We start from the raw sequence: 41714 nt of genomic DNA on the forward strand, positions 1-41714 counted from the left end.
CCTTGCGCGTCTAACCCGGATAGCCCATCTTCAGTTCCTGGCCCTGATCGGCCAGCGCCTGTAAGGCGCGCTCGGACTTGGCCCGGGATGCTGCCTGGTAAGCCAGCAAATCCTCGAACAGGATGCGGCGGTGCCGTCCCACCTTGCGGCACTTGAGCTTGCCTGCCTCGATCTGCTTCACGACGAACGGACGCGAGACGTTGAGGAAGTTGGCAGCGTCCTGCGTCGACATTTCGAGCTTTTGCGGCAGAAGGACGATCGGCCGGCGCTGCCCCATCAAGCCCAGCAGCTCGGCGATGAAGCGCAGCGCCTTGGGCGGCAGCTCGATCGCGGGCGCCTCTTCGCCGTCGCCAACCAGCTTGATCCTGGGCGCACGCGAATGGTCCAGCGCCGCCATCAGACAGCGCTGCGCCGCCTGCGCCAGGGCGGCGTCGTGCTCGTCGAGCACGGTATCGATGGCATCGTGCGGATCGGCAGCCATGTCGGTACTCCTCTCCGATGACCCGGATACTCGGGACCGGGCAGATGTTCGTAATATACGCAATAAACGAAACGAACGAAACGGGGAGGCGGTTGACCGGCGGGTGCCGAGTCACTCGCCCGCTGCCTGCGGGGCACGACAGCGGCTCACGACCAGCCCAACCTCCACAGTGGAAGTTGGGCCAGGGGGGTGGACGACGAGCCTAGGCGGATGCGGATCCGACGACTTCGCGCATCGAGGGCGGCATGCGGATGTCGAGGTGGTCGACTTTGAGTTTGCCCGAGATGAGGCGAGGGAGAAGTCTGTCGCGCACGCCTTGTAACGCATCAACCGTCTCATACAGCAATCCCAGTTCCTCACCGATCGGCTTTGTGAGGCAATCGAATTTTTCGACCAACGCGTCGTCCGGCTTGATGATCGGAAATCGGGCAAGCTCATCCTTCCCGACGGAATTGAAGATCGACCCATTGCCGATCAAATCCTCAGTGGCGAAACATGTGTGCAATAGATAGAACAGATACGCGTTCGCTCCTTCCCGGTGCCGCATGGCCGCCAAACCGCGGCCGATGGTGAGGTCGCGATCGGCGATATTCATGCGCCCGACAGGCGCTCGCACGCTGAACAGGATATCGCCAGCCTTCGCGGACCGACCCGGTACCGAACAGTACACCACATGCCTCGGAAAGCGCGGGCCATACGTTCCTACCCCTTGGTGAAACGGCAATCCGTCACCTCGTTCGTTGTAAAACTCCGAACTCGGACTCTGGCCCATCGTGAAGTCAGCTATGTCTCCAAGTCGCCCTTCCTTCCAGGCTTTCGGGCGTCCCTTTGAGAACGTCGCATCCTCGTAACAAGGAAAACGCATGCGCACAAACCACTCGCGATAGATCTCCTCGGCCATGGATTCCAGCAGCGCGATGCGCCGCTGGTTGTTGGCGATCAGGTCGTCGTAGGCGGAGAGGATCGCAGCCACCTTTCGCTGTACGGCCACAGAATCGGGGAAGTGTATCTTTACGGCATACATTCGCTCGGGTGACGTATGGCGAACCTTTGCGCCGGACGAACTGTTGCGAATCTGCTGACGAACGTAATCGGAATTGAACAAGTAGTATAAGAAGCGCCGATCGGCGACTGCATTCTGCTCCCGCACAAGACCGAGACGCTGGTTATGCAAGTAGGTATCGTCGTCGGGAATAATTGCGGCACTGCCGAGCAATCCTTCTCCCTGCTCGGTCATCGCCACGATGATGTCGTCCTTTTTGAGGAGATACCGATCAGGAAATGGACCGGAATAGAAGCGGTCCTTTCCAGGTCGCGGGCGGAAGCCGCCTTGCTCATGGAAGTTGCCCGGCGTCAGCACGACGTACTTGCCACTATCGGCGAAATGCTCCCCCTTGAATGCGTACCCGTGTTCGATGCGCAGCACTTCGCCCAGAGATCTCGCTCGCCAAGTCATGCGCCCCCTGTAATCGCTTCAAGGTTGTGCGCGATTAGCCTGTCCAATTCGTAGGCTCGTTCGTTCAACGCAGATAGCTCCTCCTGCGCATCTATAAGATCAGACAGAAACTCCTCCGCCGTCTTCCCATCTTCCTCGATCACGACGCCGACGTAGCGGCCGGGATTCAGCGAGTAGTCCTGCTCCTTCACCTCATCCGGCGACGCGAGCTTGCAGAGTCCCGTCACGTCCTCGTACTTCGCCTCCGGGAAGCGATCCTGCAGCCACTGGATGTGCTGGAAGTAGCTCTCGGCGCTCTTCACCTCGTCGTGCAGCGACTGCAGCGCGTCCTTCAGCATCCTTGAAGACCTTGGTCCACATCGCGATCTCGTTCTTGATGAAGCTCGCGAACTCATCCGGCGTCGTGGTCGAAGGCTCCAGTCCTTGCCGCTTGAAGCGCTCGGAAAACGGAGCGTCACGGTACATCTCGACCACCGCCGTATTGAACTGCTTGATGATGGGCGCGGGCGTCTTCGCGGGCGCCAGGAGGCCAAACCACTGTACGACCTCGAAGGTGGGAAATCCTGATTCGGCCACCGTCGGCAGTTCGGGAACCGCGCTCGAGCGCTGCAGACCGGTGACCGCGATGCCGCGGATTCTTTCCTGCCCGCACGTGCGGGAGCGAAGTTGAGATCGCGCCGATCAGGAATTGCACATGACCGCCGACGACATCGGTAATCGCCGGCCCCGCGCCTTTGTAAGGCACATGGATCCAGGAAAAGCCGCCTCGGTGCCGCAGCAATTCTCCGGCGATGTGCGATGCCGTCGCGTTGCCGTTGGACGCATAGGACGCTTGCTGCGGCTTCGCCTTGGCATACTCGATCAGTTCCTTCACCGAGGTGACGGGCACGGATGCGTGCGCGACGATGATGTTCGGGATCAGCGTCGTCAGCGAGATGGGCGCGAAATCGCGCTGCGGATCGTAAGGCAGCTTGGGCTGGAGGACGGGCCCCGTGGCGAATGTGCTGGAGCTGCCGAACAAGACGGTATAGCCATCGGCCGGGGCGCGCGATGCAAGCTCGGTGCCGATGACGCCGCCGGCGCCGGAACGATTGTCCACGATCACCGATTGATGCCATCGGTCGCTAAAGCGCTGCGCCATGGCACGTGCGACCAGATCGGTGGCGCCGCCGGCGGGGAATGCGACGATGAGCCGAATTGGCTTGCTGGGAAACGATTGGGCGCCGGCGCAAAGCGGGGCTGCTGCAAGCGCCATTGCCGATAGGATGGTACGCATGATCATTCTTGCTTTCTCCGAATCCGAGGGGGGATGTCTGATTTACTGTCGAGCATTCACGAAATCGCTGATGCGCCCGACGTGGCTTTGCAGCGCACCGTTGTCGCTCGACGCTCAGCGTTTCACAGGACGCCGGCGCCGCCGCAGTTCCTTAATGACTGCCGAATTGTCCAGCTCGCCTTCGCCGTGCGTCATGCAGCTTCGTATCAACTCGGTGTATAGCGCGGCCAGCGGCAGCTCCTGTCCCACGCGCTCGGCGGCTGTCTTCATCAACTGGAAATCCTTCAGCGACTGCTTGAGCCACGCATGCGGCGTGAAGTCGCTCGTTACCATCTTGTGTCCGCGCGTGTCCATGGCGCGCGAGTAGGCCGCGGAAGCCTTGAGCACGTCCAGGAACGCCGCCAGATCGAGCCCCATCGATTCGGCGAAAGCGAGGCCCTCGGCCAGCACGGCGCGATTCAGGCCGCCGACCAGATTCACCGCGAGCTTCGCGCGGCCGCCCGATCCGACCGGTCCCAGGTAGAACTGTTGCTTGCTGATGGCGACAAGCACCGGTGCCGCCTCTTCCATCGCGTCGCGCTCGCCGCCGATCATCGCCACGCCATTACCGAGCGCAATCTGGTCGCTGTTGCCCGAAAGCGGCGCTTCGAGGAAACGCACCCCGCGCGCGTCGAGACGCTCGGCCAGCGCGGCAATCGCGTCCGGATCGCAGGTGCTGACGCAAATGATCAGCTGCCCGGGCTGGGGCTCGAGCCCGCTCTTGGCTTCCAGCACGCTTTCGACCTGCGGCGTATCGAATACCGCCAGCAATACCGTGCGGCAGGTACGGCCGACAGCGCGCGCACTCGCGACCGCGATCCCACCCAGCGCGGCCAGGTCGCCGCAACGCGCCGGCGCGACGTCGTAGCCGTACACCCGGAAGCCTTGGCCGAGCAGTCGCTTCGCGAGCGACGTACCGATCAGCCCGAGGCCGATCAGTCCGACCTCGCACGCATCATGCGCAATGACAGGACTTTGTCGCACTTTCAATTGAACAGCACTGTTCGTCGTTCCCCACGCCGGTGCGAAAACCGTACCGTTTGCATGCTGCCTGTGGTGCTGGCATTATGCCAGCATGACTATACGGATCACCATCCGGGATGTTCCCGAAAAGGTCCGCGACGAGCTCGCTGCCCGCGCGGCGCTGCATGGGAAGTCTATGCAAGAGTACCTGCGGACGGAACTCGAGCGCCTGGCCGCCCGCCCGTCGCTGGATGCCTGGTTGGAGCAGGTACGCAAGAGAAAGCGAGCATCGCAAACTCGCGTCTCCTCCGGGCGGATACTCAAAGCGCGAGACGCTGACCAACGGTGAGCGTCGTCGTAGACGCATCGGTGCTGGTTGCCGCGCTGGTCGATTCCGGCCCGCACGGACAATGGGCCGAAGGTGTGCTTGCGGCCGGCTCGCTGCATGCCCCGGAGCTGGCGCGCGTCGAAGCGACCAACATCCTGCGCAGACTGGAACGGGCCAAGGAGATCACGCCGCCCGACGCCAATGCGGCGTACGAGGATCTGATGCAGCTCGATATGGAGGTATTCTCCTTCGAACCGTTCGCGGATCGGGTCTGGGAGCTGCGCCAAAACGTCACGAGCTACGATGCATGGTATGTTGCCGTTGCCGAAGCGCTTGGATTGCCACTCGCAACCTTGGATCAACGGCTCTCCAGGGCTAACGGGCCTACCTGCAATTTCCTCATGCCGCGGGGTACCCTCAATCCACCTTGATGTTGGCCTGCTTCGCCACCTGGGTCCACTTGGCGATCTCCGTCTTCATGAATGCGGCATGCTCGTGGATCGAGCTGCCGACGGGTTCGGCCGCGCGTGCGATCAATTGCTTCCGGTTTTCAGGATCACGCACGGCTTGCGCCAAGGCGTTGTTGAGCTTTTCGGCCACGGGACGCGCAATGCCAGCCGGACCGATGAAGCTGAAGCCGCTGCTCACGACGAAGCCCGGCACGCCGGCCTCCTGCATGGTCGGCACATCGGGCAGCGACTCGAATCGTTTCGCGCCGCATTGCGCCAGAATGCGAAGCCGCCCGGTCTGGATATGGCCAACCACCAAAGGCAGGCTGACGAAGGTCGTCTGCACGTGGCCGCCGACGAGATCGATGACGCTCGGCCCGGCGCCCTTGTATGGCACATGGATCATCTTCACGCCGGCCGTCGAATTGAACAATTCGGCGGCCATATGCCCGATGGCGCCGGCGCCCGAGGTCGAGTACAGGATCTGACCGGGCCTGGCCTTGGCGAGCGCGATCATCTCCTTCACGCTCCTGACCGGCATCGACGGATGCACCATGAATCCGGCGGGCAGATCGACGATCAATCCGAGCGGCGTGAAATCCTTCGGCGTGTCGTACGGGAGTTTCGTCCGCACTGCCGGATTGATGAGGAAGCTGGCCGCGACCAGCGCGGTGGTGTAGCCGTCGGCCGGCGCCTTGGACGTAATCTCCACGCCGATGATGCCGCCTGCGCCGGGCCGGTAATCCATGACGAGGTTCTGGCCAAGAACCTCGCTCATCTTCGGCTGCAGCAGGCGAAACAGGATGTCGCTGTTGCCGCCGGGCGCCGCCGGATTGATGACGCGCACCACCTTGGTCGGCAGGTGAGCCGATTGTATAACGCGCCCCTTCCCGACTCTGTACAACGCGCCCTTCCCGACTCTCCAGTGCAGTCTGCGCACGTTGCAAGCAATGCTGCCCCTGCGTATATTGGACCTTGCGTCATCCCGGCCACCCCGCAATGACCGCTGCGATGCCCTAGCCCCGTCGAAAGGCCGAGAATCCCTATGTACGATTTGCACCTCAGCGCCGAGCAGCTGGAGATTCGCGACACCGTGCGCGAATTCGTCGCCAACGAAATCAAGCCGGTCGCCATCAAGCCTGCACGCATGGAGGCGCTGGACCGGCGTCCGCCGCAGGACATGCTGCAAAAGGCCGCGCAGATGGGCCTGCGAACGCTGGCCCTGTCCGAAGCACTCGGCGGCGCCGGGGCCGACGCGATCACCTCTTGCATCGTCGCGGAGGAGTTGGCTGCCGGCGATCCGGATGTCGCCGCGGTGCTGGTCGAAACCTCGATGCTGAGCCATCTGCTGTTCGACCGGCTGATGACCCCGGCGCAGCGCGAGCGTTTCCTGCCGCTGCTCGTTTCCGACGATTCCAGCCAGCTCGCGCTCGCGGCGCACGAGACCGACAGCGACACCGAGCTTGGCGTCAACTACCACCGCGCGGTCCCGGTCGCGCCGGCCGTGCATTGCACTGCCACGCGCACCCCGACCGGCGACTGGGTGATCAACGGCACGAAAGCGTTCGTACCGAATGGTTCGCTGGCGGGGCTGATCGCCGTGCAAGTGAAGACCGATCCGAAGGCGCCGGCCGGCCAGGGTGTGAGCACGCTACTGGTGCCGAAAGATGCGCCCGGCATGACAGTGCGCGAGCTGGATCAGAACGCCGGCTGGTATCACGGGCTGCTTGCCGACATCACATTCGAGGATTGCCGCGTGCCGGGCGATCACCTGCTCGGCGAGGAAGGCAGAAGTCCGCTCAGCGCCGGGCTCGAGAACGACGGTCGCGGCATACCGGTGGGCGCCGCGATGAACATCGGCCTCGGCCGCGCCGCCTACGAGGCCGCGGTCGATTACGCCGGCATACGCGTGCAGGGCGGCCGGCGGATCGTCGAGCATCAGGCAATCGGCACGCTGCTCGCCGACATGGCGATCCGCCTCGAGATGGCGCGCACGATGGTCTGGAAGGCCGCCTGGGTCGTGGATAACCCGTCCGCCGTGGCCGATCGCAGTATCGCCGACCTTCCGCTCACGACGCTCGCGCGCGTCTACACCGCCGAAGCCATTCACCGAGTGGCGCTGGAAGCGGCCGAAGTCTTCGGTGCGATGGGCGTCATGCGCGACATGCCGATGCACAAGTACGTTCAGGACGCCCTCATTTTTCTGCATTCGGGCATGAGCCCCGGCGACGGCAAGCTGCGGATCGCCGAAGCGCTGGCCGAGTTCCGGCGCGCCTAAAGAATGCTCCGAAAGGCGTCATTCCCGTGACAACGGGAATCCAGGAATCCAATTCACTGGACTCCCGCGTGCGCGGGAGTGACGTCACTACAGGTTCATCAGAGGTTCTCTGAGGAGAAACACATGGATTTTTCGCTGAACGACGAGCAGCGCGCGTGGCAAGCGAAAGCGCGCACGTTCGCCGATGAGGACATCCGGCCGGTCTCGCTCGCACGCGATCGCATCCTGGACCCGGCCCAGACCTGGGACTGGGATCTGTTCAAGAAGGGATCGAAGCTCGGCTTTCGCACCCTGGCCGTGCCGAAGGAATACGGCGGCCCGGGCGCCGATTTCGTCACCCAGACGCTTGTCATGGCCGAGCTCGCCCGCGGCGACAGCGGGATCGCGAAGGGCTTCAGCCAGAACTGGAAGTGGAGCCACCTGATCGCGAGCGTCTGTAGCCCCGAGCAGAAGGAACGCTTCCTCACGGCATTCATGGCCGACGACACCTTCGTCATGGGCAAGGGCATCACCGAGCCGAATGCCGGCTCGGACAATCGCCTGCCGCCCGAAGACGACGTGCGCGCGGGCCTCAAGCTCAAGGCCGAGCGCAAGGGCGACGAGTGGATCCTGAACGGCGAGAAGTGCTTCATCGCCAACGGCAACATCGGCAAGCTCTTCTTCGTCGATGCGCGCTCCGACCCGAACAGGAACGTGAAGGACGGCGTCACGATGTTCCTCGTGCCGCGCGACACGCCGGGCTTCCGCTCCGGCAAGGTGTTCAACAAGAGCGGCTGGCGTTTCTACCAGAACGCGGAGCTGATCTTCGACAACGCACGCGTGCCGCAGGCGAACGTGATCGGCCAGTCCGGGGGGCACGGGAATCTGGACAAGGGAGAGCGCACCGGCGGCGACCTGTTCGGCGATCTCGAGCTCGCGGCCAATGCCCTGGGCGTATGCATGTCGGCATGCGAATCGGCCATGACGCTGGCGAAATCACGCACGCAGGGCGGCAAGCCGCTCATCGAGCAGCAGACGGTGCAACTGAAGATCGGCCGCATGAACATGCTGACCGAGGCGCTGCGCTCGTTCGTGCTGCGCGTGGCATGGGAGCACGATCGGAAGCTCGCCTCCACCAACGGCGGGTTCGTCATGAATTTCTCCACCGACGTGATCCAGGAAGTCACGCAGCTCAACATGGATCTGCACGGCGCAGCCGGCTTCACAATGGACGCGCATGCCAACAAACTCGTGCGCGACGGCATTATCTGGACCCATCTGGCCGGCGATAACGTACAGCGGATGAAGGTCGTGCGCCGGCTCGCCAAGGCGACGAAGTAGAAGCCTGCGTTCGCGTCCACTTAGGAAGGGGCGTGGCGCGCGGGCGTAGAATGGCCTCGCTTCGAGTGCCGGCACCACTCCGCTTCGAGTGCCGGCACCACCCCGTCCGCGACCCAGTCGCGTCCCGCCCCTCCTTCGCAGGAGGGGAATAGATGGTTTTCCCCTCCTCTCACGAGGAGGGGTGGCGCGAAGCGCCGGGGTGGTGTGGTTCGCCGGGGTGGTGTGGTTCGCCGGGGTGGTGTGGTTCGCCGGGGTGGTGTGGTTCGCCGGGGTGGTGTGGTTCGCCAGGAAGGCGATTACTACGAAATCTCGATCGGCTTGCCCCTGGCCGACGATTTCTCGATCGACTCTAGAACGGCGATGCCGTTCACCATCGCCTCCGGCGGGACGAGGAAGCGACGGCCGGCCGCGATCGCATCGGCGAAGGCTTCCAGCTCGGCGCGTTCCTTGTCGATGGCCTCGAACGGGCTGCGCTGCGGCGCACCAGTCAATCCGCGGAAAACGAGCTCGGTGTCGCTGCGACTCTCCAGCCAGCCTTTGGTCCCCATGGCAGCGACCCGCCAGTAGTCCCCGGTGACGAACACGGCCGTAAGACAGCCGCTGGCCCCGCGCGCAAAGTCGAGCAGCAGCGCCGTGGTGTCGTCCATGTCGACCTCGGGCGCAAGCGCGCGCTTCTGCGAGCGCGCGTACACCCGCGTCACGGGGCCGGCGATCCGGATCATGCAGTCCAGCGCGTGGATGCCGCGCGCGGTCATGCCACCGCCAGGTGCTTCCTTGCGCGTGGCGCGCCAGTTTCCCGCCTTGAGGCTGTGACCGGTCGGTCCGGAATTCTGTCCTTCCACGTGCACCACCTCGCCGATCTCGCCGGCCTCGATACGCCGAACCATCTCGACGAATGCGGGCGAGAAGCGACGATTGAAGCCGAGCGCCAGCGTCACGTTTGCTTGCCGGCAGGCATCGATGGCGCGCTCGGCGGTCTTGCGCGTGAGCGTGAACGGTTTCTCCACGAACACGTGCTTGCCGGCCGCAGCCGCCTGCACCACCTGCGCGCAGTGCTGCGAGTGCGGCGTGGTGAGGACCACTGCGTCGATGTCCGGATTCTTCAGCACGCCGGCATAGGAGTTGACGATACGGATACCCGCGCGCTGCGCCAGCTCGGCATGGCGCGACGGATCGCGCGAGATGCCGGTGGTGATGCGGATCTTGTCGCTCTCGCGCACCGATTCGAGCAGGCGGTTGCCCCAGCGGCCCAGCCCGTAGATCGCAGCTCGTATCATTGCGTGGCTCCCTGTTGTATGAACTGGCGCAATCTACACCGTGACGCCGCTCGCACCAAGCCTGAATTACAGCGCGTGTCGCGCCGCGTGCGCGAACGGTACACTTGGTGCGACGCGCATCGGGTCCATGCGGATAAGCAACCACCCCGTCCGCGCATAGCGCGTCCAGCCCCTCCTCGGCGAGGAGGGGAAACTGCTCACGCCTACGATCCGCGGATTTTCCGGAGATGCCATGGCCGACACCACAAGCCGTTACCGTTTCCTCCTCATCCACGCCTTCAGCCTGCCGCCGACTTCGCCCTACCTGCATCGTCCCATCGAGGGCCCGAAGGAGCTGCGCCTGCCCAACTACGAGCTGGTGAAACCGGTTCTGGAGGGCATCGAATGGGATCTGCACCCGGGCCCGCAAGCGCCGTACGGCGACTGGGCGGTGGAGAATCGGGAAGAGTTCGCCCTGGTCGCCGCGGGACGGTTGCCGATCGTGAAGGAGGCCTGCGCGAGCGGCAAATACAACGGTATCGTTCTGCTCGGCGGCGGCGAGCCCGGGTTCATGGAATCGCGCGAGATCGCGCGCCCGTTCGGAATCCCGGTGACGTCCTGCGCTTTCTCGCAGATGCACATCGCGACCATGCTCGGCAACAAGTTCAGCGTGATCGACCTGGCCGAGTCGCACAACATGTACTACTACAACCTGGTCATCCAGCATCGCTTCGACCAGCGCTGCGCTTCGATCCGCAACGTGCACATCCCGTTCATGCGCCCAGGGCACGAGTCGGAGCTCACGCCACAGGGCGAGCGGCAGAAGGCACTGAAGGGCGAGCGCTCGGAGATGGTCGAGCGCGCGGTGCAGGAAGCGGTGTGCGCGATCGAGGAGGATGGCGCCGAGGTCATCACCTTCGGTTGCTCGGCGACATTCTGGCTCAAGCCGTTCGTCGCGAAGCGGCTGGCCGAGATCGGCTGGGAGATTCCCGTGCTCGAAGGTTATGCCAGTGCCATCGCGCTGGCGAAGACGATGGTGGATCTGGGCGTGAGCGCGAGCGGGCTCACCTTCCCGAGCGACCGGCCGAGAAAATGGCGGCGCAAGAAAACGTTCTGATAGAGCGAGTCATTCGTCGGGAAAACGCGCGCTGACGAATCTCGTCGCTCCCGCTATGGCGGAAGCGACCTCCCGCTATGGCGGAAGCGACCTCCCGCTATGGCGAAAGCGACCTCCCGTGAAAACGGGAGCCCAGGATCGGGTTTGTCCTGGATTCCCGCGTGCGCGGGAATGACGGACGTCCCGGGTTCCCGCCTGCGCGGGAATGACGCCTTACCTGAGCCCGGTGCACGCGACACCAAGGCGCGGTGAGGCTGCCCTGACCCGCAGAGCAATCAAACCGTGCTCGCGCCCCCGAACACCACCGTGCATTGGCTCGACAACACGCCGCCGTCGCCGTGCGCAAGCGCAACCTCGCAGTCGGCGATCTGGCGCTGCCCGCATTCGCCGCGCAGCTGGCGCACCGCCTCGATCATCACCAGCAAGCCGTACATGCCCGGATGACAATACGACAAGCCGCCGCCGCTGGTGTTGACGGCAAGCCGCCCGCCCGGCGCGATGGCGCCGTTGGCGACGAAGCGCCCGCCCTCGCCCTTGGGGCAGAAGCCGAGATCCTCGAGAAAGAGAATCGGCGTGAGCGTAAACGCGTCGTAGAGCGACAGCATGTCGATATCGGCATGCGTCACCCCCGCCATACCAAACGCGGCCGGGCCCGATTCGGTTGCCGCCGTGACGGTGAGATCCGCCATGTTGGCGATCGAGGCATGGCTCAGTGCCTCGCCGATCCCGAGCACGTACGCGGCCGGCTTTTTCAGCGCACGGGCCCGCTCGGCGGAAGTGACGATCATTGCACCGCCGCCGTCGGTGACGAGGCAGCAGTCGCGCACGGTGAAGGGATAACAGACCATGCGCGCATCCAGCACCTGCTGGCGTGTGAGCGGCTCTTTCTCCCACGCGTTCGGATTGAGTAGGGCCCATTGCCGGGCGGCAACGGCAACGTCGGCGAGCTGCTCGCGCGTGGTGCCGTATTGGTGCATGTGGCGCGACGCGGCCAGCGCATAGGCGCCAGGCTGGATGAATTGACGGTACGGCGCCTCGTACGGGTTGTATTCGCCGGGCGCAGCCGCGGCCCGCGTAACCGAGCGCTGCGTGCTGCCGTAGGCGATGAGCGCCACATCGCAAACACCCAGCTGGATCGCGGCCATCGCATGCGCGAGATGCGACATGAAGGATGCCCCGCCGATCATGGTGCCGTCGAAGTATCGCGGCTTGATGCGCAGATATTCGGCGAGCTGCATCGACGCCACGCGCGACTGGCTGTGCGCGCACAGCACGGCATCGATGTCGGCGAGCTTCAGGCCGCAGTCGTCCAGCGCGCGCACCGTGGCCTGCGCCATGAGATCGGTCGGCGTCATGTGTCGGGGCACGAGCCCCAAGTCGGATTCCGCAATGCCGACGACCGCCGCCGCCGCGCGCTTCAGGCCGTGCCGTTCACTCGTCATCGGCAGCGTGCATGCGCCCGCCATGGAACAGCAGCGGCGTGCATTCGCTGTAGCAGTAGCGCTCGATTCGACCGATCAGGATCAGGTGGTCGCCACTTTCGTAGCTGTGCTCGCGCCGGCATTCGAAACGCACGGCCGCGCCGTCGAACAGCGGCACGCCGCCCAGCCCTTCGTCGTATTGCAGGCCGGCAAATTTGTCCGCCGCCGGGCGGCTGAAGCGATCCGAAAGCGCACCTTGATCGGCGGCCAGAACATGAATGGCAAAGTGCGAGGCGGCGGAGAACACCGGCAAGCTCGGCGCGCGCTTGCCGAGGCACCACAGCACCAGCGGAGGATCGAGCGAGACCGAGCAGAACGAATTGACCGTGACGCCCGCCCTGCGACCGGCAGGCGCGCACGCGGTGACCACCGTGACGCCGGTGGCGAATCCGCCCATGGCGCGGCGCAGATCGCGTGCGTCGAAATTGCCGTGCATCGTGGCCGAGCGGCCGGCTCCACTCACCCGCAGCCTGGGAGGCCGACTTCCCGCATCGTCGCCGTGCGTGCGCGGCTTGCTGCGTAGCGCTGTGTCACCCATCGATCACCGGCCCCGTTGCCTCGAAATGCTGCGGCACGACTCGTCCGTTACGGAGCAGCGGGCCACTTGGCGAGTGTACTCAGCGCCCATTGGCGAGAAAACAGGCTGCTCAGTACAATCAGTTTTTACTTTTGGTTCAAGACATCCGGATGAACAAGCTGATGGCGATGCAGACTTTCGTCCGAGTGGCCGAGAGCGGCAGCTTCTCGTCGGCGGCAGCGCAGCTCGGCATCTCGGTTTCGGCCGTCGCCAAGATGATCGCCCGCCTGGAAGACGAGCTCGGAACCCGGCTGCTGGAGCGCTCGACCCGGCGGCTGGCGATGAACGACGATGGGCGCGAGTTTTATGCCCGCGCAGTCCAGATTCTGAACGATGTGGAAGACGCGGAGGCATCGTTGCGCCGCGGCGCGCGAATGCCGAAAGGCCGCATTCGTATCGCCTTGCCGGTCCTGTTCGCGCGCCTGACCTTCCTGCCTCGCCTGGCGGAGTTCGCAGCCCGCTACCCCGAGATCGTGCTGGAGCTGCGCTTCGACGACCGTCCCGGCGATCTGATCGAGCAGGGGTTGGACGTGGCCGTGGTGGTCGGCGATTTGAGCGATTCGCGCCATGTCGCGCGGGTGCTCAATCGCGGTCCGCGCATCACCGCCGCGTCGGCACGCTACCTCGATCGGCACGGCACGCCGCAAGCGCCGCTCGATCTGTTGCAGCACAATTGCATCACCAGCCTCACCAGCCCCGTATGGACCTTCAACGATGCCGGCCGGATCGTGGACGTAAGCGTAAGCGGCAACCTGGTGGTCACCGGTGGCGATGCCATGCGCGAATGCGCACTGCTGGGCCTCGGCGTCGTTCAATCCAACTGGTGGACGACGCACCACGATCTCGATTCCGGCGTGCTCGTGCCGCTGCTCGAATCCTACGCGGTCGAAGGCCGGCCGATCAGCGTCGTCTATCCGTCGGCGCGCCACGTCGCGAACAAGGTCCGCGTGCTGATCGACTTCCTGGTCGAGATCACGCGCTTGCCGGCTGAGTTGGAAGAGAGGCTGCATCGATCTGCGCAGCCCGCTCGTACGCTCTGAAGCGAGCGTGGCTGCGCGGATAAGATGGTGCGCGCAGCCGAACATCCGGCCACCGCGGTAACTCTTCCCGTCGTTCCCGTGCACACGGGAATCCAGAGAAGACCCGATCCTGGATCACCGCATCCTGGATTCCCGTTTTCACGGGAATGACGGTGTCGTTGCGGCTCACCCGGCAGGCGGTGCTCCACTGCCAAGCGTCTAGCCCCAGATCGCCTCCGGAATCGGCAGCCCGCCAAGCTCGGCAGCAGTCAGCGGCTTGTCCGGCTCGATCCCCAGTTGCTCCAGGCGCCAGGTCAACTGCCGGATGTGCTGCGCGCTATGCCATGTCTGGCGCTCGAGGAATTCGCGCAGGCTCTGCACGCCGCTATAAGTGCGCACCTCGCGCGCGCAGCTCCGATCGGTCTGCGCCTCCCACCACGCCTGCAGGCGCTCGATCACACCCTCGCCGTATGCCGCCACGTCGGCCCCGCTGGCAGCGGCGGGCGGCTTCTCCATGGAGATCGTGAGCCAGTCCTCCACCCCGTCTACCGCGGTGGCAAGGTAGGCATCGCCCAGCCGCAGGGCGTGATAGCCCATGTGCCGGATCGACTGATCGCGCGCCTCGTGCACGCGCTCGTCCAGGACGGCCTGCGGGAACTGGCGCATGATGCCCTGGCCGGTACGCAGGATAGAAACCCACTTGCGCACCAGCGTTTCGGGCGGAAGCGATTCGGCCCGGTAGTCGATGCCGACGAAGCGGGCGATGTCCTCGATGCGCTGGCCGAACGTATAGTCCTTGCCGCGGGCAAGAACCGGCAGCCCGCGCACGCCGAGCGCCCGCAGGCGCTCGCGCCCGGCCGGATCGTTCATGACGTCGACCACCTCGAACTGCACGTTCTGGCGCGAAAGAAACTCTTTCGCCCTGAGGCAACTCGTTCACCCCGGCTGGGTGAAGAGCACGTAGCCCAAGTCGGACATGGCGATCCTCCATGTGGTGGCGCCGGTGTTTCGGAACCGGACGCCTGCGGGCATTATAGGCGTCACGGCTGCCCGCACGGCAGCGCGATGCTATAGTCGTCGGCCTTACTTTCTCGGGCGGCGCGATGGCACGCACGCTTTTCGAAAAGATCTGGGACCGGCACGTGATCACGCACGGCAGCGGCGGCGATGCGCTGCTGTGGGTCGACCGGCACTATGTCCACGAAGGCTCCTTTCACGCCTTCAACGCGCTCGCGGCCGCGGGCCGCGACGTGCGCCGGCCGCAGAACGTGTTCGCCTTCGACGATCACTACGTACCGACGACCGGGCGCGAACAGGGCGTCGCGGGCGTGGCCGACGCCGAGGCGCGCGGCCTGATCGAAAATATCGCCCGCAACACCGCCCGCTCTGGTATCCGCCACTTCCATATCGATCACGCCCAGCAAGGCATCGTGCACGTCGCCGCGCCCGAGCTCGGCCTCACGCTGCCCGGGCTCGTCATCAACTGCGGCGACTCGCACACCTCCACGCATGGCGCAGTCGGCGCCTACGCGTTCGGCGTCGGCGCATCGCAAGTGAAGCAGGTGCTGGCCACACAGTGCCTGTGGCAGAAGAAACCGCAGACCCTGCGCATCACGATCGACGGGACGCTGCCCCCGAGCGTGGGCGCGAAGGACGTGATCCTCGCCATCATTGCCAGAATCGGCATCGGCGGCGCGCAGGGACACGTGATCGAGTACGCCGGCCCGGTCGTGCGCACGGCTGGCATGGAAGCCCGCATGACCATCTGCAACATGTCGATCGAAGCCGGCGCGCGCGCGGGGCTGATCGCGCCCGACGCTACCACCTATGACTGGCTCGCCGGGCGCCCTTATGCGCCCAAAGGCGAGAACTGGAACCGGGCCCTCGCGTACTGGAAGACCTTGCCGAGCGATGCCGAGGCGCAGTTCGATCGCGAAGTGCACATCGATGCGAGCACGCTGGAACCGATGGTCACGTGGGGTACCAATCCGGAGGAAGGTGCGCCGGTGAGCAGCTCGGTACCCGATCCCGACGACATCGCCGACCCGCTGCGCCGCGCGCGCATGGAAAGCTCGCTGCGCTACATGGATCTGGCGCCGGGAACGCCGCTCGCATCGGTGCGCATCGACCGCGTCTTCATCGGTTCGTGCACCAACGGCCGGCTCGATGATTTGCGCGCCGCCGCCGCGATCGTGAAGGGTCGCAAGGCCGTCGTGCCTGCGATCGTTTCGCCCGGGTCGCGCACGGTGAAGGCGGCCGCCGAAGCCGAAGGTCTCGACCGCGTATTCCTCGACGCCGGGTTCGAATGGCGCGATGCCGGCTGCTCGATGTGCGTGGGCATCAATGGCGATCAGGTGGGCCCTGGCGAGCGCAGCGCCTCGACCTCCAACCGCAACTTCGAGGGGCGACAGGGCAAGGGCGCACGCACGCATCTGATGGGGGCTGCGATGGCCGCGGCGGCCGCGATCACGGGGCGCATCACGGATGTACGCACGCTGTAGGGAGCTCCGGAATACCGTCACGAAGCGAGAATCCAGAATAGCATTGAATTCCTGGACTCCCGCTTTCGCGGCAGCGGCGAAGACAGGCATGACAGACCTACGCCAGGGAACCGACCATGGAACCGTTCACCACGCTTAGCGGCGTCGGCGCGCCGATCGACATCGTCAATTGCGATACCGATCGCATCATCCCGGCGCGCTTCCTGCGCAAGCAGCGCGTGCCGGGCTACGAGCGCTGGCTGTTCCACGACATGCGCTTCGACGCCGCCGGTAACGAGCGGCCCGAGTTCGTGCTCAACCAGGCGCCGTATCGCAACGCCCGCATCCTGGTGGCGGCCGCCAACTACGGCTGCGGCTCGTCGCGCGAGCAAGCGGTCTACGCGATGCACGAGTACGGCATCTTGAGCGTGATCGCGCCGTCTTTCGGCGACATCCACTACGGCAATGCGCTGCAGAACGGATTTCTGCCGATCGTGCTGGCGGAGACCGATTGCGCCCGGCTGCGCGGCCAGTTGCATGCCGGGCCCGGCGCGGCGCTCACGATCGATCTACCCGCGCAGACGGTCACCGGCCCCGACGGCGCGCTCTACCGATTCGACATCGATGCAGCGGCCAAGGAGCGGCTGGTCAAGGGACTGGACGACGTCGGCCTGGTGCTGCAGCACATCGAGCGCATCGAGGGTTTCGAGCAGCGCTATCTGCAGGAGCACCCTTGGGTATCGGTGTAGTCTTTCGAATCAATAACCTACTTTCGAATCAATAGCCTACGAGGCACGACCATGACGCAACAGATCCTGTTCGTGGGCGGCGGCAACATGGGCGCCGCGCTGATCGGCGGCCTGCTCGCCAACGGTGCGCCCGCCGCGTCGCTGTGCGCGGTCGAGATCGACGCCGCGCAACGCGAACGGCTCGCGCACACGTTCGGCATCAAGGTATGGCCCGAAATTGCCGATGTAGCGCAGGACGTGGCTACGCTCGTGCTGGCGGTGAAGCCACAGCACATGCGTGACGCCGCGGCGGCGCTGCGGCCGGTGTTGCGCGAGCAGCTGGTCTTGAGCATCGCGGCCGGGATACGGACCGAGGATCTGGCGCGCTGGCTCGGCGGCTATCGCCGGATCGTGCGGGTGATGCCGAATACGCCGGCGCTGGTGCGCGCGGGCGTGTCGGGGCTGTTCGCGCTGGACGAGGTGACGGCGGCGGAACGCAGCAGGGCCGAGGCGGTGCTGCGCGCAGTAGGCGAGACGCTTTGGGTCGCGCGTGAGGAACTGATCGACGCGGTGACGGCGGTCTCGGGCAGCGGGCCGGCGTACGTGTTCTATTTCATCGAGGCGCTGCGCCAGGGCGCGCTCGAGCTGGGGTTCGACCAGGCGCAGGCGCAGCAACTGGTGCTGGCTACTTTCGCCGGCGCGATACGCCTGGCGCAGACGAGCGACGAAGACGTGTCGACCTTGCGCGAGCGGGTCACTTCGAAAGGAGGCACCACGGAACGGGCGCTCGCGGCGATGAACGGCGAGCGCGTGGCGGAAGCGATCGGGGCCGCAGTGCATGCGGCCATGCGGCGCGCCGAGGAGCTCGCGCAGGAACTGGGAAAGGCGCACTAGAGTGCTGAATCAAGCGGCGATATTCCTGGTCGAGACGATCGTCGGTCTGTTCTCGCTTGCCCTGCTGTTGCGCTTCTACCTGCAGGTCCTGCGCGCGCCTTACCGCAACCCGATCTCGCAGTTCCTGTGCGCCCTGACCGACTTCGCCGTGCTACGGGCACGGCGTGTCGTGCCCGGCCTGTGGGGCATGGACCTGGCGAGCCTGGTGCTCGCCTGGTTGTGCGAGGTGCTGGTGCTGTTCGCGGTGCTCGCCTTGCGCGGAATGGACGCCGAGGCGGCTACCGGCGCCGTGCTGGTCGCGATCCTGGTGCTGGCGGCGGTGAAGATACTGAAGATGAGCATCTACATTCTGATGGTGGCGGTGATCGTGCACGCGATATTGTCGTGGGTGAATCCATACAGCCCGATCGGGCCGCTGCTCAACAGCCTCACCCAGCCTTTCCTGCGCCCGCTGCAGAAGCGCGTGCCCATGGTGGCCAACGTCGACCTGTCGCCGCTGGTGCTGATCGTCGTGCTGCAGCTGATCCTCATGCTGCCGGTGGCGTGGCTGGAAATGAACGTGACCCGGTTGTTCTGACCGCCATGACGCCTCGACACCGTAGCGCGCAACCGTTACCCGTCTGGGCCAAGGCGCGCCCGGACGGCGCCGGCCTCGTGCTCACGCTGCACGTGCAGCCCGGAGCGCGTGCGAGCGGCCCTGCCGGCCGTCATGGCGAAGCGTTGAAGCTCAGGATCGCCGCGCCGGCCACGGACAACAAGGCGAACGAGGCGCTTGGCGCGTTCCTGCAGCGCAGCCTGGGCGTCCCGCGCGCCAGCATACGAATCGCGCATGGCCGCAGCTCGCGGCACAAGGTGGTCGAGATCGCGGCCGAACCACAGTCGGTGGCGGCGCGGCTCAATGCCTGGGATCGGGGAGAGACGCCATGATGCGCGCATCACGTCTTGTATCCGAGGAGCCTGCCGTGGCGTCTCTTCCCTCCCTTGCAGGGCGCGCATCGGCATGCAGGCCGATGCCGTTCGGCCGGCGCGAACCATGGTTCGCGAAACCCCGACCGAACCCCCCAGCCCCTCTCCCAAAGGGAGAGGGGAGCTTCGTGTGCCCGCCGGGGCGGGCAGGTTTCTGAGGAGGAGCAATGAACACGCTGCTGGAAGCGCGCATCGCGAGCTTCGCCAAGTGGCGCTCGGAGATGGTTTCGGGCATCGAGTTCTACAAGTCGTGGCTCGACTTGAACGGCATCGCCGACATCCAGCAGTCGCTTCGTATCTACGACCTGGTCGAGAGCCTCAAGCACGACCGCATCACGCTCGCCTTCATCGCGGAATTCTCGCGCGGCAAGACCGAGCTCATCAACGCGATGCTGTTCGGGCAGTTCAAGCGCCGCATCCTGCCCTCCGACGTGGGCCGCACCACCATGTGCCCCACGGAGCTGATGCACGATCCGAACGACGAGCCCTACATCCGGCTGCTGCCGATCGAGACCCGCAGGCGCGCCGAAACGATCGCCTCGCTGAAGAGAAAGCCGGTCGAGTGGATCAAGATTCGCATCGATCCGACCTCGGAAACCGAGCTGGTCGAAGCGCTGAAAGCGCTGGTGCAGACCAAGACGGTCACGAAGAACGAGGCGCTGGCGCTCGGACTGTACGACCACGCAGCCGACGAAGCCACCACCGTATTGCTCGACGATCCCGACAGGATCGAGATCCCCGCCTGGCGGCACGCGCTCGTCAACTATCCCCATCCGCTGCTCGCGAACGGCCTGGTGGTGCTCGATACCCCGGGACTGAACGCGCTCGGCTCGGAGCCCGAGCTGACGATGAGCATGATTCCAGCCGCGCACGCGGTGCTTTTCCTGCTCGCGATGGACGCCGGCGTCACCCGCTCCGATCTGGACATCTGGCGCAAGCACGTGCAGCCGCGCGTGCCGCGAAGGCTCGCGGTGCTCAACAAGGCCGATCTGTTGTGGGACGACTTCAAGAGCGACGAAGAGATCGCGGAAAGCATGCGGGTGCAGGTGGAAACCACCGCGCGCGCCCTCGAGCTGCCGGCAAGCTCGGTGCTCGCCGTATCGGCCAAGAAGGCCCTGGTCGCGCGCATTCGTGGCGACGCGGCCTTGCTCGCACGCAGCGGCATAGAAGCCCTCGAAAGCATGCTCGCCGATGAAGTCGTGCCGGCGAAGCAGGAGATCATGCGCGCCGCGATCGAGCGCGAGATCGGCACGATGATCGAAACCTCGCGCCAGTCGATCGTCACCCAGTTCAACGCCCTGCGCGCCGAGCACAAGAGCCTGAAGGAGCTGGCGGGCAAGAACCACAACGTTGCTGCAGCGATGCTCGCGCGCCTGGAAGGCGATCGCGCGAATTATCTCGACTCGGTTGCCCGCTATCGTGCTGCGTTCGACGAGATCGACCAGCGTGGCCGCGCGCTGCTGGAGAGCCTTTCGGAGGACGCGCTCGAAACGCTCATGAACAAGGACCGCAAGTACATCGAGAATGCCTGGTCCACGGCCGGACTGATGAAGAACATGCAGGGGCTGTTTGCGCACTTCGCCGTGCAGTCGGACCGCATTTTGAAGTTTTCTCGGGAGATTCTCGGCCTGGTGCAGTTCGCCTACCTGGATTTCCAGGACACGGCAGGGTTCGAGGCGCTCACCCCGCCCCTGCTCAACCTGGAGAAGCATTCGCTCGCGATCCACCACCTGCGCCAGACCACCATCGAGTACTGCCACCACCCGAAGCAGATCCTCACCGAGAAGCATTTCCTGGTGCCGAATTTCTACGCGAGCCTGGTGGCCGAGGCGCGACAGGTCTTCCAGACGACGCGCACCGACACCGAGAGCTGGCTGCGCGCGGCGCTCAATCCGCTCGAAGCCGCGATCAAAGCGCACGAGGTCCAGCTCGACAAGCGGGTGGAAAACCTGCGCAAGCTGCAGGAGAACCTGCACTCGGTGGGCAGCCGCAGCAAGCAGCTCGAACGCGAGCTGCTGGCGCTGAAGGGCCAGCACGACGTGCTCGTCTCGATTCGAAAGAACATCAGCGCCGTAGCACCGGCCGCCGAAGCGCCGGCGAGCCAGGCCGTCTCGCCGGCGAACGAAGCGCGGATGAGCGATACGGCGCGGGCCGCCTAGTGTCCTGAGTCAGAAGTTCGTCACCCCCGCGAACGCGGGGGTCCAGGCGGAGTCTCGTTCTGGATTCCCGCTTGCGCGGGAATGACGAATTACGACGAATTTGCGATTCACCACACTAGAACACCCACGTACTGCTTCGCCCTGGTCGCTCAGGGCGCAAATCCTGGCGAACCGCCCGCAATGGCGGGGTGGGCCGCCTCCGGCCAATCCGTATCCCGACCTGCTGCATGTAGCCGCCCGCCTTGACCTGCGTAGAGCCTTGCTATAGCTTGGCCCGAGCGCAATGGAATATTCCGCCACAGTCGAGCGGACCAGCGCCCAGACGAATTCATTCGAGGAGGTTTCATGGAACGTCGCTGCGTGCAGTTTTCGTTCACGAAGGCGCTAGCGCTGGCTGCCGCGCTCGTTGCGTGCCTGGGGGTGGCAACCGGCACCTCCGCCCAGGACAAGCCGCAAAAAGTCGTGCTGCGCTTCGCGGCCGACTTCCCGCCCCCGCCGCACCCGGCGGGTCTTGCCATGAAGTACTTCGCCGATCGGCTGCCCGAGGTCATCCCGGGGAGCGAAGCGCGGCTCTACTTCGCCGGCGCGCTCTACACCATTCCGGAAGCATTCGAGGCGATGCGCTCGGGCAACCTGGAGATGACCTGGATGCAGATGGGCAAGGCGGCCCCGGTCGATCCGTGGATGATGACGGTCATCGGTCCGGGCATCCTGACCACGGTCGGCGCGGTCGACAACATAGAAAAGACCAAGACTTTTCAGATGCTCACCGAACGTCTGGCGAAGAACCAGCTCATCAAGGTGTTCGGCGCCGGCCACATGAGCTTCGGCATGGGCGTGGGCGGCAAGAAGCGCTATCTCAAGCCCGAGGATTTCACCGGCACCAAGGTGCGCAGCATGGGTCCGGCGGAAAACCCGGTGCTCGAGTCGTGGCAAGCCAATCCCGTCGTCATGGGCTTCGGCGAGGTCCCGAGCGCGCTCGAATCCGGCGTGATCGACGGGCTGATGACCAGCATCGGCGGCTGGCTGAGCGTGCGCCAGCAGGCGCCGTTCTACACCACCGGCGGCGCCGGCGTCTTTACCGGCGACTACTACATGATCAGCGCAAGCCGCAAGTGGTGGGACAAGCTCTCCCCGGCGACCAGAGGCGCGCTGGAGAAGCTGATCGCCGAGACCATCCAGGTGCAGAAGGAGCTCAACTGGTGCGTCGACAAGATGACGTACGAGAAGTACGGCACCAAGGATCCGTCCAAGCCCGGCGTGTACTGGATGACGCCGAAGGAAGTGACGGCGCTGACCAGCCAGCTTGGCGACGGGCCGATGAAGTGGGTGAAGAGCAAGACGCCGCAAGCGGCGAACCAATGGGTGGACACCTTCCGCAAGGAAGGCCGGGACCTCTCCAAGCAGAACCCGCCCGGCAGCTCCTGGATCGAGAAGGTGGACTGCGCCAAGCACGCCTCGAAGATCGTCATCAAGTAGGCGCGGGCCGGCGTGGAAAAGGCCTATGCGCTGTGGCGCGCGTTCCAGGATCGGATCCTGGCGCGCGCCGCGGCCGTGCTGCTGCTCGGGTGCACGCTGCTCGCGTTGCTGGAAGTCGTGCGCCGCTACATCTTCGGCCACTCCTTCGAGTGGCAGCAGGACGCGGTTACTTTCTTTACGCTGAGCGGCGTCTTTCTGTACTTCGCGATGTCCCAGCGCAAGGACGCGCATCTCAACGTCATGATCCTGCCGGAGCTGTTCGCCGCAGCCGGTCCGCGCGGGCGGCGCTTGGGCGAGATCGTGCGGCTGATCGCGCTGGTCTTTTCCTTCGTCTTCCTCTGCGCCGTGGTGTACTGGGGCATTCCGGAGGTCGAGGACGCCATCCATTACGAAAGCCGCACGGAAAGCCTCGCGTTTCCGATGTGGCCGTTCCTGCTGGCGCTGCTGGTCGGCTTTGCATTCATGGCGCTTACCATGCTGTTCCAGATCTACCGCGACGTGCAGAAGCTGCGCGGCGTGTCGGTGCTCGAAGAGCCTGTAGATGAAGACGAGATCGTGCACTGAGACGCAGCCAGGTTAGGGGAGGGAGAAATGCACGTCGTCTGGATCGTCGGCTCGGTACTGCTCGTATTGAGCGTACCGATCGGCATTGCGCTCTCGGCAGCCGCCGCCGCCTATATCGCGTTCGATCCGCTGCTCGAACCGACCGTGATCTTTCGCCAGTTCTTCAGCTTCATCGGCCGCTACTCGCTGATCGCGATTCCGCTGTTCATCTTCGCCGGCTTCCTGATGGAGAGAACCGGCCTGGTCGGACAACTGTTCCGCTTCGCCGACGCGCTGGTCGGCTGGCTCCCGGGTGGCTTTGGCGTGGCCACGGTGCTCGCGTGCGTCCTGTTCGGCGCGATCTCGGGCTCGAGCGTGGCGATGGCGGCGGCAATGAGCGTGATCGCCATTCCGGAGATGATGAAGCGGGGCTACCCGGCCTGGCTCGCGGGCGGGCTGGTCGCAACCGCGGGCGGCATCGCGATGCTGATCCCGCCCAGCATCATCCTGGTCATCTACGGGATCATCACCGAGACCTCGATCGTGGCGCTGTTCTTCGCCGGCGTCATTCCGGGCCTGCTGCTCGCGCTCGGCAACGCCCTGAGCGTCATACTGATCGCGATGTGGCTGAAGCTCCCCCGCGGCAAGTTCGATCGCAGCCGGCTGTGGCCGGAGACCAAGGGCGCGCTGCCCGCGCTCGGCATGCCGGTCGTCATTCTGGGCGGGCTGTACGGAGGCGTGTTCACCCCGACCGAGGCGGCCGCGGCGGGCTGCGGCTACGCATTCATCTACGGCCTCATTTCCAAGCGCATGGAGTTCGTGCGTGCGCTCATCCCGACCGCCTGCAAATCGCTGAATCTCACCGCGGTGATCATGTTCCTGATCGGCAGCGTCGGCGTATTCCAGTTCCTGCTCGCCAACCTGTACTGGCCGCAGAAAGTCACCGAAACCGTGGTGAGCTGGGGGCTAAGCCCACTCGGCTTCATCTTTGCCTTCATGGGCGTGCTGATCTTCCTGGGCATGCTGGTCGACGGCGTGGCCATGGTGCTGCTCACGGTGCCGGTTGTGTTTCCGGTGGCCCTTGCGCTAAATATCGATCCGATCTGGCTCGCGATCATCATCACGCTCAATGTCGAGATGGGGGTGGTGACCCCGCCGGTGGGGCTCAACCTGTTCACGGTCAGCGGAACCGCGAACATTCCCCTGCCGCAGGTGCTCAAAGGTACGATACCGTTTTTCCTCGGCGACCTGGCCGTGCTGCTGCTGGTGATCTTCTTCCCGGCGCTGGCGACCTGGTTGCCGGGGGTATTGGCCAAACCGGTGTTCTGATGGATTCGGGCCCGTATCGTCATATCGAGGTGCAACCGATCGCCGGCGCGATCGGCGCCGAAGTACATGGCGTGGACGCTTCGCAGCCACTCGCAGCGGACGTGATCGGCGAAATCCGGCGCGCATTTCTCCAACACCTGGTGATCTTCCTGCCCGGGCAGAAGCTCTCGCCGCAGCAGTTGCTGGCCTTCGCGCAACGCTTCGGCGAGCCGATGGAATACCCGCAGTTGCGAGGTTTGGCCGAATGTCCCCTGGTCACGCCGGTCGTCAAGCTCGAGCATGAGCGGCACAATTTCGGCGGCGTGTGGCATACCGACACGAGCTATCTCGACCAGCCGCCGATGGCGAGCATGCTGTACGCGCTGGAGCTTCCGCCCTACGGCGGCGATACGCTGTTCGCGAGCCAGCACGCCGCCTACGAAGGCCTGTCGGAAGGGCTGCGGCGCGCGCTCGACGGTCTGATCGGCATCAACAGCTCGGCCAAAGCCGAGGTCACACGCTCGCGCGAGGACCGGCTGCGCGAGGCCGGCGTGCAATCGAAGGTCCTGACCGGCAAGCATCCGATCGTGCGCACGCACCCGGAAACGGGCCGCAAGGGCCTTTACATGAGCCTCGGCCACACGGTGCGCTTCGACGGCTGGAGCGAGGACGAGAGCAAGCCGCTGCTCGACTACCTGTTCGCGCACCAGGCGAAGCCGGAATTCACCTGCCGCTTCCGCTGGTCGGCGGGTGCGCTCGCGTTCTGGGACAACCGCTGCGCCTTGCACAATCCGGTCAACGACTATCATGGCTTCCGCCGCCTCATGCACCGCGTGACGCTTCGCGGCGACAGGCCGGTCTGAGACAGGTCCTTGGGCGCGGGGATTGCAAGCGGGAAGCGCGTACAAGCACGGTATGCACATAGGAGAACGGGCAATGAGGCTTTTGGCTTTTGCATGCGCCGCGTTCGCGCTGACCGGCTGCCAAAGCGTTCCCGACGAAAACGCGCGGGCGACCGCGCAATTGGAAAACGCGCGGGCGACCGCGCAGTTGTTGCCGACACAGGGCAACAAGACTTTCGGCGAGGCCACATTCGAGCAGGTCGGCTCGAAAGTGCGGGTGGCCATCTTCGTGCAGAACCTGAAGCCGGGGCAGCAACACGGTTTGCATATCCACGAAGTGGGCGATTGCGGCAACCAGGCCGAAAACGCGAAAGACCATTTCAACCCCTTCGGCAAGCCGCATGGGTCGCCGAAGGGCACCGAGCACCATGCCGGGGACCTGCCGGCGCTGATCGCAAACAAGCGAGGCCGCGCCAATGTGCAGCGGGACGTCGACCTGATCACGGTGGGCACCGGGCCTAGCGGCATCGTCGGCCGCAGCCTCATCGTGCATGCCAAACCCGACGACTACAAATCGCAGCCCGCGGGCGACTCCGGAGACCGGATCGCCTGCGGCGTCATCCGCGGCGGCTAGTTGACCGGTTCGACACACCAGCGCGCGCTGTTTGGCATGAAGAGTGGAGAAACGTTATGAGGTTTCTATTGCTGCCGATGGCCCTGGCTGCGGGCTGCGTGAACGCTGCGCAGGGCGCCTATCCCGACTCGGGGGCCCGGGTCGACTGACCTGGTGGCGCGTTTGCCGACGCGGGTCGCGCCGGCAAACGCGCGCGGCCTCGGGCCAAGGACTTGGACTTCAGGGAGCACGTCATGGCTAAGGACGTAATCCGACTCTCCGCGACGGAGGTCGTGACGCGGCTCGAGCGCAAGGAGGTCTCGCCGTTCGAGCTGATCGACGCGCTCGAAGCGCGCATCGCCGCGGTGGACACGGCGGTGAATGCGCTGCCGACGCTGTGCCTCGATCGGGCACGCTCGCATGCACGCGAGCTGATGGCCGGACGAAGACGCGAGGCCGAGGGCGAGCCCGGGTGGCTTGCCGGGCTGCCGGTGGCGATCAAGGATCTGGTCGATGTCGCCGGCGTTCGCACCACCTACGGTTCGCCGATCTTTCGTGATCACGTGCCGGCGACCTCGCACCCGCTGGTCGAGCGCATCGAGCGCAAGGGCGGCATCGTCTACGCCAAGTCGAACACACCGGAGTTCGGCGCGGGCAGCAACACCTTCAACGAAGTGCTGCCCATTGAACCGCGTGGCGGCAGCGTCCCGCAATGACCCCGCCACTGACGACGGCCGAGGCTTGGTCGCGGCTGGTTTTGAAGGCGATTGACCAGGAGTACCCGAACAAGCCTGCGGTCGTGGTGACAGGTGACGCCGACGTGTTGCCGCCGCGGGCGATGTTTCCGGCCTTTCACGGCTGCTTCGACTGGCACAGCAGCGTGCATGGGCATTGGCTGCTCGTCCGGCTGTTGCGGCTATGCCCGGAAATGGCGACCGCGGCCGCAGTCCGGTCAACGCTCGACCGGCACCTGAGCGCGGAAAACCTGCAGACCGAGGCGGCTTTTTTTTCGCGGGGCGAACACAAGTCGTTCGAGCGGGAAGCCCAGTCCCAGCGCCGCAAGCAGCGGTGACGCTGCTGCTCGATACCTCGGTCGTCATCGCTTCGCTCGACGCCGACGAGCCGAGACATATCGAATGCGATCGCAAAGCTGCGCGACCACTTGCGCACCCCGGGGCCGGCGTAGGCGGCACTGTTTCGCGCGAAGCTTGCCTTGGCCGTGCCGTTCGCATAGATTGCTCCTTCCGGACCGGCTTCAACGGTCCGCATGCACCGAATCGCGACTCAACGAACTGGGAGAGCGACATGATCGACATGCATGCCCACTGGCGACCGGCCGAGCTTGCCGACGCGCTGCGCAGTCGAAGCAACGAACCACGCATCGTCAAAGGCGCGAACGGCGCCGAAGTGCTCAAGTCCCGCATGGGCGAAGAAGCCTTGGCGAACGCGTTCGACGACCCGCAGTTCCATCTCGCCAAGATGGAGCGCCTCGGCGTAGGCACCAGCGTGCTGTCGCTGCTCGGGTCGTTCTGCTGGGTCGAGTCGCAGCCGGTGGAAACGGCTACGACCTTGTGCCGTATGGTCAACGATCGGTTCTCCGCGCTGTGCCAGGCGCATGAAGGCAAGTTCGCCGCCTTTGCCGCACTGCCGCTCACGGACCTGGCCGCAGCCGCGGAGGAATTCGAGCGCGCGCTCGAGCTGCCGGGCATCGTCGGCACGCAGGTTCCGGGCAATGCGTTCCTCACCAGCACCGAGGCCGAAGCGATGCGCCCGCTGCTCGAGATCGCCAACCGCCGCCAGGCGCTCATCTTCATCCACCACGGCCCGCGTCCCGGCGACAAGTTTCCCAAGGTCGGGCGCGAGACCGACAATGCGCGCCGCCGCAACGGCACCCTCGACATGCAGGCGAGCCTGTCGTCGGTGATGACGACGTTGTGCCTGACCGATTTTCTCGCGCCGTATCCAAACGCCCGCGTTCTCGTCCACAATCTCGGCGGCAATATCCCTTATGAGGTCGAGCGCATGGACCACCGCTGCCTGCTCGACACCCCGAACGAGGAGCTGCCGTCGGCTCGTTTCCGCCGCGCGCGCGTGTATGTCGATTGCAACTCGTTCGGCCCGCGCGCCATCGAGGCGGCGGTGCGGCTGTACGGGGCCGATCGCATCGTCTGCGGAACCGACGGCACCGAGTTCGGCGTCGACTGGACCAGCAAGTCGCTGGCGGAAGCCGACATCGGCACCGCAGCGCGCAGCCAAATCCTGCACCGCAATGCGGCGGCGCTGCTCGCGCCGCTGGCGCCGATCGCCAGCCAGTACCGGGCAGCCGCGTAGCAACGCTGCTACGCCTCGGCAAGCATCGACTCGCAGGCGGCCCGGAAATCGACGAACGTGGCCTCCCAGCCGCGCACAGGCTCGCCTGCGAGATTGCGCTCGAACGTAGCACGTAGCGCCGGATCGGCGATGAGCGCGCGCAAGTAGTCGCCGAACGCCCTCCAGTCCTCGGCGGGCGCAACAAAACCCGTGGTGCCGTGTCGGACGATGCGCTCGGCCGCGCCCACACGAAAAGCCAGCGCCGGCAAACCGACCGCAGCCGCCTCGGCCAACGCCATGCCGTAAGACTCGAACAGGCTCGGCTGCAGCAGCAGATCGGCAGCCGCCATCCTGGCCGCGACTTGCGGCTGCGACTGCACGCCGTGGAACGTGATGCGCTCGATCAATCCCTTGCGTTCGGCTTGCGCTCGCAGGCGGCCGGCGATGTCGCCGTCGCCGGCCTGGCCAACCAGATGCCAGTGCCATGGCTCATCCTGCAGCCGCTCCAATACCTGCAGCGCCCCCTCGTGGCCTTTCGCCGGAAACAGATTCGCCACGGTGAGCAACGAGATCGATCGGCCCACGCTCCGAGGCGGGCGCCGCTTAAAGGCCGCGCCAACGCCCGGCTCGCAGACGAAGAGTCGTTTTCCGGGCCAGCGCGCCGCGATCGTGGCGGCGATCTCCCGCCCGGTGACGATGTAGCAATCGGCCAGCAACACCGCCCGATCTTCGGCGGCATGAAGGCCCGATGCGCGCGCGCGATCGAGCCCCGGGTCCAACGAAGGCAAATAGTGCAGCAGCAGGCCGATGCGTTCATGCGCCAGGCGCTGAACGCGATCCAGCAGCAGGCTGTCCCAGACCAGGAGATCCCAGGACGACGGGGCCGATGTGTGCGAAGGATCGACGATTGCCAATGGCCAGCCCGCGCGGGCTGCGTGGTCGAAAAGCTCGCGATTGAACACATTGCCGCCGGAAGGCATGCTGCCGGGCACTGCCTGGACGATCGCGATCTTGCGCCGAGCCATGAAGGTCATGATAACTGCCACGATGCGAACGCATGGACCGTAGCCTGCCGCTGCAATCCGAGCTGATCCGCTGGAGCACCGGCCATGCCGCCGGGATTGCGCTCGCCGGGGTGGCAGCCGCTATGGGTTTCCCGGTGTGGATTCTGTCCGTGGCAGCCGCGGTTTCCTTCGGAATTCTGCTCTACCGCTGCCGAGGCCGCTGGACACCCGGCGGACACCTCGGCCCGGCCAATGCGGTGACGTGTGCGCGCATCGCCGGCATCCTCCTCCTGCCGGGCTTTGCGCCCGGCCCGCTCGCGGGCGCATTGGCCCTGGCCTTGTTCGCGCTCGATGGCGTCGATGGTTGGCTCGCAAGGCGCGCGGGACTTGCCGGCGCGTTCGGCGAATTCGCCGACAAGGAAGGCGATGCGCTGCTGGTGCTGATGCTGTGCGTGCTGCTGTACCGGATGCCCGAAGGCATCGGCCCGTGGATCCTCGTGCCAGGTATGCTGCGCTATGCGTTCGTCCTGTTCGTTGCGATGGCAAGGCCGCCGCTCGTGCAGGAGGTTCGCACGCGCAAAGGCGCCTGGATCGCCGGGCTCATGACCGTCTCCCTCATCGCCGCATTTGCGGCTTACCCGAGCCACTTCCAATACGTGCTCTGGCTGGTCGCCGCCATGACGCTGCTGTTGTGCTATTCGTTCGCTGAAAGCACGTGCCGCATGTACGACAAGCGCGCGCTCGGAGCGAGCTAGCTAGCGCGGTTGCGGGGAGAGGGCAGCTTCGTGTGCCCGCCGCGCGGGCAGTTTCCTGGGTAAGGGTTGGCGTAAGGGGACTATCCTGCGAATCGATCTCGAGGCCGACGAGCGAGCACATCGCAGTTACGCGCGCGTAATTCGAGCTGCCGCGCCTCGAGGTGCTGCAGCCGGTCCTCGCGCCAGCGCGCGACCGCTCCCGCATCGAATCGGCCGCTCTCGACGGCCTCCTTGGCGATCAGCCCGATCAGAACGGCCAGGCAGGCTTGATCGTCGTCCGGATAGCGTCCGTCGATCGGCCGGAGATGCCAATCGGATCGACCCGCGCAGGCGATCTCGAAACCATGCCGAGGCAGAAGCGCTTGCAGCCGCTCGCCGCAGCGCGCACCGCCCGTGCTTTCGTCGTTGCTCTTGCGCGCTTCCATGGAGGCGTTGTAGCAAGCAGCCAGCTCGGATTCGAACGCCGCATCGCGATATGGCGGCCCGAGCTCGGTCTGCCCGTCGTAGTTGATGGCTGCATACAAGTAACCGTCGGGTCGCAGCCACTGTGCGAACCGCTCCAAGGCGGGCGCAAGCGGCACGAGGTCCATGACCGCGTGAGCGACGATCGCGTCGTATCGAGATTGCGGACGATACGATTCGAGCCCACAGGCGACGAAGCTCGCGGCGAAGCGTCCGTCCTCGCTTTCGAGCCGGTCGCCGCGCCAGGCGGGCCGGCACCCGCGCTCGGTCAGAAGTCGCAGCGTATCAGTGCGCGCGCGCTCGATCAGATCGTGGTTGCATTCGAGCAACGTCAGGCACCAGGGGCGCGAGGGCCGCCACTCGAGCATGCGCCGCACCGTTGCGCCGGTGCCGGCGCCGACGTCCAGGCAATCGAGCACGGGCATGTCTTGCAGGCCGCGCATCCATGCGCTGCGAACCGAGGGGTTGACGCTGCGCTCGTCGAGCGGGTACTTGGCTGCAAGGAAGTCTGCGAACGACATGCTGGGGCGATTTCTATCCGGGAGCGTAGCGCTACTCGGGACCGTACCCGGCCCAATCGCGTTCGTTCTCCCAAAGCCTGATGCTGAGCGTTAGACGATCCGACGCAAGCTTGGGGCCGAGCTCGTCGTAGAGCACCTTGGCGAAGCGTTCGAGGCTCGGGTTGAGATCGGCGAAAGGCTCGATCTCGTTCAGGGTCCGATCGCGATAGCGAGCGAGCGTTGCCTCGATCGCACGCTCGACCTCGACGATGTCGGCGAGATAGCCGTGGCGGTCGAGCGTCGCCGCGCGCAGCAGTACTTCGAGGCGGTAGTGATGGCTGTGCTTGCGGTTCTCGGCACCCCAATCACCGCCGATGAGGAAATGCTGGGCGATGAAGTCGCGCGTCACGGCAAGACGGTACATGTCGGTACTCTCCAGTTATCGACGCTCCGGAAAGTGGCTGACAAGCCCCTTTCCGCAATACGCTCCCCTCTCCCTCCGGGAGAGGGGTTGGGGGGTGAGGCCGGGAATTCGCGGACCATGGTCCGCGCCGGCCGAACGGCATCGGCCTGCATGCCGATGCGCGCACTGCAAGTGAGGGAGCGAGCGGTGAAGCTCAAAAGCTCGCTAATAACGGAATCCCACTCGCATCACGCCATCGGGCCGCGCGCACAGCATCTCGAATGCCTCCTGGCACTGCGTCAAGGGAAAGAACCGCGTCGGCAGGCGCTCGGGCCGCAACCGTTCGAGCGTCCGCCAGGCCAGCGCCATGCGCCGCGCCTTGTTCCAGCGTCCGGTCAAAGCGGGCGCGAGCGTGCTCACTTGGCTGGAGATGAGCCGCAGCCGGTTGCGATGAAAGCGGCTGCCGAGATCCACCGGCGCGGTGCGCGTGCCATACCAGGAGCCGATCACGATACGGCCATCGAACCCGGTCGCTTCGAGCGCGAGATTCAGCGCCGCCATGTCGCCCGACAATTCGAGCGCGACGTCCGCATCCAGGCCTGCCAGGCGTTCGGCACACTGCGCCTTAGCGGAGGAATCGAGCGTTTCGGTGATGCCCCATTGCCGTGCTTGCTCGCGCCGCCAGGCGAGCGGCTCGACCGCGACCAGCCGCGACAGGGGGAAATCGCACAGCAGGCGCGCGCTGAGCAGGCCCACGGCGCCCAAGCCGAACACGATCGCGCGTTCGCCGACGAGCGGCGCCGCATCCATCACCAGCGTGAGCGCGGTCTCGACCTGCGGTAAGTACAGCGCGGCCTCAGGCGCTACGCCGGCGGGCACGCGCTGGCACGCCGATACCGGCGCCACGACCCGGTCCTGGTGCGGATGAAAGACGAATGCCAGCGCGTCCTGCCACAGCCGATCGACCTCCGGGCCGAGCTCGACGACCCGGCCGACCAGAGCATAGCCATAGGCGAACGGATAAGCGAAGGCGGCGCCTTGCAGGCTTGCGATGCCGGTGTCGAGCGCTGCGCCCGGCGGGAAAGCGCCCGCATAGATCATCGCTTCGGTGCCGGCGCTGATCGCCGAGCACAGGCTTGCGATCGCCACCTCGCCCGGGCCGGGCGGGCGCAGCGCCACTTCGGCCGATTCGACGCGGCGCTCGGCCACGTGCAACAAGGCTCGCGCGCGCATGACCTCAAGATCCGCCCAATGGGCCGTGAATGATCAGATCGCCGCCCAACGGCTGGTATGCGCAGCCGACGATAGAGAGCGGCGGCGAATCGGAAGCGGCGCTTCGGTCCATGGTCTTGAGACCGCCGAACATGAGCTTCGGCGCCACGGTGATAACGCAATAGTCCACCAACCGGTTGTGCAGGAAGCTCTCGATCACGGTCGCACCGCCTTCGACCATGAGGCAATCGATCCCTTCGGCCGCCAGACAGCGCAGAGCGGCGCCGAGGTCCACGCGCCCGATCGCGTCTGCGGGCAAGGTGCGTACCAGCGCGCCGCGCGCTTCCAGCCGTGCGATCCGTTCTGCCGCCGCAGCAGCGGTCGTCAGCAGCAGCGGACGCCGCTCGGGATGGGAAAAGAGCCTCGCGTCCTCGGGCATGCGCAGACGACTGTCCAGCACGACCGGACGCGGATCGTTGCCTTCGCACAACCGCACCGTGAGCCGAGGGTCGTCCGCGAGGATGGTATTGATGCCGACGAGCAGGCCCTGGTGATTCGAGCGCAGCACGTGGGTCATCAGGAACGATTGGTCGGAGCTGAGCGTCACGGGCCGCGCCGGCCGCGCCGCGATGCTGCCGTCGATGCTCTGGGCGTAGCACAGGGTCACGAACGGCGATCGCGCGCGAACGTGCCCAAGCGCCGAGAGGCGCTCGAACAGCGGCGCGAGAAACGCCATGTCGTCGGCGACGGGTTGCAGCGGAACCATGACACGGAAAGGATTCGTGACTGCCATCGTCGGCTCCTGACTGGGACGAGCGCACAGGGCGGCGCACGATCGAGCGCCGCATCGGACCGCCAGCGCCACCGGCATTGCGCGTGCCTGGTCGAGCGGCAGCCGCGTGCCCGATTGTCGTCCATTCGCCCGGTTGCGGGAATAACAGCGGCATCGTGTGTTCCGGGCACATGAAATGCCCTTCACACCCGTCCTCGCACCACGCCTCTATGCGGGCGTTGAGCCAGGACGACAACATCCGCTTCCCGGCGTGACGCGCACTCGCGTTGTCGCGCCAGCACTCTTGCCGTCCATGCTCGAGGCCGATGCCCTCGGCCCGACCACTTGCGTGCCGGTTTCGACGATTTGGCGCTTTGCGGACCGGCACTGCTCCCGTTAGAATCCCGCCACCCGCGATCGTCGATCCGGCCATAACGTATACGCGCGAAAACGCGAATCCCACCCAACGAAACCGACTGCGACGGTGGACCTGGATCCGGTGCGCGCACGACCCAGCGCACGCGCGCGGATCATCGGCTTGTCACCCGCCCGCTACTGATTATTCCTGCCGTGAGACGACCCCATCGCACTCAGCGCAAGCAGCTTGCGGACGTTCCGTTCCGGCTCACTTACGCCACCATGTTCGATCCGCCGCGCGAACTGCACGAGCAGTTCGATGCGGCGTTGGCGGAGGTTCGCTCCAATCTCGGCGTCGAGCATGCGATGCTGATCGGCGGCGAGGACGTCCGGGCCGACGGCCAGTTCGAGTCGCGCTCCCCGATCGACGCCGACTGGCTGCTCGGCCGGTTCCAGGAAGGCTCGCCCGAGGATGTGGCCGCGGCGGTGCGCGCGGCGCGCAGCGCGTTTCCCGCCTGGGCCGCGATGCCATGGCCGCGCCGCGTCGATATCCTGCTGCGGGCCGCGGCGCTGCTTGAAGCGAGCGTGTTCCATCTTGCCGCGGCCGTTGCACTCGAAGTCGGCAAAAACCGGATGGAAGCGCTCGGCGACGTGCAGGAAACGATCGACCTCATGCGCTGGTACTGCCGGCAGATGCAGGACAACCACGGCTTCGTGCGCGACCTGCCGAAGGATCCGCTGCCCGGATTCTCCAGCCGCAACTTGAGCTTCCTCAAGCCGTATGGCGTGTGGGCGGTGATCGCGCCGTTCAATTTTCCGTTCGCACTGGCTGGCGGACCGGCAGCCGCGGCCTTGATCGCGGGCAACAGCGTCGTCTACAAGGCGGCCAGCGCCACACCGTGGAGCGGATGGCTGTTGGCGCAATGCCTGCGAGCGGCGGGCCTCCCCGCGGGCGTCTTCAACTATCTCACCGGCAGCGCGGCGCGCGTGGGCGATCCGCTGGTGCGCCATCCCGACATCGCCGGGATCACCTTCACCGGCTCGTATGAGAGCGGCATGCAGATCTTCCGCACCTTCGCCGCCCACCCGCATCCGCGCCCGTGCATCGCCGAGATGGGCGGGAAGAACGCCGCGATCGTGAGCCGCAATGCCGACCTCGACCGTGCGGCACTCGGCATCGTGCGCTCGGCATTCGGACTGCAGGGGCAGAAGTGCTCGGCCTGCTCGCGCGTGCTGGTCGATCGCGTGGTGACCGATCAGCTCGCGGACCGGATCGTCGCGCAAACGCGTGCACTGCGCATCGGCGACCCGACCGCGCGCGACAACTGGCTGGGGCCGGTGATCGATCGCTCGGCGTATGAGCGCTTCATGCGCATCGCCGCCGAGCTGGAGAACGACGGCCAGCTCCTGTGCGGCGGGCGCACCTCGACCGAGGGCGCCCTGGTGCGCGGCTACTTCTGCGAGCCCACCGTGGCGCAGTTGCGCCTCGAGCATCGCCTGTGGTCGCAGGAGCTGTTCCTGCCCATCGTGCTCATGTTGTCGCCCGTCGGCGGGCTGGAGGAAGCGATGGAGGCGGCCAACGGCTCGAATTTCGGACTCACGGCCGGGTTCTACGGCGCGCGCGAGGAGATCGAATGGTTCCTCGAGCGCATCGAAGCCGGCGTAACCTACTGCAACCGCCCGCAAGGCGCGACCACCGGAGCCTGGCCCGGCTACCAGCCGTTCGGTGGCTGGAAAGGCTCCGGCTCCACCGGCAAGGCGGCGGGATCGTTCTATTATCTGCAGCAGTACCTGCGCGAGCAGTCGCAGACCATCGTCGACTGAGCTTCGCTGGATTCCCGTTTTCACGGGAATGACGGTGTAACACAAGGAGACAGTCGCCATGAAAGCTGCGCTGGTCGTATTCGACGGCATGACGATGCTGGATTTCATCGGCTTCTACGACGCGATCACGCGCCTGCCGCGCATGGGCTTCATGCCGGACATGACCTGGAACGTCTGCGCACGCACGCCGCAGGTGAGCGACGAGCGCGGCCTGCGTCTGTTGGCCGACCGCGTAGGCGAGAGCCTCGAAGGCTACGATCTGCTCTACGTGCCGGGGGGCATGGGAACACGCGCACTGCAGCACGATTCATCGTGCGTCGAGTGGCTGCAGACCGCGTCCGGCGCGCAATACAAGGTCTCGGTCTGCACCGGAGCGCTGCTGCTGGGCGCAGCCGGGTTCCTGCGCGGGCTCACCGCAACCACGCATCCCTCAGCACTGAAAGAGCTGGAACCGTACTGCGCCAAGGTCGTGCGCGAGCGAATCGTCGACCAGGGCCCGATCGTGACCGCGGGCGGGGTCAGTACCTCGATCGATCTCGGCCTGCACATGGTCGAGCGCCTGGCGGGCAGCGAAGCACGCGCGAAGATCGCGCAGCAGATGGATTATCCGTATACGCCGCAAGGCATCGTCAAAGCTTGACAATGCCGGGGTCAGGTCTTGCATGTTGCACGGTCACTTGTGCAACATGCAAGACCTGACCCCTATTACATGAGGATCACATCGTACTGCTCCTGCGCATACTGGGTCTCGACCTGCAGCGAGATCGGCTTGCGGATGAATTCCTCCAGCAACGCCAGGTGCGGCGATTCCTCGTCCAGGAACATGTCGATCACGTCCTGCGAGGCGAGGATGCGGAACTCGCGCGCGTTGAACTGGCGCGATTCGCGCAGGATGTCGCGCAGGATCTGGTAGCAGACGGTCTGCGCGGTCTTTAGAACGCCGCGGCCCTGACATACCGGGCACGGCTCGCACAGCACGTGGGCCAGGCTTTCGCGCGTGCGCTTGCGCGTCATTTCCACCAGGCCCAGCTGGGTGAAACCGTTCACCGTCATGCGCACGCGATCGCGCGCGAGCGCCTTGCGCAGCTCGTTCAGCACGGCGTTGCGGTGCTCCTCGCTCTCCATGTCGATGAAATCGAGGATGATGATGCCGCCGAGGTTGCGCAACCGCAGCTGGCGCGCGATCACCTGCGCCGCCTCCAGGTTGGTCTTGAAGATCGTGTCGTCGAAGCTGCGGATGCCGACGAAGGCGCCGGTGTTGACGTCGATGGTGGTGAGCGCCTCGGTCTGATCGATGATGAGATAGCCGCCGGACTTGAGCTCCACGCGCCGCGCGAGCGCCTTCTCGATCTCGTCCTCGACGCTGTGAATGTCGAACAGCGGCCGCTCGCCCATGTAGTGCTGGACGCGGGCGGCGACATTCGGGATGTAGTCCTCGGCGAACGCCAGCACCTTGCGATAGGTCTCGCGCGAATCGAACAGGATGCGCCCGGTATCCTCGTGCACCATGTCGCGCAGCACGCGCAGGCTCAGCGTGAGATCCTGGTACAGCGGCGCCGGCGGGCTCGCCGTGGTCGCCTTCTGCTGGATCCCGGCCCAGAGCTTGCGCAGGTAGTCGAGATCGAAGGCGAGCTCGCGCTCCGAAGCCGCCTCGGCCACGGTGCGGATGATGTAGCCGCCGCCGCAACCCTCGGGCAGCAGCTGCGTGAGCTTCTCGCGCAGCACCGCACGCTCGGTCTCGTCTTCGATGCGCTGCGAGATGCCGATGTGCGACTCCTGCGGCAGATACACCAGCAGCCGGCCCGCGACGCTGATCTGCGTCGAAAGCCGTGCGCCCTTGGTGCCGATCGGATCTTTCACGACCTGCACCATGAGACCCTGACCTTCGGAGAGCATGCGCTCGATCGGGCGCGGGCCTTCGTTGCTGCGCGCTTCCCAGATGTCGGCGACGTGCAGAAACGCGGCGCGCTCCCAGCCGATATCGACGAACGCCGATTGCATGCCGGGCAGCACGCGCACGACCTTGCCCATGTAGATGTTGCCGACGAGCCCCAGCGCGCCGGAACGCTCGACGTGCAGCTCCTGCACCACCGCCTGCCGCATGATTGCCACGCGCGTCTCCTGCGGCGTGACGTTGACCAGGATGTCCTCGCTCACCGGCGCGCGCTCACGGCAGGCTCAGCCCGAACGACTCCAGCAGCTCGACCGTTTCGTAGAGCGGCAGCCCCATGACTCCGGTATAGCTGCCGGAAAGATGACGCACGAAGGCGCCGCCGCGGCCCTGGATCGCGTACGCGCCTGCCTTGTCGAGCGGTTCGCCGGTCGCGACGTAGTTGCGTATCTGGGTCTGGGTGAGTGGCGCCAACTCGACCGTCGAAGTGGAAAGACGCGTCTCCAGGCGTTCGTGGCGGCCGACGGCAACTGCGGTCAGCACCTGGTGCGTGCGCCCCGAGAGCTCGGTCAGCATGGCGATCGCGTCGCCTTCGTTGGCGGGCTTGCCGAGAATGCGCTGGTCCAGCACGACGGTCGTATCGGCCGCCAGCACCGGATAGGCCGGCAGGCGGCGCTGTATCAGCCGCAGGTTGGCCGCCTCGGCTTTCGAGCGCGCCACCCGCAGCACGTAATCGGCGGGCTCCTCGGCCGCCACGGGCGACTCGTCCACGTCGACGCCGCGGCGGGAGTCCTCGCGGAAATGCACGATCTCGAAGGAGATGCCCATCTGCTTCAGCAGCTCACGCCGGCGCGGGCTGCGCGAAGCGAGGTAGATGCGCTTGCTCGGTACGTTCATGCGCGGTGGTAGGGATGGCCGATCGTCAGGGTATGCGCGCGATACAGTTGTTCGGCGAGCACCACTCGCGCCAGCCCGTGCGGCAGCGTGAGCGGAGACAACGACAATAGCATGGTTGCGCTCGACTTCAAGGCCGCCGACAGCCCGTCCGCGCCGCCGACCAGGAACGCGATGTCGCGCCCGGCGCCGCGCCACTTGGCAAACTGGCGGGCGAAGGCGACGCTGTCGAAGCTGCGGCCATGCTCGTCGAGCGCGAGCCGCAGGCAGCTTTCAGGCAATGCGGCCTCGATGCGCTCGGATTCGCGCTCCAGGACGCGCGCCACCGCCATGCCAGCCGCGCGCTTTTCGGGTTTCACTTCCTTGAGCTCGATGCGCGCGTCGCGAGGCATGCGGGCACGGTAATCGTCGAACCCGGCCGCAACCCAGTGTGGCATGCGAACCCCGACCGCGACGATGAGTATGCGCATCGCGGCCGTGGCCGGCGTCACTTCGCCGCAACGTCCGCTGGCACGGCCGCCCGGCGGCGGCTCGCCTTGCGCGGGGGACGCGCGCTCCACAACTCTTCCAGGTTGTAGTGGGCGCGGATGGCTGGCAGCATGACGTGGACGACGACGGCTCCCAGGTCGACCAGGATCCACTCGGCGTTCTGCGCGCCTTCGACGCCGTTGACCTTCGCGCCGAGCGCCTTCGCCTTCACCTGGACGTTATCGGCCAGCGACTTCACCTGCCGGGTCGAATCGCCGCTGGCGATGATCACACGATCGAACATCGAGGTGAGCTTCACCACGTTCAGCACGACGATGTCGCGCGCCTTGATGTCCTCCAGGGCCGTGACGACGGCTTTGACGATCCGATCGATTCTCATTGCGAGGGGTACAAGCGATGGGCGGCAATATAATCAATCACGGCCGGTGGCAGCAAATAGCGCACGCTCGCCCCTCGCGACATTCGGACCCGCAGGTCCGAGGCCGAGATCTCCAACAGCGGAATCGGTAGGTGGACGATGGCACCGGCCGGGGCGTCGGCAAGAGCGCCCGCCCGAGGGACGACGGCGACGGCAGGAGCGTTGGCGCAAGGCGGCACGACGGCGCCAGCAGAAGCGCCGACCGAAGGTACGATAGCGCCGGCAGAAGCGCCGGCGCGAGGCGGCGGCGGCACCGGATCGGGAACGAAGCGCCGGTGCCATTCGGCCGCGAGCTCAGCCGACTGGCGCACGGCCTCGTCCAGTGTGTAGCCCGGTCGGGTCGCGACGGCGATGTGCGCCAGGTCGAACAGCTGCAGCCAGCGGCTCCACGCCGGCAGCCGCAGGAACGCGTCCGCGCCGAGAATCAGCCATATCGGCCGCGTTGCACCGAGCTCGGCACGCAGCTCGTCCAGCGTGTCCACCGTGTAGCTCATGCCTTCGCGCCGTAGCTCCCGGTCGTCCACCGCGAGCCGCGGATTATGCGCCGCCGCGAGTCGAGTCATTTCCAGCCGTTGATGGGGCTTGGTCCCGGGGCGCGCGCGCAGGTTGGGCAATGCAGCCGGAATGAGCCGCACCTGCGTAAGCCCGAGCGCATCGGCCGCTTCTTCGGCCAGCCGCAGATGCCCGTAATGCACCGGATCGAACGTGCCGCCGAGGATGCCGATCGGCCCCGTCTCATCCATTCCCGGCGCCCCCAGGAAAAGGGGCCAGGCTCGAATTTCTGCACGGTTGCGTGCAGATCATGAAATCAGACGACAGGACATATCGGCCGCGATGGGTTCGAAAGAAATCGAGCCTGGCCCCTTTTCATCATCACAACACCAGGCGACGGATGTCGCCGAGGACCGCGCTCAGGAAGGTGATGAAGCGAGCGCCCTGCGCGCCATCGATGACGCGATGATCGTAAGAAAGCGACAAAGGCAGCATGAGCCGAGCCTGCAGCGCGCCGCCGTCGCCGTAGACCGGCTTCAGCGCCGTGCGCGAAACGCCGAGGATCGCGACTTCCGGCGCGTTGATGATGGGCGTGAACGCCGTGCCGCCGATTCCGCCCAGGCTCGAGATCGAGAAGCTGCCGCCTTGCATGTCGCCGGGCGCGAGCTTCCTGTCGCGCGCGCGGCCGCTCACCTCGGCCAGCTCGCGCGCGATCTGGAGCGCGCCTTTCGTGTCGGCATCGCGGATCACCGGCACCACCAGGCCCTCGGGCGTATCCACCGCCACGCCGATGTGGAAATATTTCTTGACGATGAGCGACTGGCCATCGGGCGCGAGCGAGGCATTGAACTGCGGAAACTGCTTCAGCGCCGCCACGCACGCTTTCATGACGAATGCGAGCAAGGTGAGGTGCACGCCCTCCTTCTTCGCCGCCTCGCCCTGCGCCTTGCGGAAGGCTTCGAGCGCCGTGATGTCCGCCTCGTCGTGCTGGGTGACGTGCGGGATCATCACCCAGTTGCGGGCGAGGTACGGTCCCGAAATCCTCTGGATGCGCGACAGCGGCACGCTCTCCACCGCACCGAACTTGGCGAAGTCGACCTGCGGCCAAGGCGGCAGATCGAGCCCGACGCCGCCGCCGCGGGCTTGCGGACGCGTGAGCGCTTCCTTGACGAACGCCTGCACATCCTCCTTGAGGATCCGGTCCTTGGGTCCGGTACCACGCACCTGCCCCAGGTCTACGCCCAGCTCGCGCGCCAGACGCCGTACGGCCGGGCTCGCGTGCGCGAGCGCGAAAGCCGCTTCGTCGACCTCGGCAGGCGCAATCGGCGCGCGCGCCGTTGTGCTCGGCTGTGCCTGCTCGGCAGGTACATGCTTGCCGGCAGTGTCGGCACGCGTTGGCTCGGATGGCGTACGGGCCGCGCTCGTTGGCGGCGCGCTGGCCGGCTGCGTCGCGGCCGATTCCTTCGCTGGCTGCGGCGATGCGTCCTTTGGTTCGGCGGTCTCGCCTGGCGCCGCGGGCTGCGCACCCGATTCGGAATCGAGCGTCAGCACGAGCGACCCTTTGGAGACCTTGTCGCCGACCTTGACCTTGACGTCCTTGACCACACCGGCCGCGGGTGCCGGCACGTCCATCGTGGCCTTGTCCGATTCGAGCGTGACCAGCGGATCCTCCGGCTTGATCGAATCGCCCGGATGGACCAGGACCTCGATGACGGGGATGTCCTTGAAGTCGCCGAGATCGGGGACCCTAACCTCAATGGAGGAAGACATGGGGCTAGCCGAGTGAAGCGTCATAAGTGAAAAATGAAACGCAGCGACGCTGCCCGCGCGCGACATCATCGCTTCGGTTCGGCTTCAACGTTCCCCCTTCACCCTTCAC

At 65.7% G+C, this 41714-nt stretch carries 43 protein-coding genes; 23 read left to right on the plus strand and 20 right to left on the minus strand.

What is annotated here, in order from left to right:
• Positions 1 to 10: 10 nt before the first annotated feature.
• The 4 genes from GEV05_11420 to GEV05_11435 all read right to left on the minus strand — a co-directional run bounded on the left by GEV05_11420 (position 11) and on the right by GEV05_11435 (position 4242).
• Positions 11 to 481, minus strand: a complete 471-nt coding sequence (locus GEV05_11420) for a helix-turn-helix domain-containing protein (GenBank protein ID MPZ43993.1) — start codon at positions 479 to 481, stop codon at positions 11 to 13.
• Between the two features lie 202 nt (positions 482 to 683).
• Complete coding sequence (locus tag GEV05_11425) at positions 684 to 1937, minus strand: restriction endonuclease subunit S (GenBank protein ID MPZ43994.1); 1254 nt, start codon at positions 1935 to 1937, stop codon at positions 684 to 686.
• Positions 1934 to 3055, minus strand: a complete 1122-nt coding sequence (locus GEV05_11430) for an N-6 DNA methylase (GenBank protein MPZ43995.1) — start codon at positions 3053 to 3055, stop codon at positions 1934 to 1936. Before GEV05_11430 ends, GEV05_11425 begins: the two co-directional genes overlap by 4 nt.
• Positions 3056 to 3327: 272 nt before the next feature.
• Entirely contained in the window at positions 3328 to 4242 is a 915-nt protein-coding gene (locus tag GEV05_11435) for an NAD-binding protein (GenBank protein MPZ43996.1), read from the minus strand.
• 85 nt (positions 4243 to 4327) lie between these two features.
• Between GEV05_11435 and GEV05_11440 the strand changes: the two genes are divergently transcribed.
• Positions 4328 to 4564 (plus strand): hypothetical protein, encoded by a 237-nt coding sequence (locus GEV05_11440; protein MPZ43997.1) that lies wholly within the window; start codon positions 4328 to 4330, stop codon positions 4562 to 4564.
• Positions 4561 to 4974 (plus strand): PIN domain-containing protein, encoded by a 414-nt coding sequence (locus tag GEV05_11445; GenBank protein MPZ43998.1) that lies wholly within the window; start codon positions 4561 to 4563, stop codon positions 4972 to 4974. The genes GEV05_11440 and GEV05_11445 overlap by 4 nt, the downstream gene beginning before the upstream one ends.
• Here GEV05_11445 and GEV05_11450 read toward each other — a convergent pair.
• On the minus strand, positions 4961 to 5896 hold the full coding sequence (locus GEV05_11450) for a tripartite tricarboxylate transporter substrate binding protein (GenBank protein MPZ43999.1): 936 nt from the start codon (positions 5894 to 5896) through the stop codon (positions 4961 to 4963). The genes GEV05_11445 and GEV05_11450 overlap by 14 nt on opposite strands.
• Positions 5897 to 6037: 141 nt before the next feature.
• On the opposite strand from GEV05_11450, the gene GEV05_11455 reads away from it, so the two are divergent.
• Together GEV05_11455 and GEV05_11460 are read left to right on the plus strand one after the other, a co-directional pair.
• On the plus strand, positions 6038 to 7270 hold the full coding sequence (locus GEV05_11455; GenBank protein ID MPZ44000.1) for a hypothetical protein: 1233 nt from the start codon (positions 6038 to 6040) through the stop codon (positions 7268 to 7270).
• A gap of 123 nt (positions 7271 to 7393) precedes the next feature.
• A complete protein-coding gene (locus tag GEV05_11460; GenBank protein MPZ44001.1) occupies positions 7394 to 8590 on the plus strand; it encodes a hypothetical protein in 1197 nt (398 codons plus the stop codon).
• A 299-nt stretch (positions 8591 to 8889) separates the two neighbouring features.
• Here GEV05_11460 and GEV05_11465 read toward each other — a convergent pair whose 3' ends face one another.
• Positions 8890 to 9867 (minus strand): gfo/Idh/MocA family oxidoreductase, encoded by a 978-nt coding sequence (locus tag GEV05_11465; GenBank protein MPZ44002.1) that lies wholly within the window; start codon positions 9865 to 9867, stop codon positions 8890 to 8892.
• A gap of 232 nt (positions 9868 to 10099) precedes the next feature.
• Between GEV05_11465 and GEV05_11470 the strand changes: the two genes are divergently transcribed.
• On the plus strand, positions 10100 to 10963 hold the full coding sequence (locus GEV05_11470) for a hypothetical protein (GenBank protein ID MPZ44003.1): 864 nt from the start codon (positions 10100 to 10102) through the stop codon (positions 10961 to 10963).
• A gap of 275 nt (positions 10964 to 11238) precedes the next feature.
• Here GEV05_11470 and GEV05_11475 read toward each other — a convergent pair whose 3' ends face one another.
• Both GEV05_11475 and GEV05_11480 read right to left on the minus strand, forming a co-directional pair.
• Entirely contained in the window at positions 11239 to 12405 is a 1167-nt protein-coding gene (locus tag GEV05_11475) for a thiolase (GenBank protein ID MPZ44004.1), read from the minus strand.
• On the minus strand, positions 12395 to 12841 hold the full coding sequence (locus tag GEV05_11480) for a flavin reductase (protein MPZ44005.1): 447 nt from the start codon (positions 12839 to 12841) through the stop codon (positions 12395 to 12397). Before GEV05_11480 ends, GEV05_11475 begins: the two co-directional genes overlap by 11 nt.
• Before the next feature lie 290 nt (positions 12842 to 13131).
• Here GEV05_11480 and GEV05_11485 point away from each other — a divergent pair, with 290 nt between their 5' ends.
• Positions 13132 to 14061, plus strand: coding sequence for a LysR family transcriptional regulator (locus GEV05_11485; GenBank protein ID MPZ44006.1), 930 nt, complete (start codon positions 13132 to 13134; stop codon positions 14059 to 14061).
• A gap of 198 nt (positions 14062 to 14259) precedes the next feature.
• Here GEV05_11485 and GEV05_11490 read toward each other — a convergent pair whose 3' ends face one another.
• Positions 14260 to 14934: a hypothetical protein gene (locus tag GEV05_11490; GenBank protein MPZ44007.1), complete on the minus strand. Its 675-nt coding sequence runs from the start codon at positions 14932 to 14934 to the stop codon at positions 14260 to 14262.
• Positions 14935 to 15143: 209 nt separating this feature from the next.
• Between GEV05_11490 and leuC the strand changes: the two genes are divergently transcribed.
• From leuC to GEV05_11560, 14 genes are all read left to right on the plus strand, one after another.
• On the plus strand, positions 15144 to 16541 hold the full coding sequence (leuC, locus tag GEV05_11495; protein MPZ44008.1) for a 3-isopropylmalate dehydratase large subunit: 1398 nt from the start codon (positions 15144 to 15146) through the stop codon (positions 16539 to 16541).
• 116 nt (positions 16542 to 16657) lie between these two features.
• Positions 16658 to 17269, plus strand: a complete 612-nt coding sequence (gene leuD / locus GEV05_11500; GenBank protein MPZ44009.1) for a 3-isopropylmalate dehydratase small subunit — start codon at positions 16658 to 16660, stop codon at positions 17267 to 17269.
• Between the two features lie 51 nt (positions 17270 to 17320).
• A complete protein-coding gene (locus tag GEV05_11505) occupies positions 17321 to 18142 on the plus strand; it encodes a pyrroline-5-carboxylate reductase (GenBank protein ID MPZ44010.1) in 822 nt (273 codons plus the stop codon).
• Position 18143: 1 nt separating this feature from the next.
• A complete protein-coding gene (locus GEV05_11510; GenBank protein ID MPZ44011.1) occupies positions 18144 to 18719 on the plus strand; it encodes a YggT family protein in 576 nt (191 codons plus the stop codon).
• 5 nt (positions 18720 to 18724) lie between these two features.
• A complete protein-coding gene (locus tag GEV05_11515; GenBank protein ID MPZ44012.1) occupies positions 18725 to 19069 on the plus strand; it encodes a DUF167 domain-containing protein in 345 nt (114 codons plus the stop codon).
• A 206-nt stretch (positions 19070 to 19275) separates the two neighbouring features.
• Positions 19276 to 21267, plus strand: coding sequence for a hypothetical protein (locus tag GEV05_11520; protein ID MPZ44013.1), 1992 nt, complete (start codon positions 19276 to 19278; stop codon positions 21265 to 21267).
• Positions 21268 to 21612: 345 nt separating this feature from the next.
• Positions 21613 to 22746: a hypothetical protein gene (locus tag GEV05_11525; protein MPZ44014.1), complete on the plus strand. Its 1134-nt coding sequence runs from the start codon at positions 21613 to 21615 to the stop codon at positions 22744 to 22746.
• Positions 22747 to 22758: 12 nt separating this feature from the next.
• Complete coding sequence (locus GEV05_11530) at positions 22759 to 23310, plus strand: TRAP transporter small permease subunit (protein ID MPZ44015.1); 552 nt, start codon at positions 22759 to 22761, stop codon at positions 23308 to 23310.
• A 27-nt stretch (positions 23311 to 23337) separates the two neighbouring features.
• Positions 23338 to 24618 carry a TRAP transporter large permease subunit gene (locus GEV05_11535; GenBank protein MPZ44016.1) on the plus strand — a complete coding sequence of 427 codons (1281 nt, stop codon included), beginning with the start codon at positions 23338 to 23340 and terminating at the stop codon, positions 24616 to 24618.
• Positions 24618 to 25460 carry a taurine dioxygenase gene (locus tag GEV05_11540; protein MPZ44017.1) on the plus strand — a complete coding sequence of 281 codons (843 nt, stop codon included), beginning with the start codon at positions 24618 to 24620 and terminating at the stop codon, positions 25458 to 25460. The genes GEV05_11535 and GEV05_11540 overlap by 1 nt, the downstream gene beginning before the upstream one ends.
• A gap of 73 nt (positions 25461 to 25533) precedes the next feature.
• Positions 25534 to 26073 (plus strand): superoxide dismutase family protein, encoded by a 540-nt coding sequence (locus tag GEV05_11545; protein ID MPZ44018.1) that lies wholly within the window; start codon positions 25534 to 25536, stop codon positions 26071 to 26073.
• A gap of 233 nt (positions 26074 to 26306) precedes the next feature.
• Positions 26307 to 26768, plus strand: coding sequence for a hypothetical protein (locus GEV05_11550; GenBank protein MPZ44019.1), 462 nt, complete (start codon positions 26307 to 26309; stop codon positions 26766 to 26768).
• A complete protein-coding gene (locus GEV05_11555; protein ID MPZ44020.1) occupies positions 26765 to 27124 on the plus strand; it encodes a DUF2891 family protein in 360 nt (119 codons plus the stop codon). The genes GEV05_11550 and GEV05_11555 overlap by 4 nt, the downstream gene beginning before the upstream one ends.
• Positions 26971 to 28383: an amidohydrolase family protein gene (locus GEV05_11560; GenBank protein MPZ44021.1), complete on the plus strand. Its 1413-nt coding sequence runs from the start codon at positions 26971 to 26973 to the stop codon at positions 28381 to 28383. Before GEV05_11555 ends, GEV05_11560 begins: the two co-directional genes overlap by 154 nt.
• Positions 28384 to 28391: 8 nt before the next feature.
• Here the strand turns inward: GEV05_11560 and GEV05_11565 are convergent, their stop codons facing one another.
• The gene (locus GEV05_11565) at positions 28392 to 29396 is read right to left on the minus strand and encodes a glycosyltransferase (protein MPZ44022.1); all 1005 of its coding nucleotides are present in this window, start codon (positions 29394 to 29396) and stop codon (positions 28392 to 28394) included.
• A 23-nt stretch (positions 29397 to 29419) separates the two neighbouring features.
• On the opposite strand from GEV05_11565, the gene GEV05_11570 reads away from it, so the two are divergent.
• A complete protein-coding gene (locus GEV05_11570) occupies positions 29420 to 30121 on the plus strand; it encodes a hypothetical protein (GenBank protein ID MPZ44023.1) in 702 nt (233 codons plus the stop codon).
• An 80-nt stretch (positions 30122 to 30201) separates the two neighbouring features.
• On the opposite strand, the gene GEV05_11575 is transcribed toward GEV05_11570, so the two are convergent.
• The 4 genes from GEV05_11575 to GEV05_11590 form a co-directional block, all read right to left on the minus strand.
• On the minus strand, positions 30202 to 31104 hold the full coding sequence (locus tag GEV05_11575) for a methyltransferase domain-containing protein (GenBank protein MPZ44024.1): 903 nt from the start codon (positions 31102 to 31104) through the stop codon (positions 30202 to 30204).
• Positions 31105 to 31135: 31 nt separating this feature from the next.
• On the minus strand, positions 31136 to 31507 hold the full coding sequence (locus GEV05_11580; GenBank protein MPZ44025.1) for a 6-carboxytetrahydropterin synthase: 372 nt from the start codon (positions 31505 to 31507) through the stop codon (positions 31136 to 31138).
• 204 nt (positions 31508 to 31711) lie between these two features.
• Complete coding sequence (locus GEV05_11585) at positions 31712 to 32719, minus strand: zinc-binding dehydrogenase (GenBank protein ID MPZ44026.1); 1008 nt, start codon at positions 32717 to 32719, stop codon at positions 31712 to 31714.
• A gap of 4 nt (positions 32720 to 32723) precedes the next feature.
• On the minus strand, positions 32724 to 33569 hold the full coding sequence (locus GEV05_11590) for a GTP cyclohydrolase (protein MPZ44027.1): 846 nt from the start codon (positions 33567 to 33569) through the stop codon (positions 32724 to 32726).
• A 540-nt stretch (positions 33570 to 34109) separates the two neighbouring features.
• Here GEV05_11590 and GEV05_11595 point away from each other — a divergent pair.
• Positions 34110 to 35651, plus strand: coding sequence for an aldehyde dehydrogenase family protein (locus GEV05_11595; protein MPZ44028.1), 1542 nt, complete (start codon positions 34110 to 34112; stop codon positions 35649 to 35651).
• Between the two features lie 58 nt (positions 35652 to 35709).
• Positions 35710 to 36291, plus strand: coding sequence for a DJ-1/PfpI family protein (locus GEV05_11600; protein ID MPZ44029.1), 582 nt, complete (start codon positions 35710 to 35712; stop codon positions 36289 to 36291).
• Positions 36292 to 36356: 65 nt separating this feature from the next.
• On the opposite strand, the gene GEV05_11605 is transcribed toward GEV05_11600, so the two are convergent.
• From GEV05_11605 to aceF, 6 genes are all read right to left on the minus strand, one after another.
• Positions 36357 to 37808, minus strand: coding sequence for a ribonuclease G (locus tag GEV05_11605; protein ID MPZ44030.1), 1452 nt, complete (start codon positions 37806 to 37808; stop codon positions 36357 to 36359).
• A 10-nt stretch (positions 37809 to 37818) separates the two neighbouring features.
• A complete protein-coding gene (locus GEV05_11610; GenBank protein MPZ44031.1) occupies positions 37819 to 38439 on the minus strand; it encodes a septum formation inhibitor Maf in 621 nt (206 codons plus the stop codon).
• A complete protein-coding gene (rlmH, locus tag GEV05_11615; GenBank protein MPZ44032.1) occupies positions 38436 to 38906 on the minus strand; it encodes a 23S rRNA (pseudouridine(1915)-N(3))-methyltransferase RlmH in 471 nt (156 codons plus the stop codon). Before rlmH ends, GEV05_11610 begins: the two co-directional genes overlap by 4 nt.
• Positions 38907 to 38923: 17 nt before the next feature.
• Positions 38924 to 39304, minus strand: coding sequence for a ribosome silencing factor (gene rsfS / locus GEV05_11620; protein ID MPZ44033.1), 381 nt, complete (start codon positions 39302 to 39304; stop codon positions 38924 to 38926).
• Positions 39301 to 40086 carry a nicotinate-nucleotide adenylyltransferase gene (nadD, locus tag GEV05_11625; GenBank protein ID MPZ44034.1) on the minus strand — a complete coding sequence of 262 codons (786 nt, stop codon included), beginning with the start codon at positions 40084 to 40086 and terminating at the stop codon, positions 39301 to 39303. Before nadD ends, rsfS begins: the two co-directional genes overlap by 4 nt.
• A 130-nt stretch (positions 40087 to 40216) precedes the next feature.
• Positions 40217 to 41605, minus strand: coding sequence for a dihydrolipoyllysine-residue acetyltransferase (gene aceF, locus GEV05_11630; GenBank protein ID MPZ44035.1), 1389 nt, complete (start codon positions 41603 to 41605; stop codon positions 40217 to 40219).
• Positions 41606 to 41714: the final 109 nt, after the last annotated feature.

The sequence above is a fragment of the Betaproteobacteria bacterium genome, from assembly GCA_009377585.1.
Lineage (GTDB): Bacteria > Pseudomonadota > Gammaproteobacteria > Burkholderiales > WYBJ01 > WYBJ01.

Bases quoted from the DNA above. Each gene is read 5' to 3' on its own strand.
- GEV05_11420 (MPZ43993.1), bottom strand. From the start codon at position 481: ATGGCTGCCGATCCGCACGATGCCATCGATACCGTGCTCGACGAGCAC.
- GEV05_11425 (MPZ43994.1), bottom strand. From the start codon at position 1,937: ATGACTTGGCGAGCGAGATCTCTGGGCGAAGTGCTGCGCATCGAACAC.
- GEV05_11430 (MPZ43995.1), bottom strand. From the start codon at position 3,055: ATGGCATCAATCGGTGATCGTGGACAATCGTTCCGGCGCCGGCGGCGT.
- GEV05_11440 (MPZ43997.1), top strand. From the start codon at position 4,328: ATGACTATACGGATCACCATCCGGGATGTTCCCGAAAAGGTCCGCGAC.
- GEV05_11455 (MPZ44000.1), top strand. From the start codon at position 6,038: ATGTACGATTTGCACCTCAGCGCCGAGCAGCTGGAGATTCGCGACACC.
- GEV05_11460 (MPZ44001.1), top strand. From the start codon at position 7,394: ATGGATTTTTCGCTGAACGACGAGCAGCGCGCGTGGCAAGCGAAAGCG.
- GEV05_11465 (MPZ44002.1), bottom strand. From the start codon at position 9,867: ATGATACGAGCTGCGATCTACGGGCTGGGCCGCTGGGGCAACCGCCTG.
- GEV05_11470 (MPZ44003.1), top strand. From the start codon at position 10,100: ATGGCCGACACCACAAGCCGTTACCGTTTCCTCCTCATCCACGCCTTC.
- GEV05_11475 (MPZ44004.1), bottom strand. From the start codon at position 12,405: ATGACGAGTGAACGGCACGGCCTGAAGCGCGCGGCGGCGGCGGTCGTC.
- GEV05_11480 (MPZ44005.1), bottom strand. From the start codon at position 12,841: ATGGGCGGATTCGCCACCGGCGTCACGGTGGTCACCGCGTGCGCGCCT.
- GEV05_11485 (MPZ44006.1), top strand. From the start codon at position 13,132: ATGAACAAGCTGATGGCGATGCAGACTTTCGTCCGAGTGGCCGAGAGC.
- leuC (MPZ44008.1), top strand. From the start codon at position 15,144: ATGGCACGCACGCTTTTCGAAAAGATCTGGGACCGGCACGTGATCACG.
- leuD (MPZ44009.1), top strand. From the start codon at position 16,658: ATGGAACCGTTCACCACGCTTAGCGGCGTCGGCGCGCCGATCGACATC.
- GEV05_11505 (MPZ44010.1), top strand. From the start codon at position 17,321: ATGACGCAACAGATCCTGTTCGTGGGCGGCGGCAACATGGGCGCCGCG.
- GEV05_11515 (MPZ44012.1), top strand. From the start codon at position 18,725: ATGACGCCTCGACACCGTAGCGCGCAACCGTTACCCGTCTGGGCCAAG.
- GEV05_11520 (MPZ44013.1), top strand. From the start codon at position 19,276: ATGAACACGCTGCTGGAAGCGCGCATCGCGAGCTTCGCCAAGTGGCGC.
- GEV05_11525 (MPZ44014.1), top strand. From the start codon at position 21,613: ATGGAACGTCGCTGCGTGCAGTTTTCGTTCACGAAGGCGCTAGCGCTG.
- GEV05_11535 (MPZ44016.1), top strand. From the start codon at position 23,338: ATGCACGTCGTCTGGATCGTCGGCTCGGTACTGCTCGTATTGAGCGTA.
- GEV05_11540 (MPZ44017.1), top strand. From the start codon at position 24,618: ATGGATTCGGGCCCGTATCGTCATATCGAGGTGCAACCGATCGCCGGC.
- GEV05_11545 (MPZ44018.1), top strand. From the start codon at position 25,534: ATGAGGCTTTTGGCTTTTGCATGCGCCGCGTTCGCGCTGACCGGCTGC.
- GEV05_11550 (MPZ44019.1), top strand. From the start codon at position 26,307: ATGGCTAAGGACGTAATCCGACTCTCCGCGACGGAGGTCGTGACGCGG.
- GEV05_11555 (MPZ44020.1), top strand. From the start codon at position 26,765: ATGACCCCGCCACTGACGACGGCCGAGGCTTGGTCGCGGCTGGTTTTG.
- GEV05_11560 (MPZ44021.1), top strand. From the start codon at position 26,971: ATGCCCGGAAATGGCGACCGCGGCCGCAGTCCGGTCAACGCTCGACCG.
- GEV05_11565 (MPZ44022.1), bottom strand. From the start codon at position 29,396: ATGACCTTCATGGCTCGGCGCAAGATCGCGATCGTCCAGGCAGTGCCC.
- GEV05_11570 (MPZ44023.1), top strand. From the start codon at position 29,420: ATGGACCGTAGCCTGCCGCTGCAATCCGAGCTGATCCGCTGGAGCACC.
- GEV05_11575 (MPZ44024.1), bottom strand. From the start codon at position 31,104: ATGTCGTTCGCAGACTTCCTTGCAGCCAAGTACCCGCTCGACGAGCGC.
- GEV05_11580 (MPZ44025.1), bottom strand. From the start codon at position 31,507: ATGTACCGTCTTGCCGTGACGCGCGACTTCATCGCCCAGCATTTCCTC.
- GEV05_11585 (MPZ44026.1), bottom strand. From the start codon at position 32,719: ATGCGCGCGCGAGCCTTGTTGCACGTGGCCGAGCGCCGCGTCGAATCG.
- GEV05_11590 (MPZ44027.1), bottom strand. From the start codon at position 33,569: ATGCCGGTGGCGCTGGCGGTCCGATGCGGCGCTCGATCGTGCGCCGCC.
- GEV05_11595 (MPZ44028.1), top strand. From the start codon at position 34,110: ATGTTCGATCCGCCGCGCGAACTGCACGAGCAGTTCGATGCGGCGTTG.
- GEV05_11600 (MPZ44029.1), top strand. From the start codon at position 35,710: ATGAAAGCTGCGCTGGTCGTATTCGACGGCATGACGATGCTGGATTTC.
- GEV05_11610 (MPZ44031.1), bottom strand. From the start codon at position 38,439: ATGAACGTACCGAGCAAGCGCATCTACCTCGCTTCGCGCAGCCCGCGC.
- rlmH (MPZ44032.1), bottom strand. From the start codon at position 38,906: ATGCGCATACTCATCGTCGCGGTCGGGGTTCGCATGCCACACTGGGTT.
- rsfS (MPZ44033.1), bottom strand. From the start codon at position 39,304: ATGAGAATCGATCGGATCGTCAAAGCCGTCGTCACGGCCCTGGAGGAC.
- nadD (MPZ44034.1), bottom strand. From the start codon at position 40,086: ATGGATGAGACGGGGCCGATCGGCATCCTCGGCGGCACGTTCGATCCG.
- aceF (MPZ44035.1), bottom strand. From the start codon at position 41,605: ATGTCTTCCTCCATTGAGGTTAGGGTCCCCGATCTCGGCGACTTCAAG.